Genomic DNA, 55,658 nt, shown 5'->3' with positions numbered 1-55,658 from the left:
CGTTTAAAGCGCTATTGAAAGAAGAAAAATTCAGTTCTCAAGGCGAGATCGTTATCGCGCTACAGGACGAAGGCTTCGAAAATATTAACCAATCCAAAGTGTCACGTATGCTGACCAAATTCGGCGCGGTGCGTACCCGTAATGCCAAAATGGAAATGGTGTATTGCCTTCCAGCCGAACTCGGTATGCCAACCACCACCAGCCCGTTGAAGAACCTAGTACTGGACATCGATCACAACGATGCCATTGTGGTGATCCACACCAGCCCAGGTGCGGCACAGCTCATTGCCCGCTTGCTGGACTCGCTGGGAAAATCCGAAGGCATTCTCGGCACCATTGCTGGCGATGACACCATTTTCGTGACACCCGCCAACAGCTTTACCACTCATCAACTCTACGTAGCCATCCTGACGTTATTCGAACAGGAACTGTGAAACACCACGCAAACAAGATAAGTATGATGCTCACATTTTGTTAGCCTTTCTTAAAAATATAGTAAAAATAAAAGGTTAACATAATAAGCATCGCTAGACGAAAGATGCATTTCTATGACTTAAATCACAGTTCGCTGAGACTGGTGCACGTTATACAGGCGGCTAATACGCGTCCAGAAGAATCTAATTACTCTGGCCCTTCGATGGCTTTTAACTCCTGCTTTTCGCCAGGGCTGCTAGCAGGCGATCATGAATGCCGCCGAACCCCCCGTTGCTCATCACCAAAATATAATCGCCCGGCTGCGTGGTTTTCACAATCATTTCCACCAGTATATCAAGGTCAGCACTCCAATGCGCGGGTTGCACACAGCTCTCGACCACTTGCGCCACCTGCCATGGAATGTTAGGCGGCTGGAACAGGAACACTTCATCAGCACGGCCAAGCGATGGGGCTAGCTCATGCTTGCTGATACCCATTTTCAAGGTATTGGAGCGCGGCTCAAGCACCGCCAAAATGCGCGCTGTGCCACCAACCTTGGCACGCAGTGCAGCCAGGGTCGCCAGGATCGCCGTCGGGTGATGGGCGAAATCATCATACACCGTGACACCATTGGCTTCACCACACAGCTCCAGACGACGACGGGCATTAATGAAATTACCCAGCGCACGACAAGCGTCCGCAGGCTGCACCCCCACATGGCGGGTTGCGGCGATCGCCATCAGGCCATTATGCATGTTGTGCTCACCCACCAGCGCCCATTGTACTTCCCCTACTTGTTCGCCGTTGAGGAATACCGCATAACAGCTGGCATCGGGAGTCAGCTTTTGCGCACACCATGTGCCCTCTTCACCCACCAGTTCTTGCTCACTCCAGCATCCCATCGCCATCACCTGTTTCAGATGATTGTCGTTATCTGGCAGGATGATTTTGCCTTTGCCCGGCACCAGACGCACCAGATGGTGAAACTGCTTCTGGATCGCTTTCAGATCGTCGAAAATATCAGCATGATCGAATTCCAGATTGCTCATGACCAACGTGCGCGGGCTGTAGTGCATAAACTTGGCACGCTTGTCGAAGAACGCACAGTCATACTCATCGGCTTCGATCACAAAGAACGGGCTGCCACCGAGACGGGCGGAAACCTCAAAGTTGCCAGGCACGCCTCCGATGATAAAACCCGGCTGGTAGCCACAGGCTTCCAGTACCCAGGTGACCATACCGGCGGTAGTAGTTTTGCCATGGGTGCCAGCAACCGCCAATACCCAGCGATCGCGTAGCACGTAGTCATGCAGCCATTGTGGGCCGGAAACGTAAGGGATGCCCAGCTCCAACACCGCCTCTACGCACGGATTGCCACGTGTCATAGCATTACCGATGATCACCAGATCCGGTGCTGGTTCCAACTGAGCCGGATCATAGCCCTGAATAAGATCAATCTCCTGGTTTTCCAACAATGTACTCATTGGGGGATAAACGTTGGCGTCAGAGCCAGTGACTTCATGCCCTAATGAACGAGCTAGCAACGCCAGCCCCCCCATAAAAGTGCCACAGATCCCAAGAATATGTATGCGCATGTAGGTTTCTCATTTGAGTTCTTCGAATTAAAATTTATTCTAACGCTCGGGATCGCCCAAAAGAAATGGATTTACCTATGAATAGCGCGCATTTTTCAGTTACACTGCGTTTGCTAAAACGTTAACGGTAGGTTAACGCCTCGCTATCCATCCGTAGATTAGGGATTGTGTCATGAAAACGTTAGGCGAATTTATCGTCGAGAAACAGCACGACTTCTCTCACGCTACTGGCGAACTGACTGCGCTACTCTCCGCCATTAAATTGGGTGCCAAAATCATTCACCGCGATATCAACAAAGCCGGCCTGATTGATATTCTAGGCACCAACGGTGTATCCAACGTACAGGGTGAGATCCAGATGAAACTGGATCTGTACGCTAACGAGAAACTGAAAGCGGCGTTAAAAGCACGCGGCGAAGTGGCAGGTATCGCTTCCGAAGAAGAAGATCAAATAGTGATATTCGACGGAGAACGGGCTGAAAATGCCAAGTATGTATTGCTGATGGACCCGTTAGACGGTTCGTCCAACATTGATGTCAACGTCTCAGTCGGTACTATTTTTTCGATCTATCGTCGTATCACCTCTGCCGGCAGCCCAGTAACCGAAGACGACTTTTTGCAGCCGGGCAGCGCTCAGGTAGCCGCAGGCTATGTAGTTTACGGTTCATCCACCATGCTGGTGTACACCACCGGTTATGGCGTGCATGCCTTTACCTATGATCCTTCTCTGGGTGTATTTTGCCTCTCTCACGAGAAAGTCCGTTTTCCTGAAACCGGCAACATGTATTCCATCAACGAAGGCAACTATATCAAGTTCCCTCGCGGCGTAAAAAAATACATTAAATATTGCCAAGAGCAGGATGAAGCGACACAGCGTCCTTACACCTCACGCTACATCGGTTCACTGGTGGCCGACTTTCACCGCAACCTGCTGAAAGGCGGCATTTACCTTTACCCAAGCACTGCCAGCCATCCGCAAGGCAAGCTGCGCCTGCTGTATGAATGCAACCCGATGGCGTTTCTGGCCGAGCAGGCCGGTGGCAAAGCCAGCGACGGCAAAAACCGCATTCTGGACATTACCCCGGTGAAACTACACCAGCGCGTGCCATTCTTCGTTGGCACTAAATCAATGGTTGAGGATGCCGAGCGCTTTATCGCCGAAAACCCAGACGAGTAGTGACACGTCCAACGAGGGGCGGGCGATGAAAAGGGCAGGAAATCGCAAAAGAGTCCGCTTATAATAGCCACTACTCCATTTCTAGTTAGATTAAAGGAAACCGACATGAGCTTGAATTTGGTTCCAGCTGGCAAAGACCTGCCGGAAGACATCTACGTTATTATCGAAATCCCGGCCAACGCTGATCCGATCAAATATGAAATCGACAAGGACACCGGTGCGCTGTTCGTTGACCGTTTCATGTCCACGGCGATGTTCTACCCATGCAACTACGGTTATATCAATCACACCCTGTCTTTGGATGGTGATCCAGTTGATGTGCTGGTGCCGACCCCATATCCGCTGCAACCGGGTTCAGTGATCCGCTGCCGTCCAGTTGGCGTATTGAAGATGACCGATGAAGCCGGTGAAGATGCAAAACTGGTTGCCGTTCCGCACAACAAGCTGACCAAAGAGTATGATCACATCAAAGATGTGAACGACCTGCCGGAGCTGTTGCGCGCCCAAATCGCTCACTTCTTTGAGCACTACAAGGATTTAGAAACAGGCAAATGGGTGAAAGTGGAAGGTTGGGCGGACGCGGCGGCAGCTAAAGCTGAAATCGTTGCCTCTTTCGAACGTGCCGCCAAGAAGTAATACCTACTAAAAAACACCACTCAGTGTGGAGTGCCCCCGTTCCGGTAGACATTTTCTGTCCTCACGGTGAGGCCTTTTCGAAGGCCTCAGGGCTGACGCCACCAAGATGACTGTGGCGCCGGGTTCGGTTGTAGAACACTTCAATGTAATCGAAGATATCCGCCCGGGCCATGTCCCGGGTTTTATATATTCGCTTTCTGACACGTTCTTTTTTTAGCGAACTGAAGAACGATTCTGCCACTGTAGTGGTCAACTAAAACTGGCCACCGCGTTAGAGTTTTTCCAGTATCGGTTTTCCGATTCGTTTGGTGGTAACCCACCGTTATATTCATGCGGCCTGAGCGCGCTGTAATACCCAACGATATAGTCCGTTATTGCGTGGGCTGCATCGCTGAAGTTTATGTAACCCGTCACCGGTACCCATTCGTTCTTCAGACTCCTGAAGAAGCGCTCCATTGGGCTATTATCCCAGCAGTTTCCACGCCGACTCATACTCTGTCTGATCCGATACCTCCACAGTGACTGCCGGAACTGTCTGCTTGTGTAATGGCTGCCCTGATCGCTGTGGAACATCACTCCGGCTGGTTTTCCCCGGGCCTCCCACGCCATCTCCAGCGCTTTGATGGTCAGCCTGCTGTCCGGTGAGAACGACATTGCCCAGCCCACCGGTTTTCTCGCGAACAGGTCGAGAACAACGGCGAGGTAGGCCCAGCGCCTGCCTGTCCAGATATAGGTCACATCGCCACACCACACCTGATTAGGCTCTGTCACTGCGAACTGCCGCTCAAGGTGATTCGGGATAGCGATGTGTTCAAGGCCACCGCATTTATACCGATGAGTGGGCTGTTGACAACTGACCAGCCCCAGCTCTTTCATGAGCCTGCCGGCGAGCCATCGTCCCATCCTGAAGCCCTTCATGGTTGCCATAGTTGCGATACTCCTTGCGCCAGCAGAGCCATGGCTGACGCTATGCAGTTCCAGTACCTGGCTGCGTAATACAGCTCGTCTGCCATCTGGTTTTTCAGGACGGTTTTTCCAGTATTTGTAGCTGCTGCGATGAACCCCGAACACGTGGCAGAGTGTGACCACCGGATAATGCGCTCTGAGTTTCCCGATTATCGAGAACTGTTCAGGGAGTCTGACATCAAGAGCGCGGTAGCCTTTTTTAATATTTCGTTTTCCATTTCAATACGTTGTATTTTTTTCCTCAGCTCACGTATTTCAATTTGTTCAGGAGTAATGGGAGAGGCTTTAGGTATTTTTCCCTGCCGCTCATCACGCAACTGCTTCACCCATCGCGTCATTGTGGAAAGGCCGACATCCATAGCACTGGCTGCATCTGCCACGGTGTAGTTCTGGTCAACGACCAGTTGAGCGGATTCGCGTTTGAACTCTGCACTGAAATTTCTTTTTTTCATTGAAGCACCTGTAATGTCCTGAGGTGAGCATATCACCTCTGTTCAGGTGGCCAAATTCAGTGTGCCACTACAAAATACCTCACCACAACGCTGGCGTACTTTACGCATCTTCTCCAAGCGCCGGAGCGTTTCGAGCAGCTCCATTGGCTTAATCTCAGCAATCGGGCGTCGACCAAGATAAGGGAATATATCCTTCTCGAAGGTATCAATGATTTCATCACGATAGCGTAACGACCAACGATCGGCCTTTTGCTTGTGCCATTCGCGAGCAATTGCCTCAAACGTATTTTCAGTAGAGAGCTTTTGCGCCAGCTTATCCGCCTTCTTCACCTCACCAGGATCGCCCCCGGCGGCCAAGACTTTACGCGCCTCGTCTCTCTTTTAGCGTGCATCGGCTAAAGAGACATCCGGATAAACGCCGATCGACAGCATCTTTTCCTTGCCGACAAAACGGTACTTCAGTCGCCAATACTTCGAACCATTCGGTTTGACCAGCAGATACATGCCGCCACCATCAGTTAGCTTGTAAGCCTTATCCATCGGCTTGGCCGTTTTCACCTTGATATCCGTTAGTGGCATAACATCTCCATTGAAAATATAAGCAGCGGCGTATGTGTGGCACAGCCAAGCTAGAGGAATAAGGGGTTACCGCATAGTCTGGGGGTGCCAAAAAACAGCATACAATTTTGCACCCCCTAAAGCACCCCCAATATTGTATTGATGTGGGTAGAACACCGTTGAGTTACAGAGACAATATAAAGCGTTAAATCCAGTAATAACGGAGTTTTTGTTGAGTTAAGGAGAGTAAGAGAGACATTGATTGGCGGAAGATCACAGGAGTCGAACCTGCCTAGGGCCGCTGGCGGCCCCAACCGGATTTGAAGTCCGGCCGTCCCACCGGGGACGAGGATCTTCCTTTGGAAGCAAAAACAAGAGGCTGATTATAGCGCAGCCTATCTTTAGCGCTATGAGGAAAAATGGCGGCAGCCCGTCTACCATAATCATAATGGCGCGATACAAATTTGGCGCTGATAAGCGTCAACAACAGCTAAATGACGCCACAAAACGAGATAAGTAGACGGCGCCAAATGCCCACCTTGCCATTGCCAAGGTGGGCATTTGGCGGCAAAATAGCCGCCATAACTCGCTCAGTTTGCGCTTCCTGCCCTGGCAGCTCCTTTTTTATTCTTTACTATCAGTACAATAAATATGAAAACGACATCACCACCTACGGCACGTTTGGGCCGGCAGGTGCTTTTATTCCCACTTTGTCTGGTGCTGTTTGAATTCGCCGCCTATATAGGCAACGATATGATCCAGCCAGGTATGCTGGCAGTGATAGCGAATTTCAACGCCGGCGAAGAATGGGTGCCGACATCAATGACCGCCTATCTAGCCGGTGGTATCTTTTTGCAGTGGCTACTCGGCCCGCTGTCAGATCGCCGTGGCCGCCGCCCGGTGATGCTGGCCGGAGTGGCGTTCTTTATTGTTTCTTGCCTGGCCATCCTGTTAGTGACTAACATTGAGCAGTTTATCTTTATGCGCTTCCTACAGGGCATTGGTCTGTGCTTTATCGGCGCGGTTGGCTACGCCACCATTCAGGAATCCTTCGAAGAAGCAGTGTGCATCAAAATCACTGCGCTGATGGCCAATGTGGCGCTGATCGCCCCATTGCTTGGGCCATTGGCTGGGGCGGCACTGCTCCATGTCGCCCCGTGGCAAAGTATGTTCGTGCTGTTTGCGGCGCTGGCGGCCATCGCCTTCTATGGCCTGTGGAAAGCGATGCCGGAAACCGCCACGTTGCAGGGCGAGAAGTTCTCCGCCGCTAACCTGTGGTGTGACTACCGCCAAGTGTTGAGCAACCGCAGGTTTGTCTACGGTGCATTGGCGGTAGGTTTCGCCAGCTTGCCGCTACTGGCCTGGATCGCCCAATCGCCGGTGATCCTGATCAGCGGTGAATCGCTGTCAACGCTGGATTACGGCCTGCTGCAAATTCCGGTGTTCGGTGCGCTGATCCTCGGTAATCTGACGTTGGCATACAGGACGGGCAAAAACAACGTGGAGTGTCTGATCAAGCGGGGGGCAGGCCCAATGATATTGGGGTTATTGATCGCCGCGCTGGCGACCCTGTTTTCCAGCCACGCCTACCTGTGGATGACCGTCGGGCTAAGCCTGTACGCCTTTGGCATCGGGCTGGCTAATGCCGGTCTGTATCGCCTGACGTTGTTCGCCAGCAACGTTAGCAAGGGCACTGTATCCGCCACGATGGGTATTCTGAGCATGCTGGTGTTTACCATCGGCATCGAACTGGCCAAGGTCGCCTACGTGTGGGGCGGCAGCGGGTTGTTTAATCTGTTCAATCTTATCAGCGGTCTATGTTGGCTGGCATTGGTGGCATTGTTCCTTAGCAAGCGCTGATGGCACTGGCATAGGGTTAAATGCACTTCTTGCCCAATAGGCACTCACTCACTAAACAGCCCGTGGTCGCGCAGCAGATGCTGGTTACCCTTGCGGCGGGTAAAACCGCTGCGGTCAAAGAATTCCAGCACCTGAATCGCTAACTTGCGTCCAATGCCGAGTCGATCGCGGAAGTCAACGGCATTGACGCTGCCCTGTGTCATGTTAAGTTCGCGGATCAACGCAGCGAACTGTTCGATGCAGCTGCTGAGGTAGTAACGATCCACCACTACTGCCGTGACGTGACCCAGTAGGGCTGCCTTGCGCAACAGTGTCCGCACACGCACTTCATCTTCGCCCAGCTCAGCGGCCAGATCGCGCACCCACCAAGCTTCGCCGCCAAACAGCGGTACGATGCGCTCCCAGAAGGCCATCTCTTCGGTGCTGAACGTCAGTGCGTGCTCCGGCAAATGCAGCCAGCCACGCGTATGGCTGATTGCCCCAATATGCAGCAAGTTATCGATCATCTTAAATACCAGCGCTTCATCCAGTGCTGGCAGTGCCATACGCCGTAGGCGGGCGCGCCCCAGACCAAGCTGATCGGCATGCTGCTGATGGAAATCTGCCAATATCTGTAATAGGCGGCTTTCGGCCTGCTGCACTTTGTCGATCGCCAGTGCGCTGCCACCAGCGATCAGCAGTTGATGTTGCGCCAGCAGGTTTGCCAACCCGCTATCGGTCAGTTGGCGCGCCCAAGAGAACGCCGCTATCTGCAATGCCCCCTGGGGCAGTAACAGTGCCAGTGCCTGCCGATCCTCACTGGCCTGCGCTTGCGCCGCCAGCCGAACCAGAAAGCCCGGTGAGCGTTTGCCGCGTTTTGGTACGCTCAAGCTCAGTACCTGGGCTGCGCCTAAGGTTTGTCGTGCGCCTATATCACGCAACACCAGCCGGTCATTTTCCACCAGCCACAGCGGCCGATCGAGGATCAGTTCAGCCAGGTTGTCGTTCAATAGCGAAATCCGCCCGGTGATATGGCTGGCTGCATGGTGTAAATGTAGCGGTTGCTTATGGCGGATCGGTAGATCAGCATCCAGTGCCACCAGGATGCGTTCTGCGGCCGCTAATGGCCGATGTGACAACAGCCAGTCACCACGGGCAATCTGTTCTTTACTGACATCACCACTGATGTTCAGTGCTATGCGTTGCCCAGCTTGCGCCTGTTTAACGGGCTGGTTTTGGGCATGCAGGCCCCGCACCCGCACCGGGGTGTCCGCACCGGTTAGCCACAATGTTTCTCCCACCGTCACTCGGCCACCAAGCGCGGTGCCAGTCACCACCAGACCTGCTCCCTTGATGCTGAAGGCGCGATCCACGGCCAGACGGAACCGACGTGTCAACCCATGATCGCCAGGCAAAAGCGTTTGCAGATGCTCGCACAGCGCCTTAATTCCCGTTCCTTGTACAGCAGCGGTAACAAACAGCGGCGCAAGGTGCCACCCCTGTCGGGCTAGTTCTTCTTGCACCTGTTGGCACACTACGTCAATTCGCGCGCCATCCACTCGGTCAGCTTTGGTCAACGCCACCGTCAGTGCAAGCCGTCCACTCAGCCGCAAGATCGCCAAATGTTCGCGGGTTTGCGCCATCACGCCATCATCACAGGCCACCACCAGCAACGCATGGTCGATACCGCCAACACCGGCCAGCATGTTGGCGAGAAACTTTTCGTGGCCTGGTACGTCAATAAACCCCAGCACTCGGCCATCAGGTTGTGGCCAGTAGGCATAACCGAGATCAATGGTCATGCCGCGCCGTTTTTCTTCCGGCAGGCGATCCGCGTTGATCCCGGAGATCGCCTGCAACAAGGTGGTCTTGCCATGATCGACATGGCCGGCGGTGGCGATGATCATGCGCTCAGCGCCTTAATCAGCGCGCTTTCTTGTTCCAGGCAGCGTAGATCCAGCCACAGTCTCCCGCCGCTGATACGGCCAATCACCGGCTGTGGCAGGCCGCGCCAGCGTTCTGCTAACGCTTCCAGCGCCGCCCCGCGCCCGTCGATCGGTGTAAAAGTCAGCGCGTAGCTGGGCAGACGATCGATCGGCAGCGACCCACTGCCAATTTGTGACCAGCAGGGTTCGGCACGCAACTGAAAATCTTCACTAAACTGTGGTGCCAGCGCCGGTAGCAGGCGCTCGGCCGCTTGCTGTATCGCCCATTGCGGACGAGTCAGCAAGCGCAACGTCGGTAGCTGTTCCGCCAACAATTCAGGCTGCTGATAAAGCCGTAGCGTGGCTTCCAGTGCCGCCAGAGTTATCTTGCCAACGCGCAATGCACGCTTGAGCGGATGCTGCTGCAAGTGGCCGATCAGCGCCTTTTTACCGACGATGATGCCAGCCTGCGGGCCTCCCAGTAGCTTGTCGCCGGAAAAAGTCACCAGATCGACCCCAGCGGCCAGTAGCCGCTGCGGCATCGGCTCAGCCGGTAGGCCGTATTGTGCCATGTCGATTAACGATCCACTGCCCAGATCAGTGGCCGTCGGGATGCCCCGTTCAGCCCCAAGCAGCGCCAGTTCCGCCTCATTGACCGCCGCAGTAAAACCCTGAATGCTGTAATTGCTGGTATGCACCTTCATCAGCAACGCGGTCTGCTCACCAATGGCGTTGCGATAGTCTTTCAGGTGGGTGCGATTGGTCGTGCCGACCTCTACCAGTTGGCAGCCCGCCTGACGCATTACGTCGGGAATGCGGAACGCGCCGCCAATCTCCACCAATTCGCCACGCGACACCACGACCTGTTTGCCGGGCGCTATCGCCGCCAGCATCAGCAGTACCGCCGCCGCATTGTTATTGACGATGCAGGCGTCTTCGGCTCCAGTCAGTTGACAGAGCAAGTCCGCTATCGCCTGATCGCGGTGGCCACGCTCGGCACCGTCCAAGTCGTACTCCAGCGTCACCGCAGTGCCCATGGCACTCGTCGCTGCCACCATCGCCGGTTGCGCCAGCAAGGCGCGGCCAAGGTTGGTGTGCAGCACAGTGCCGCTAAGGTTGAATACCGGTTGCAACGCCGAACGCTGCTGCCTGGCCAGTAAGTTTTTCAAGGCTTGAGGCCAGTCGCCGCACCATTCTGGCAACCGTTGGTACCGTTTAATCGCCTCACGCGCCTGCACCTGTAACTGGCGCAGCAGTTTGCCAACCAATGTCTGCCCGTATTGTACCACCAGCGATTCAATGGCGGGCTCACGCAGCAGACGATCAATAGCGGGTAACTGGCTGTAAAGCAGGTGGGGTTCAATGCTCATGGTCGCTCGGTTTTCAGTTTAGGGGGATCGGCGTAACATTGCCTCCACCGTAGCGGAGAAGCAGGAAACAAGCTCGGCATTGCCGTTATTACCATAAGCCAGTACGGCATTTGCCCATTTCCTTATGCTAAGCGCATCATGGCGTAAACGTAGCAACTCGTCCGGGTGAATACCAGTAGCCCAATCTGCAATGGATCACCCTCAGAACCCACCATTATTCCGCTGGGAACAGGAATGGATTGATGCTGCTGCGGCTAAAGCCTTCTTCTTCCATTCTGGCGTCCAGTACCAGCGAGGCCAGATCGTCGGCCACAGCTTCCACCTGAGGATCTTTTTCCTGATACAAAATTTTCAGGTAGGTGCCGCAGTCGCCGCAACTTTCCGCTTTCACCGCCGCCTGCTCGCTGTCCAGCGACCAGTAGTTAAGATCGCGGGTCTGCTCGCAGTTGCTGCACTTCACTCGCACTAGGTGCCACTCGCTCTCACACAGGTTGCAATGCAGGTAACGTAGGCCATTGATGGTGCCGATATGCACCATACTGGCGACCGGAATGCTGCCGCATACCGGGCAGAACTGACGGTTTTCGCCATATTCAGCACGCGCCTTGCCGGGGAGCAGGCTGGCCATCTGCGTCCAGTAGAGCGATAGCGCAGCCCAGATGAACGGGGCTTTCTCACTGCCAACTCGGCTGAACTCGCCGTTGAGCAAGGTATCAGCCATCAGATCCCACTCATGAACCGAGGCCTTTTCCAGGTTATCCAGCACTGCCAGAATATGCTCTGGCACCTGCGAGCGCAGTTCGGCGATTAATGAGGTGAGCAGTAGGTGCCAATGTTCGCTGCGCGGATAAACGCTCACATCGAGCGGCGGTTTGCCGCTGGTGGCTCCCTGTTCTAGCACTTCACTCAGATCCAGCGTCAAAGGGTAGTCGTGCAGCGCGTGATGCTGCGCTTCGGCCAGTTGGGCGGCAAAGTTCAGGTAGTCGCCCAGGGGGTTGTTGAGCGCCAGTTGGCGCAGGCGTTCGGCGCGACGACGGTAAAGGCTTTTCAGATTAGCGAAGAGTAACGGTGGGATGCTCTCCAGCGTTGTGGGTTTCTCGCGCTTTGCCTCTAACAGCTCTTTGGGAAAGATACGAATGCTCATCAGGGCTTGTTTTCCTGTTGTTTCTCGCGAACCTCACGATACCAACGTGGATGGTGTAGTTTGGCCCAGGCCGCTGGCACCCAGCCTTCGACCATCGCGGTAATGGTGCCTTTTATCCACAGTGCCGCGTAAATGTGCACCATAATCACGATGATCAACCCCACCGCTGCCAGCGAATGCACCAGCAGTGCAATACGGATCAGCGGTATCGGGAAGACGGGCGCAAAATAGGGTCGCCAAATCACTACACCACTGACCAGTAGCAGCAGCAGACTGATGATCGCCGCCCAGAATACGCATTTCTGACCGAGATTATAGCGCCCGGTATCCCCGACTTCATGATTGGTGATGATCTTGAGGATGTTCTTCGCCCATACCCAATCCTCGCGGTTAAATAGGTTCTCCTTCCAGTAACGCAGAAACATCAGCATGAAGGCGGCGAACATCAGCACCCCAACAAAGGGGTGTAGAATGCGCGCCAACTGCGGGGTACCGAAGATATTCATCAGCCAGTTAAAGGACGGGAAGAAGAACCCAAGTCCGCTGATGGCGGCAAAAACAAAGCAGAATGCCACAATCCAGTGGTTAATCCGCTCCGGCGCAGTATAACGTTGAATTCGTTGTTCCTTGCTCATTAGTGTGTTTCCTCATCCTGTGGTGGGTGGTTATCCTCATCGTCAACGCGGTTTGGCCCCACCCCGATATAGTGGAAGACACTGGCTGCGAAAGTGGCAGCAAAGCCGATGGCCGCCAGCGGTTTCCACACGCCTTTCCAGAAGGTCACCGCCCGGCTGATCGATGGGTTATCCGGCAAACCATGGTACAACTGTGGTTTATCGGCATGGTGCAACACGTACATCACATGCGTGCCACCCACGCCGGCCGGGTCGTACAAGCCGGCGTTCTGGTAGCCTCGGGTGTTCAGTTCATCCACACGTTCCGCCGCGATGCTTTTCATCGCCTCTTTGGTTCCAAAGTGAATTGCACCGGTGGGGCAGGTCTTCACGCAGGCAGGTTCCTGGCCGACGTCAACGCGGTCAACGCACAGGGTACATTTGTATACCCGGTTGTCTTCCTTGTTCATGCGTGGCACGTCAAATGGACAACCCGCAATACAGTAACCACAGCCGATACAGTGCTCGGACTGGAAATCGACAATGCCGTTAACGTACTGGATAATCGCGCCTTCCGATGGGCAAGCTTTCAGGCAGCCCGGATCGGCACAGTGCATACACCCATCCTTGCGGATCAGCCACTCTAGCTTGCCATTTTCTTCCACTTCAGAAAAACGCATCACCGTCCAAGATTTTGCGCTCAGATCCATCGGGTTGTCATACACCCCATGGTTGATCCCCACGTCATCACGGATGTCATTCCATTCGGAACAGGCCACCTGACAGGCTTTGCAACCGATACAGGTAGTAACATCGATCAGCTTCGCTACTTCTTCCTGGTGGTCACGTGCACGCGGTGCTGGTGTCAGGCTGTTGGTCGCGGAACGACGAATGATATCTTGAGATTGCATGGACATGATTCGTCTCCGTTATACCTTTTCCACATTGACCAGGAACGCCTTATATTCCGGCGTTTGTGAGTTGGCATCACCGACTGATGGCGTCAGGTTATTGGCGGTATAGCCTTTCTTCGCTATCCCGGTAAAACCCCAATGGATTGGGATACCGATAGTGTCAACATCCTGACCATTCACCTTCAGCGTGCGGATACGTTTAGTTACCACCGCTTTGGCCTTGATATAGCCACGGTTGGAGCTGACTTTTACCCAATCCCCTTGTTTGATACCTTTTTGCGCGGCCAACCTTTCCCCTATTTCCACAAACTGCTGCGGCTGTGCAATAGCGTTAAGCCGGGCATGCTTAGTCCAGCCGTGGAAATGTTCGGTCAGACGATAGGTGGTGCCGACATAGGGGAATTTTTCCGCCGATCCCAACGCCGCCAAATCATCTTTGAAGATACGTGCCGCAGGGTTGGAGACCACGTTCGGGTGCAACGGGTTGGTGCCAATCGGCGTTTCAAACGGTTCGTAGTGTTCCGGGAACGGCCCTTCCGCCATTTTATCGGTGGCAAACAGGCACCCCATCCCTTCCGGCTGCATGATAAACGGCCCAACACCGCTGCCCGGTGCGGCGGCGCTGTAATCTGGAATATCGGCACCACTCCACTTGCCCCCATCCCAATCTAACAGTTGGCGTTTTTCATCCCACGGTTTACCCGCCGGATCGGCTGAAGCACGGTTATAGAGAATGCGCCGGTTCAGCGGCCAGGCCCAGGCCCACCCCAGCGTATTGCCCAAACCAGAAGGATCGGCGTTATCGCGGCGTGCCATCTGGTTACCGGCCGCAGTCCAGCTACCTGCGAAGACCCAGCAACCACTTGCCGTGGTACCATCGTCACGCAGTTGTGCAAACGAACTGATCTGCTCGCCCTTTTTGACCACCACGTTACCCTCGGCATCCCGCAGCTCCGCCAACGCCTTGCCGTTGTTTTCCATAGCCACTTCTTCCGGGGCCGGGTTATCTGGCGTCTGGTAGTCCCAGCTCATGTTCAGTACCGGCTCTGGCACCGCGCCGCCCTCGTGTACATACATGCTACGTATGCGGGTGAAAATACCTGCCAGGATCTCCCCATCAGCCAACGCTTCGCCAGGGGCATCCGCACCTTTCCAATGCCATTGCAACCAGCGACTGGAGTTGACTATCGATCCGTTTTCTTCTGCAAAGCAGGACGATGGCAGACGGAACACCTCTGTCTGAATTTTTGAGGCATCGACATCGTTGTATTCACCGTGGTTCTGCCAGAAACTGGAGGTTTCAGTGTTCAACGGATCAATAATGACCAGGAATTTTAGTTTGGACAGTGAATCACGTATTTTATTTTTATCCGGGAACGACGTCAGCGGGTTAAAGCCCTGGCAGATATAGCCGTTGACCTTGCCCTGACTCATCATGTCGAAGTACTGCAACACGTCGTAGCTTTTATCCCATTTCGGTAGCCAGTCAAAGCCCCAGCCGTTCTCTTTCTGCGCCTTGTCGCCGTAGAAGCTCTTCATCATGCTGACAAAGAATTTTGGGTAGTTGCTCCAGTAGTTAACCTGCCCAGGCAACAGAGCCTGTGGCGTATTGGCAGCAAGGTAGCTTTCCAGATCGGTTTGCTGCTCGGAAGGCAAGGTCATGTAGCCCGGCAGATTTTGCGACAGCAGGCCGAGATCCGTCAGCCCCTGAATATTGGAGTGACCACGCAGAGCATTAATACCGCCCCCTGCCATGCCTATATTGCCGAGCAGCAATTGGATCATCGCCATGGTGCGGATGTTCTGCGCCCCCACCGAGTGGTGAGTCCAGCCCAACGCATACAGGAACGAGGCCGTCTTATCATGCGCACTGGTTTCAGCGATAAATTCACATACCTGCAAGAAATCAGCCTGTGGTGTACCGCAGATGTTTTCTACTACATCCGGCGTATAGCGGCTGACATGCGCTTTCAGAAGGTTCCATACGCAGCGCGCATCCTGCAAGGTGACATCGCGTTTGGCATAGCCATTTTGGCCAAACTGGTAATTCCAGGTGGTTTTATGGTACATGCGGTTTTCTGCATCGTAGCCGCTAAACAACCCATCTTCAAAGGTGAAGTCTTCCCGTACCAGCAGGCTGGCATTGGTGTAAGCCTCAACGTATTCACGGTTAATCTTGTTGTTTTGTTGTTGGTCATCAGGTACAGCAATACGCCCGACAGGAAAACGATATCGGTGCCGGAACGGATCGGTGTGTAGAAATCAGCCACTGATGCCGTACGGGTAAAGCGCGGGTCAATAACAATCAGTTTCGCGTTATTGTGAATTTTGGCTTCCATCGCCCAGCGGAAACCCACCGGATGCGCTTCTGCAGCATTACCGCCCATGACGATAATCAAATTCGCGTTCTTCATGTCAACCCAGTGGTTGGTCATCGCACCGCGACCAAATGTTGGAGCAAGACTTGCTACCGTTGGTCCGTGTCAGACGCGCGCCTGGTTATCTATGGCCAGCATGCCGAGAGCGCGAATAAATTTTTGCGTTAAAAAACCGGTTTCGTTGCTGGCACCAGAGGCACATAGCATCCCGGTGGACAACCAGCGATTGACAGTAACACCCTGTTCGTTAGCTGCAACAAAGTTAGCGTCACGGTCTTCCTTCATCAGCTTGGCGATGTGGGTAAAGGCGTCGTCCCAACTGATACGCTGCCATTTATCCGAGCCAGCCGCACGGTATTCCGGGTACTGGAGGCGGCTTTCACTGTGGATGAAGTCAACCAGGCCAGCACCTTTCGGGCAGAGCGCACCACGGTTGACTGGGTGATCTGGGTCCCCTTCGATATGGAAAATACTTTCTTTTACATTCTTGGCACCATCACCGAGGCTGTACATTAATAGCCCACAGCCGACGGAGCAGTACGTACAGTTATTACGGGTTTCACGGGCGCGCAGCAGTTTATACTGCCGGGTTTCCGCTAACGCCAATTCTGGGGCAAAGCCCAGCGCGGCCACCGTCGTTCCTGCCATACCGCCCGCGCAGATCTTAAAGAAATGCCTTCTGCTGACTTGCATGGGGATCTCCTTAACTTTCATTGTCACATTGTTTCATCTGACATTATCCCCCGATAAAGCGGGAAGCGTTAATGCCATTGTTATTAGGGGTGTTACAAACTGGTTATACTAAAGTGAACACATACCCGTGAAGTCAACGATAAAGTGACCAGCCTCATAACAGGGTTCTGCTATTCACCAGTACAGTATAGATATTAACCAAGAACTTGATACTCCAGCAATGTAAATGGTGCTTTACCGCTTTATATCAGGCAATGACCCTTGCCATCTTGGTCATTAATCATAATCTTTATATGGGATTAATCATCATTTTAAATATCATTTAATTAACTATAATAGTCCGACTTGATGCGGTGCTTGCCCTTCGCGCCGCCTATACACCACTGGAGATGATGATTATGAGTTATTCACTGCCATCCCTGCCGTACGCCTACGACGCACTGGAACCACATTTTGACAAGCAAACGATGGAAATCCATCACAGCAAACACCATCAGGCCTACGTCAACAACGCCAACACTGTGCTAGAAGCCTACCCAGAACTGGCCAAATACAGCGTTGAAGAATTGATCGAGCATCTGGATAAAGTGCCAACCGATAAGCGTACCTTCATGCGCAACAATGCCGGAGGCCATGCTAACCACAGCTTTTTCTGGAAAAATCTCAAAACTGGCACTACCTTGTCCGGCGATCTGAAAGCCGCCATCGAGCGCGATTTTGGCAGCGTTGAGCAATTCAAAGAAGAGTTCGAGAAAACGGCAGCCACCCGTTTCGGTTCAGGCTGGGCTTGGCTGGTACTGCAAGGCGACAAACTGGTCGTTGTATCTACCGCCAACCAGGACAGCCCGCTGATGGGCGAAGCCGCAACGGGCACTTCAGGCTTTCCAATCATTGTCCTGGACGTGTGGGAACACGCTTACTACCTGAAATATCAAAACAAACGGCCTGACTACATCAAAGCCTTCTGGAACGTGGTTAATTGGGACGAAGCTGCTGCACGTTTCGCAGCGAAGAAGTAATTCGCGCTCTTCCTTAGAATATGCCCGCAGATGCGAGTATATTTTTGCCAAAAATCCGTTAAAGGCCATCCGGTCGGGAACCGATTTGAACAGCGCTTGCGCTGGGCCGCAGGCTGAACCTCAGGGATGAGGGGTATTAATCCCCAAGCGCTAACACCCGTCAGCGACTGGGGTGAGCGAGAAAAACTCACGCACAAGCAACTGGAAGTATCACGGGTATATAAGATAGCCGAAGATCACTACAGATAAGAACTTATCCCATTAGGCTAGATTATTTGCCATTTTGCCCCTGGGCAGGGTTCCTAATCCTCACGTACTCCATGTACGCGCCGGTTGTTGCATGCTACCCATGTGCAAACTGGCAGCAACAATGTACTACCCCTACTGCGATAGGCTTTAAGTCATTAAATGCCATCGCCGTTTTCAAAGCCGCGGCTGGCATCGTTGAAATACTGATCCATATCCATTGAAGGTATCTCGCTTTCTGGTCGGCCGACGATGCGCGCTGGCACGCCAGCGGCAGTGGTATGCGGTGGCACAGCCTGTAGCACCACAGAGCCTGCACCGATTTTTGCACCTTTACCCACTTCGATATTGCCAAGAATTTTAGCTCCAGCACCGATCATCACGCCCTCGCGGATTTTAGGGTGGCGATCGCCACTGGTTTTGCCAGTACCGCCCAAGGTTACCGACTGCAAGATGGAAACATCATTTTCCACCACTGCGGTTTCACCGATCACGATACCGGTAGCATGATCGATCATGATGCCACAACCGATGGTAGCCGCTGGATGAATATCGACGCCGAAAGCGACCGAGATCTGATTTTGCATATAGATGGCCAACGCCTGCCGGCCCTGTAACCACAGCCAATGGCCGATGCGGTATGCTTGCAGTGCATGGAAGCCTTTCAGGTACAGTAGTGGCGTAGAGCATTTATCCACTGCCGGGTCGCGTAGGCGTACAGCCAGAATATCGCGCGCCGCCGAGACGATCATCTGCTGATCGGCCAGGTAGGCGTCTTCCACCACTTCACGCACCGCGATGGCGGGCATGATCGAATTAGCCAGCTTGTTGGCAAGAATATAGCTGAGTGCATTGCCCAGGTTTTCATGTTTGAGCAATGTCGCATGGAAAAAGCTAGCCAGCATCGGTTCACAGTCAGCCAGCGCTCTCGCTTCTGATTTGATGTTATTCCAGACTTGTTCTAACTCTTCAGGCGACATCACATTCCTCTCTGCCTTACCCAACAGGCCGTCTCACCGCAAGTGCGGTCGCGGCCCCGCTCTTCATTGCCAGAGCCAGTATGCTGCTCCAGCATAGTGTTTTAGGTTACGCGCTACGCTTTTCGCCTTTTCTAGTACGCCCCAACAGGCTTGATGCCGCTTCGCTGGCATTTTTGTTGCAGTACAATACTTGGTAAATCTGTTCGGTGATCGGCATTTCCACACCGTGACGTTGCGCCAGTGTCAATACCTCTTTGGTATTCAGATAGCCTTCGACCACTTGGCCGATGCTGTCCTGTGCTGCCTGCACACCTTTACCTTGCCCCAGCATAATCCCGAAGCGGCGGTTGCGTGATTGGTTATCAGTGCAAGTTAACACCAGATCGCCCAGCCCCGCCATGCCCATGAACGTCGAGGGATCGGCACCCAGCGCAGAGCCAAGGCGGCTCATTTCAGCGATGCCACGGGTGATCAAGGCAGTACGAGCGTTGGCACCAAAACCGATGCCGTCGGACATCCCTGCGCCGATGGCGATCACATTCTTCACTGCGCCACCCAACTGTACGCCGATAAAATCGGGGTTGCTGTATACGCGAAAGCTTTTGCCACAGTGCAACAACTGTTGCAGATCGTCGGCAAACTGTGTATCAGTCGCCGCCAGCGCAATCGCCGTCGGCATCCCGGCTGCCAGCTCTTTGGCGAACGTTGGCCCGGAGATGACTGCCAGCGGGATGTCGTCACCCAGCGCTTCACGCGCCACGTCTTGCAGCAACCGACCTGTTTCCGCTTCCAACCCTTTGGTCGCCCATACGATGCGCGCATCTGGGCGCAGATGCGGTTTCAATTGGCGCAGCACATCACCGAATACATGGCTTGGCACCACCACTAGCACATCACGGCTCATCGCCAGCGCACGCGGCAAATCGGCTTCGAGTAATAATGAATCAGGGAAGGGTACGTCGGGCAGGAAGGTCTGGTTGCAACGGTGTTGCTGCAATTTTTGAATATGCGCGGGATTATGTCCCCACAGCACCACGGGGTGGCCATTACGCGCCAGCGTAATGGCTAATGCGGTGCCGTAAGAGCCGGCACCAATTACGGCCATTGAAGCATGGATGATGTTCATCAGGCATCCTGATGGGGTGCGGCACCTTCGCCTTCCGCCTGCTGTTGCAGATAGTTCATGAACAGTGCGTCAAAATTGACTGGTGCCAGATTTATCTGCGGGAACGTGCCACGGGAAACCAGGCTAGTGATGCACTCACGTGCATACGGGAACAGAATATTTGGGCAGTATGCCCCCAGGCAATGCGCCAGTTGAGTGCCTTCGATGCCTGCTACGGAGAAGATGCCTGCCTGTTGTACTTCACACAGGAAAGCGGTTTCTTCGCCTACAGACGCAGTCACGGTTACGCGCAGTACCACTTCATACACATCGTCAGCCAGTTGGCTGGAAGCGGTGTCTAGATCAAGTTTAACTTCCGGCTGCCATTCCTGCTGGAAAACTTGCGGCGCTTTCGGCGCTTCAAAGGAGATATCTTTGGTGTAAATGCGTTGGATCTGGAAAGCCATCTCTGTGCTGTTTTGTTCTGACATGTGTGTAATACCTTTGGTTAAACGTCCTTATTGATACTCAGGAAATGGCCACGCCCGCTTAAAGCAACGGATCAAGACCACCATGAGCATCAAGTTCATATAAATCATCGCAGCCGCCAATGTGGCGGCGATTGATGAAAATTTGCGGCACGGTGGTGCGCCCACTGCGCTCAATCATCACTTCACGTTTTGCGTTATCGCCATCAATGGCGATCTCGTTAAACGTCACCCCTTTGCTGTTCAGCAGCGCCTTGGCGCGATGGCAGAACGGGCAGGTTGCCTTGGTGTAGATATCAATGTCAGCCATAGATTGCTCCCTTGACTAGGTTAAACCATCATTTCCCGCGAACCAGGGGCAGGTTTTCACCGTTCCAGCCGGCAATGCCTTCTTTCAACATCACAACATTGTCAAAACCGGACTTATTAAGGTTTTCTGCAGGTTCGCGTGAAGCCGTGCCGTTAGCACAAGCCACAATGATCGGCTGAGCTTTGTGCTTTTCCAGATCGCCCAGGTTACCGCTTTTGATTTCACTGGCCGTTAAGTTGATGGCATTGGCCAGGTGACCCTTATGGAAGTCATCGCGGCTGCGAGTATCGACCACAACGGCGTCTTCTTTGTTAATCAGGCGCGTAGCTTCACCACGAGAGACCTCTTTAACTTTGGAAAAACGACTGTTGAAGGTTATCACGATCACCGCAACCAGCAGAGCGATCCAAGCCAAACTCAGTATGGGATGCTTGCTAACGAATGGCATAATTTCTTGCAGCATGGGGGGTAATAACTCCCGTCAGTTATAGGAAGAAATAAGTCAAGGTTCCAGAGTATACCTGCCGAGTGCAGCAAATACAGCCAATAAGCAAACGCTGATGCAGAAACAGCGGGCTACACTGAGAAATTCTCATCGTCAGAATATAAAAGCCCGCGCCGCTCACCGCAACTTTGATATAACCAAGGTGGGGTGATGACCATGAATGCCGCAGTGGAATGGGTAAGGAAATCCCGTGAGAGATGGCTGGTAAGCAGCTATTCATCGTGAAATAATCCTCCTCTATGAAAGAAAGCGCGTTTTTTGCACCATCAAGGGTAATCCAAAGCGTAAACGCAGATAGCCAGCCATTGCCTGAACGCACTACGCCAAGGAGATTGACCAGCCTGTGCGCCAGCGTATTTTGCGTTGGCGTCTTGTTGTGGCCGCTCGCCAGCCATGCTGCTGGAGACAATCAATCTCAGCTCAAAGACATCCAACAAAGCATCGCCGAAAAAGAAAAGGTGGTGAAACAGCAGCTGCAACAGCGCAGATCATTGCAGGATCAACTCAGACAGCAGGAAAAGACCATCGCCCAAGTCAGTCGCCAAATGCGCGATACTCAGGGTGCGCTCAACCAGTTGGGTGAAGATATTTCCGGCCTGAATGCCTCCATCGCCAAGCGGCAAAAACAGCAATCCATTCAGCAAAGTATACTCGCCAAACAGCTTGACGCTGCCTTTCGTCAGGGGCAGCACAGCGCAGAGCAATTGATCCTCAGCGGTGAGGAAAGTCAACGTAGCGAACGTATTCTGGCCTACTTCAGCTATTTGAACGAAGCACGTCTGCAAACCATTGAAGAACTGAAACAAACTCGTAACGAACTGGCGGAGCAAAAGACTACTCTGCTGGCTAAACAAAACCAGCAGAAAACGTTACTGGGCGAACAGCAGATGCAGCAACAAAAGCTGGAGTTGGCGCGCAGCACACGTAGGAAAACGCTAACAGCACTAGAAGCTTCGTTGGAGAAAGATCAGCAGCGGCTGGTAGAACTGCGCCAAAACGAAATCCGCCTGCGCGATAAGATCGTCCGTGCCGAACGTGAAGACCGCCTCCGCGCCGAACGTGAAGCGCGTGAAGCCGCCAAAGTGCATGCTAAAGAACAGCAGGCAAAGAAAACCGGCACGCCTTATCAGCCAAGCGAGGCCGATCGTTCGCTGATGGCGCGTACTGGTGGCCTTGGCCGCCCGGCGGGTCAGGCGATATGGCCGGTACGGGGTTCGACCCTGCACAGCTTTGGCGAACCACTACATGGCGAGTTGCGCTGGAAAGGTATGGTGATCGAAGCAAGAGAAGGCAGTGAAGTAAAAGCCATCGCCGATGGTCGCGTGTTGCTGGCCGACTGGCTACAGGGCTATGGCCTGGTGGTGGTAATCGAGCACGGGAAAGGCGACATGAGCCTGTATGGCTATAACCAGAGCGCACTGGTTAACGTCGGCACGCAGGTGCGTGCTGGTCAGCCAATTGCGCTGGTAGGCACCAGCGGTGGCCAAGGTACGCCTTCGCTCTATTTTGAAATTCGTCGCCAAGGTCAGGTGGTTAACCCACTGCCGTGGTTGGGAAGATAGATTTGCGCGATTTAAAAATCCTTACTGCCGTATTGATTGGCTGCTTGGTGCAGGTTTACGCCGTACAAGCTGGGAAACTGTCTATCGTTATTGATGATGTGGGCTATCACCCACACGAGGAAAACGCGGTGTTACAGATGCCGGAGGCGGTCTCGGTCGCCGTGTTGCCTAATGCACCTTATGCCCGCCTGATGGCCACCCGCGCCCATAGCCAGAACCGTGAAGTGTTGATCCACATGCCGATGGCCCCGTTCAGCAAGCAGCCGCTTGAACAGGATACGCTGCAACCTGACATGAGCAGCGAAAACATCCAACGCATCATCCACAATGCGGTGAATAACGTACCCTACGCGGTGGGAATGAATAACCACATGGGCAGTGCCATGACCTCAAGCCTGCCAGGCATGCAGAAAGTCATGCAGGCACTCACAAGCTACCGGCTCTATTTCCTCGACAGTCTGACTATTAGCAACAGCCAGGCTACTCGTGCCGCGATAGGCACCGGCGTGAAGGTGATCAAACGCAAGGTGTTTCTCGACGATACCGCCAACGAGGCCGATATCCGCCACCAGTTCAACCGTGCGGTCGCGTTGGCGCGGCGCAACGGTTCCGCCATCGCCATCGGCCACCCACGCCCGGCAACGGTGAAAGTGCTCCAGCAGATGCTCCCCGTGTTGCCAGCCGACATCGTGCTGGTCAAGCCAAGCTCACTGCTAAACGAACCGCAGGGTAGCAGCTACGTTCCTCCACTGCCAGTCAAGGCGCAGAAGGACGGGTTCACCGGTAGTGTCAAGCAGTGCAAGGTCAAACTGCCAAAGGAAAAAGTCAGTGTGGCTACTATGTTGGGCGTAATCGGTGACAGTTTGGCGGCTTCGCCACCCGCAGAATTTATCAAACGCCTGTGGCATCGTTGGACAAATGCGGGGCAGGATGAACCCAAAGCGTAAAAAAGCCAAAATTTCCAGCCTTGCAGCGTGTTGATAACCCGTAAGAGATGTCTTTCCAGGGGTTGTTTTTTTGAATAACCAATAGGAGATGGCAAACTTTTGGCGTCATCAGCATGGCGGGATTATTCGAAGCCCTGCCGCTGTTTGCAGCGGTATGAAATGCTATTATGGGCGGCAATGATTAAACGTGGGGCACTGTGCCTCACCAGGAATATTAATAGAGGCTACCCAATGATTATCGTCACTGGCGGTGCTGGCATGATTGGCAGCAATATCGTTAAGGCACTGAATGGCAAAGGATACCGCGATATTTTGGTGGTGGATAACCTGAAAGACGGCACCAAATTTGTCAACCTGGTCGATCTTGATATCGCCGACTATATCGATAAAGAAGATTTTATCGCTAGCATCGTGGCGGGTGACGATCTGGGTGATATTAAGGCAATATTCCACCAAGGTGCCTGCTCCTCTACCACCGAATGGGATGGCAAGTACATGATGGATAACAACTATCAGTACTCCAAAGATATTCTGCACTACTGCCTGGATCGCGAGATCCCATTCCTATACGCCTCCTCTGCTGCCACCTATGGTGCCTGTGAAACGTTTATCGAAGAGCGTCAATATGAAGAGCCGTTGAACGTTTACGGCTACTCCAAGTTTCTGTTTGATCAGTACGTACGTAAAATCCTGCCTAAGGCGGACTCGCCGATCTGCGGCTTCCGTTATTTCAACGTCTACGGCCCGCGCGAAGGCCACAAAGGCAGTATGGCGAGCGTTGCTTTTCATCTGAATAGCCAGATTAACTGTAGCGAAAACCCAAAACTGTTCGCTGGTAGTGAAAATTTCAAGCGTGACTTTATCTATGTTGGCGATGTGGCAGCGGTCAACCTGTGGTTCTGGGAAAACGGCAAGTCAGGCATCTTTAACTGCGGCACTGGGCAAGCGGAGAGCTTCCAAGCGGTCGCCGATGCGGTGATAGATTTTCACCAAAAAGGCAAGGTGGAATCCATTGAGTTCCCGCAAAAGCTGAAGGGCCGCTATCAGGCATACACCCAGGCCGATCTCACCAAGCTGCGCGCCGCTGGCTATGATGCGCCGTTCAAAACGGTCGCTAAAGGGGTGAAAGAGTACATGGCTTGGTTGAACCGTACCGTTATACGCTGAAGGAATATGAAAATACTGGTTATCGGCCCGTCATGGGTTGGCGACATGATGATGTCGCAGAGTCTCTATCGTACCCTGAAGGCCGAATATCCGTCTGCGGAAATCGATGTGATGGCGGCAGCCTGGTGTCGCCCATTGCTGACGCGTATGCCGGAAGTTCATCAGGCGCTACCGATGCCGCTGGGTCACGGTACTTTGGCCATCGGCGAACGTTGGCGTCTCGGCCATGCCCTACGCGCAAACCAGTATGATCATGCTTATGTGTTGCCCAATTCGTTCAAATCCGCGTTGGTGCCGTTTTTCGCCAATGTGCCACAGCGTACCGGTTGGCGCGGTGAAATACGTTACGGTCTGCTGAATGATATCCGCGTGCTTGATAAAGCCGCCTTCCCGTTGATGGTGCAGCGCTATGTGGCGTTGGCTTATGACAAAGGGCGCATTCATTGCGCTGACGATCTGCCTCAACCACTGTTGTGGCCGCAGCTACAGGTCAGCGAAGAAGAGATCGCCAAGACCACTACCGCGTTCAATTTGACCGATCATCGGCCAATGATCGGCTTTTGCCCAGGGGCAGAGTTTGGCCCGGCAAAACGTTGGCCGCACTATCACTATGCCACATTGGCACAGAGGTTGATCGAGCAGGGCTATCAAATTGCGCTGTTCGGCTCGGCAAAAGACTACGCAGCCGGCGAGCAAATCCGCACGGCATTGCAGGCAAATGCCCGCGATTGTTGCATCAATCTGGCCGGGAAAACCCAGTTGGAGCAGGCAGTAATTTTGATCGCCTCCTGCCAGGCGATAGTCAGCAACGATTCCGGTTTGATGCACATTACCGCTGCATTGAATAAACCACTGATAGCCCTATACGGTCCGAGCAGCCCAGACTTTACGCCACCGTTATCCGATAAGGCTAAGGTGATCCGTTTAATCAGCGGCTACCACAAGGTGCGTAAAGGCGATGCCGATCAGGGGTATCACCAAAGCCTGATCGATATTCAGCCACAGCAGGTGTTGGAAGCGCTGACGCCGTTACTGGCTGCCAGCGAGGAATAACCATGCAGGTGTTGATTGTTAAAACTTCCTCGATGGGGGACATACTCCACACACTTCCCGCACTGAGCGATGCCATGCAAGCCATTCCGGGCATCCGTTTCGACTGGGTGGTGGAGGAAGGCTTCCGTCAAATCCCCACCTGGCATCCGGCTGTCGATCGCGTGATCCCAGTGGCTATCCGCCGTTGGCGTAAAAACTGGTTTGGTCGCGTAACGCGCCAGCAGCGCGGCGATTTCAAACGCACGGTGCAGCAACGCAGCTATGACGTGGTGATCGATGCACAGGGGCTGATTAAAAGCGCGGCGTTGATCACTCGCCTTGCTAAAGGCTGTAAACATGGCCAGGGCTGCAAGAGTGCACGCGAACCCTTCGCCAGTTGGTTCTATAATCATCGGCATGAGATCAGCAAGCAGCAGCACGCGGTAGAACGCACACGCCAACTGTTTGCCAAAAGCCTGGGTTACGACCAGCCGGGCAGCTACGGCGATTACGCCATCGCTGGGCGATTTCTCAGCCAGCCGCCAGCCGATGCCGATCAGTATCTGGTGTTTCTGCATGCAACCACGCGAGACGATAAACACTGGCCGGAACAAAACTGGCGCGAGCTGATTAAGCTGGCGGCAAACAACGGGCTGAGGATCAAACTGCCGTGGGGCGCGGAGCATGAGCGCCTACGCGCACTGCGGCTGGCAGAAGGTTTTGCGCATGTCGAGGTGCTGCCACAGCTCAGCCTGCAACAGGTGGCCGAGGTATTGGCTGGTGCTAAAAGCGTGGTCTCAGTAGATACCGGGCTGAGCCACCTTGCCGCCGCGCTTAATAAGTCGAATATCACGCTGTTTGGCCCGACAGATCCTGGGCTAATTGGCGGTTATGGGCAGAATCAGTACGCCTGCCTGCCGCTGGCAGGTAACAAAATGGCGGATATCAGCGCACAACAGGTTTATGGCCTATTACAGCAACAGTAAGCATTGTAAGCTTATTTTCTTGACTTGGAATATTAATGATGGTGGATCGGAAGATACTCAGCATTGTCCTGACGGCGCATAATTGCGAAGCCTATCTGGACAAGACACTGGCCACTTTGCTCAGCTCGCTTGCCGGCCTGAACGAAGGCTATGAAATAATTCTGATTAGCGACGCTTCTGTCGATCGCACGGCGGAAATATTGCAGCAATTTGCCGAGCGTCATGCACACCACACACGTCTATTTCAGGTCGATTTTCGTAATATCGGTAAGGTCAGGAACTTTGGCGTCCAGCAATGTTCAGGCGACTATGTCACCATGGTAGATGGCGATGATTGGCTTTTAGCCGGCGCTCTGTGCGATGTCGTGCAGTTTTTGGCAGCTTCACAACCGGAATTGCTGCTTACCAGACTTAACGAAGAGCATGGCGACAGCGATCTGGATATCTCATGGACGGGCCTGCAACCGCAGCCGTTGTCACAGCCGCAGGCGATAAAAAAGTTCCTGATCCATAAGGACATGCAGGCTCATTTCATCGGTCAGTTCGTTAAACGGGAACTGCTGCTGGCACATCCTTTTCCGCCATTCCGCTGTTATGAGGACGCCTATCTTTTCCCGACAATATTGAGCCATTGTCAGCACATCGTCTTTTCTCGCAGCAGCCCCTATCTCTATTTCAAACATGGCAACAGCCTGTCGAGCCGAGTTGATAGCGAGAAAGTAGAACTGCTGGTCGAGGCGACGGAAGAGATGGAACGCGTGTTTGGTTATCAATATGCCAATCTTATCGCCTGCCATTGGATCAATATATTCCAGCGCTATGGCCGAAACATGGACAACACGCCCAGCCGTCAAAAGGTAATCAAAAGAATCAAAGAAATAAGTTCGATTTCTTTTTTGCTGGATCCCGCTATTCGCCTGAGTTTCAAGAAGAAATATCTCAAGATAAAAAAATGGAAAATAACCTGAACAGCAATCTGCCCCAACAATTACAGAGTATTAGGGGGGCGATTAAAGAAACCCTATATCAGGGTAGTGATAACCAGCATGAGCAGCAACATTATCACGTTGCGTTTGGCGTGGACGGTAATTTTATCCGTCATGCCTGCATCACCATCCGCTCGTTGATCGACCATATCGATGAGGGCCAGGTTCATTTCCATTTGATAACCTCTGAAGAGGTATCTGACATGGCTGACGGTTTACGTGCCCTCATCGCCGGGACCGTACACAGCATTCATGTTCATCAGCTTCCCGAGCAGCTCTTCGCCAAGCTGCCTTCGACTGAACTTTTCAGTAAAGCGATTTATTATCGCCTACTGGCCCCTTATCTGCTCGAGCGTGAAGCGACCCTACTGTATCTGGACGCCGATATTGTTTGTTTGAACGCCTTCACTGATTTTTACAACAGCAGATCGGCATATACAGATATTGCCCTGGTTGTCAGCGAAGGGGAACATTTGGCACCAACGCTGGCTGCAAATATCGGTTTGCAAGGCTCTAACTATTTCAATTCAGGCATGCTGCTGATTAACGTGCAACGGTGGTTGCAAGAAAATATCAGCGATAAGACAATTTCGATATTAGAATCGCAAGGTCATAAATTTAAATATATGGATCAGGATGCCCTGAATATCATCCTTGAGGGCAAGGTCAGGTTTGTTGAAAAAAAATACAACTCTATATTTATGCTTGGCCACCAAGAAGCCGATTATAAAGTCCTGCCATCCGTTGACACCGTATTTTTGCACTATGCCGGTGCAGATAAGCCGTGGCAAAAATGGAACAAGCAGGCAGGCACCCAGTTTTATACGAATATTTATCTTAATTCTCCATGGTCATCCCATCATTTTGATATACCTAAAAATGATGGACAGGCAAAGAAGATGTATAAGTTAATGTTCCGTGAGAAAAAATACCTGTCCAGTCTGCACTGGTATTTGTCCTATTTCAAATTTCGCTATGGTAAGTGAGGAAGCAACGTGCTGAAAGAAACACGTAACAACGCCATTATTTTTAATCTTTGCTTTTTTGCATTGGCTTGCTCGGTCTCTCTCGATTTACTGGTAAAAGGTTACCCGGAGAAGATTTTTTATCTGGTCAGTTATGTTGCCGTTACTTATATCATACTCAACGCATATAAAAACCCAAAAATATTGGTTTCCGATAAGCCACTAATGTTGCTTTGCATTTCACTGATATTTTTTTCAGCGAGTAAATTAATTTGGGCTGAGTTATTCAAAAATACAGATTTCATCGACATTAGAGATAACTACCATACCGTAGGTAAACGCTTTCTGCTCGCCGCCTTCGTACTGTTTTATTTTTATCAATGTCGCAGGATGCTCAACAAAAACGTACTAAAAGTAAGCATCGCAGCCCTTTTTATTGGTCTCATCATGGCGCTGTGGTTGGGTTACCTTTCCCGTACCGAGTTGGAGCCGAGAGTCAAATGGACCACTGACGCCGCCACCACAGGTGCCTATTTGGCCGTATTTATCTCCATGATCTCCATCATCCTGATCCGTAAATGTTTTCAGTCGTCTGTACTATCTTTACTGATGTTCCTCGGCACTTTCTTGGCCAGTATGATAATGGTGCTGTTGACAGAAACCCGGGCCGCGATATTTCTTACTCCAGTACTGTATCTGGCCTTTTTCCTAGCCTACTACCGTGACGTAAATAAAAAGATACAGGCTTTGTTCACAGTGATTATTTTTACCGGTGCGGCCACAGTACTGTATTTTTCTTGGGATCGCATATCCCAAATCCAAACGGATATTGCGGAATATCACACCAATAACGACACCTCGGTAGGCGCCCGCCTCTCCATCTGGAAATCCGGTTGGTATAGTTCTCAGTTTAATCTTTTGGGGCAGAGCACGGATAAGCGCTATCAAAAAGTAGAGGAGTATATCCGTCAACATGAACGGGGCAATCTGGAAGCGATGCGAAACGTGGCCTACCACTTGCACAATGACATGCTGGAAACCTTGTCCCTGCAGGGCATGTTTGGCCTGTTTTCATTGCTGTGCTTCTACTTATTCTGCCTGTATTTCTCACTTAACAGGAAAAACGCGTTCGAAAACAGCGGCACATTGTTCGTTATTTGCCCGGTAATCGTATTTGGGTTTACAGACGTGGTGTTGATACAAAGCAATACTGCGCTGGTGGTTGTCACTTCATTGGCGCTGTCACTGCCGCTATTGAAAAGATCGTACTGATCGGCTCTGCGGTGTCAGGCACTTCCCCGGTACCGCAGAAAAATCAGGACAGGATTTCGCGCAATAAATGATAAACCCTATCTACAGCAATAACTTCTAACGGGAAATCCATATCCAGCGACGTTTTGTTATCGTCAGGATCAATGTAGATAATGCGGTGCAATTCAGGATCTTGATAAGGCCCGGTATGCTGAGGATTGGCCGTATAAAATAGGCTGACCGTACGCGTCTGTAGGGCAACAGCAAGATGCAATGGCCCGGTGTCGCCGGTAATCAGTACATCCAACTGCTGGATAATGCCAAGCAACTGAGGCAATGTGGTTTTGCCTATGTGGCAGGTAACCCGTTGCCGCTCTTCCGGGGACAGCGCAGCCAGGAATTGCCGCTCAAGCTCTTTTTCCTTGGCACTGCCAATCAGCACAACATGGTAGCGATCATCTGCCGAAAACAGTTTGCGAGCCAGGGACACAAAACGCTCTTTGGGCCAGCAACGCAGCGCTTCTGAGGCACCCATCTGAAAACCAACCAGCGTTTTATTCGCAATTCTTGGCAAGGAATTAAAGCGCACGGGAATATGCATGTGGGTATCTTGATTATCGCAGCCGATCACTTTCAGCAGATCCAGCTTGCGCTGGATTAAATGCCCGTCATAGTGACCCCGATGGCAATATACCCAGTGGTTCATATGCTCACCGTCGCAACTGTAGTTGTCACGAATGATGTACTGACTACCAGAAAGTACCGCACTGAGCACATCATAAGGGATGTAAGAGTGCAGGATCACCGACAGCTCAGGTTTCATTTTCCGCAGGCGGGCAACCAGGCTGAAAATATCCTTAACTTTATTATCCCAATAGATCACCTTGTCAAAATAGCGGCTATCCATGACCAAATGACGGTTTTTATCGCTGGAGACCAGGGTAAATTTCGCATTGGGGTAGCGTTTTTTTAACGCATGGATAGCTGGCGTATTAAACATCAGGTCGCCAAGCGCCGTGCTGGAGTAAATAACAATGCTGCCAAAGTCCCGCTCAGCATTCAGGCTATTTACATCTTTTAAGTTCCCAAAAAATCTGGTGTAGAAATGCAGGAAACGATTAACGGTATCAATCTTACTTTTTTTCATCGATGCTCAGATCTTTTTTCTCTGATAATACTCAGCCAGCGTCATGCCAACTGTACGCTGGCGCAACCAGTCAAACAGCTGTTCCAGATCGCGGTACAGCCCTTCAATATCCTGTTCGGTTTTAAATGTCGGGCTACCGCCGGGCATAAACTCGGAGGAATGCAGCATAAACTCCAGGTAATCATGCCCCTGTGCCAATAATACCTCAACCACCTTTTTCATCTGGTGCAGGTTGTTGCCACTGGGCCGCAGCCAGTGCACCGATGGTGAACGCTGCTTGCCCCGCAGCCTATCATAGCCTTGTTTGAAGATGTTCATCAGCGCCGAATGCTTGTACTGAATGCTCATTGGCACCTCTAATAATGTCGAAGTACCCGGCTTGGCGATATTTTGCGGATCAATAAAGTAAGCCTGCGATGGAAAATGGCGGTAGTCCGTGCCGCCATCCCCCTGCGGGTTGCCCGGCGAGAGCTGCCAGTTAACCCGTGGTGTAACTGAACAGTCTACCTGATAGCCGTATTCCAGCAGCAGCGATGCATAGTATTCGTTGAAGGCCCATCGGCCAGCGCGGTGGCTGAGCATCTTTGTTTGGAAAGTGTCCTCCAGTAGCTTGGTCATATGATCGACTTTGGCACGAACCTGATCGGCAGGATATTCGATCAGATACGGCTTATGACGCCAATCATCGTCGGTCAGCGGAGCCAGTGGCGGGCTGTTCCAAGCATGTAGGTGCATCCCTATCTCGCCAGCACCGCGCGCGATCACATCGCGGGCGAACTCAACATAGGCCGGATCCAATGCCATTTCATAGTTGGTGAGATAAACTGGCTTGAAGGCGTATTTCTCACAAAGCGCCTGAAAACGTGGCAAGAAACGCGTATTTTCGGTGGAAATACGATCGTGGTTTTGCCACAGATTATCGCCTTCGGTATCAATAGTAATGAGAAACGCCGGTTTAGCCATGAATATCGACCTGAGATCAACAGAATGCATTATACTACGTAGGCCGTTGCGCTAGGGCAAATGCAAATGACTTTATTACCGGATTTGAACAACGTTGAGGGGCATTCGTCCCCCTTCCCGATAAGAAAGCAAAGCGGAGCAACAGTAGCCACAGGCGATCGGGTCATTTAGAATCACAGACTGGTTTCCCTGAAAGCGACTGATGATGAACGACGCGCCGGCCTTAATTTCTAATCTACCCGTACAGCGTATTCTGATCGTTAAACTGCGCCACCATGGCGATATGTTGCTGATCACGCCAGTCATCAGCAGCCTGCGACAAAACTACCCGCAGGCACAGATCGATGTACTGCTGTATCAGGAAACCCATGAGATGCTGGCGAGTAATCCAGCACTGTCGAATATTTTCGCCATTGACCGTCAGTGGAAAAAACAAGGAACCCTGACGCATCTGCGCCATGAACTGAGCCTGCTGCGCCAGCTTAAGGCACAGCGCTACGATCTGGTGGTCAATCTGGCCGATCAGTGGCGCAGCGCCATCCTCACGCGCCTGACTGGCGCACCTATCCGGCTGGGCTTCGACTTTCCTAAACGTCGTGGCTTTGTTTGGCACCACTGCCACACCCGGCTAGTGCCGGTGAGCGATCACGCTCACCAGCATACCGTTGAACAGAATTTATCGCTGTTGGCTCCCCTAAACCTACCGGCACTCAGCCAACGGGTAACGATGAGCTATGAAGCGCAGGATTGGCAAGCCAGTGAGCGGCTGTTGCAGCAGCAGGGCGTGACCGGTGGTTACATCGTGGTGCAGCCTACCTCGCGCTGGTTCTTCAAATGCTGGAGTGAAGAAAAGATGGCAGCCACCCTTTGCGCATTGCAGGCCAATGGTCACCAATTGGTGATCACCTCCGGCCCAGACTCCCGGGAAAAAGCCATGGTGGAGCGCATTCTGGCACTTTGCTTGCCGCAGAGTGTGATTTCACTGGCCGGGCAGTTGACGCTGCGCCAATTGGCTGCTCTGATCGACCATGCAAAACTGTTTGTCGGCGTGGACTCAGTGCCAATGCACATGGCTGCTGCGTTAAAAACGCCGTGCATCGCGCTGTTCGGCCCATCAAAACTGATCTTATGGAGGCCATGGCAAGTTATCGGCCATGTGATTTGGGCTGGAGACTTTGGCGAGTTGCCCGATCCAGACACCATCAACACCAACACCAAAGAACGTTATCTTGACCTTATTCCTATAGACGCGGTGATTGCAGCCGCGCGGAGTCAGCTAGTATGAAAGCATGTCGTTTGGCGATTGTTCGCCAAAAATACCGCCCGGATGGCGGAGCTGAGCGTTTTGTCTCACGCGCTCTGGAAGCATTGGAACAGCATAACCTCGATCTGAATGTCATCACCCGCGAATGGCAGGGCGACACCAATCCCAACTGGCATATTCATCTGTGCAATCCCTTGAAACTTGGCCGCATCAGCCGTGAACGGGGCTTTGCCGAATCAGCCAGAGCGCTGTGGCAGAAAGAGCCATTTGATCTGGTGCAAAGCCATGAACGTATTCCTGGCTGTGATATTTACCGCGCTGGCGATGGTGTACACCGTCGCTGGCTGTTGCAACGTGCGCGCCTGCTGCCCGAATGGCGACGCAAATGGTTGTTCTCCAACCGCTATCACCGCTATGTGATGTGCGCCGAACGCGCGATGTACGCCGCGCCTGAACTGAAAGCCGTTATTTGCAACGCCGAGATGATCAAACAGGAAATCATCGACGATTTTGGCGTGCCAGCCGACAAAATTACGGTGATCTATAACGCCATCGATCATCAAAAGTTCATGCCCGCCGATGCAAGACAGCGGCAACTGCTGCGCGATCAATATCGAATCCCCCAGCAGGCACACTGCCTGATCTTTGTCGGTTCCGGCTTTGAACGCAAAGGATTGGCTGCTGCCATCCGCGCCTTAGCAGCAACGGACAGCCACCTGCTGGTAGTCGGTAAGGATAAGGCAGAGAAGCGTTATCGGGCGTTGGCGCAGTCGCTCGGCTGTAGCCACCGTGTGCACTTTATGGGTGTGCAAAAGCAGACGCTGCCGTTTTACCAAGCGGCAGACGCGCTGCTGCTACCGACGCTGTATGACCCGTTCCCTAATGTGATCCTAGAAGCGATGGCTTGCGGCCTACCGGTGATCACCAGCACCACCTGCGGCGGTGCAGAGTTTATTACGCCAGGCCAGAATGGCTTCGTTACCGATGCCCTCGACGTTACAGCTATCAGCACAACGATTCAGGCATTGCCTCGTCAGGCCTTGGGTTCTTCCATGGGCGAAGCGGCCAGGCTGCGCATCATGTCGGCCACGCCGGCGCATCTCTCCAAACAGCTCATTTCCCTCTATAACCGACTACTGGATTAGCTATGCGTATACTGATGGTTATCGACGGTCTGCCTGGAGGCGGTGCAGAAAAAGTGGTGCTGACCCTGTGTCAGGGCATACAGCAAATGGGGCATGACGTTAGCCTGGTCTCATTACGCGACGTCTGCAAATACCCCATTCCCCAGGGGATTAACTACCTCGTGGTGGCAGATAACAGCCGAACACCGTGGCGCAAGCTGACCGAGCTGTCGCGCCGTGCCGCAGCGCTGGATCGGGCGATCGCCGACATGGAGCGCAAAAATGGTGCCTTCGACCTGGCTTTCTCCAACTTGCACAAGACCGATCGCATCGTCAGCCGCAGCAAGCTGCTGGCTTCAGATCGCTTGTGGTTCTGCATTCACGGCATTTTGTCCACTTCCTACCTTGGCCACCGCGAGGGGCTGGATCGCTGGCTGAAGCAGCGCAAAATCGCCGGTGTCTACCAGGGACGCAACATCGTCGCCGTTTCACAGGCGGTTGGTGAAGATCTGCAGCAAAATCTGCCAATTCGCCCCCGTAGCTTGGCAGTGATCAATAATCCGTTTGATATTGCCGCCATCCAACAGCAGGCAGCGGAGCCTTGCGAGCTGGCGGGCCAGGATTATCTGGTGCACGTCGGCCGCTTCCACCCACACAAACGGCACGATCGCCTGCTGAAAGCCTATGCGCAATCCGGCATTCAGGTGCCGCTGGTGTTGATTGGTGCCGGCAGCGAAACCAGCATTGCCGAAGCCAAACGGCTGGCGGCAGAGTTGGGCATTGCGGAACGCGTGCGACTCCTCGGTTTCCAGGCCAACCCCTATAAGTTTATTCGTCATGCGTCTTTGTTGGTGCTCAGTTCCGACAGCGAAGGCTTTGGCAACGTGCTGGTCGAGGCTTTGCTGTGCGATACGCCGGTGGTCAGCACCCGTTGCCCAGGGGGGCCGGCGGAGATCCTGGAGAAGGCCGGCATGGCCCACGCGCTGGCGGAATTAAATGAACGTTCGCTGGCGGATAAAATGGCGCAAATTTATGCCAATCCACCAGAAATCAATCATCAGCAATTGTTGAGCTACGGCCTTGATCCTATTTGTCGGCAATATCTGACACTAAAGAAATGAAATAAGGCAGGGACTGCCCCGCCTTGTTTTTCAATTAATCAAAATCTTGCATTTTCTGCCAAACTTCACCGATGGAAACATCGACACAGTCGCCCGGCTCGCTATGTAAAATATGATATCGCCCGAACCACGGATGCCAGGATCCTTTATCCGTATCGCCAAAGAACACCACCATATCCTTATTCAACGCCGCAGCCAGGTGCATCTGATCACCATCGCTACACGGCACTTTGTCGCATAAATCGAAACTGCCCTGCAGATGCGATCGCAGACAGCGCCTCGCGTTCATTTTGGCACTGCGCAAGTCACTGCTCAGCGCGTTGTTGGTCGCCGATATCATCTGGTGCCAGCGTGCCCTGTGGCGACCAAAAATCAGCATGCCGGTATCAGGAGCGGTACCCAAACGATTGATAATTCTGCATAACGTTCTACCGACCAGCGTCTCTTTGAGCTACGGCTGCTGATATGGACGGCACATACCCGGCCGACCGGCGGCAACAACTTTTGCAGACGCTGTTCCGCCTGCTGCTCTTCCGGCGTCAGAAATATCAGTACCGGCGGAACCGGAATGGACTGGTCGGTAATAGCTGATAAATAGCTGTATGTATGTTGTACCCGATGCTTACCGCAAAAATTTTCTTTGCGGAAAGGCTGGTGATATATCAGAGGTGTCCAAATCAGCGCCGATGATATTAGTGGCCCCGGCCATTTTTGCCAGCCGCAGGCTGTATTTGCAAGGCAATGGGGTAGCCAGGGTAACCGCATAAAAATTTATTTTTTTCAGCCGAATAAAAATCATCAACCGTTCAAATTAATCCCCTGATGTGGTTTAATTTTTCGCTTTGTGTTTGACCTTCTTATAAACGAAAACCTTCTCATGGTACGGTTTTTTAACAACATTCTGGCTGACTTTTTTGATAAAAAGATAAAGTTTGGCATTCAAATAGGCAGTTTTCAATCCGTTATTCAGGGTGTTGTACAAACAATATCGCCGATGTTATCGCGGCGAATAATTAAAATATTCTTCATTCCAAGCCTATTAGTAAAATCGTTCGTCAGTTGTCTGAAGTTGGCCACAGGTTACCAAATTAGCGCCTTTCCCTCTCAATTATGGTACTATTCTTGATAATCCATATAAATGAAATTGATAGAATGTTGCTGCGTTTTTATCAGGTACTACTCTACCTTATCCAACCCCTGATTTGGCTCCGCCTACTGCTGCGTAGCCGCAAAGCTCCAGCTTACCGTAAACGCTGGGCAGAGCGTTATGGCTACTGCACCGGGAAAGTGCTGCCAAGCGGTATCATGCTGCATTCCGTCTCTGTCGGCGAAACGCTGGCCGCGATTCCCCTAGTGCGAGCGCTGCGCCACCACTACCCCTATTTACCGATAACTGTGACCACGATGACCCCAACGGGTTCAGAGCGCGTACAATCCGCCTTTGGTAAAGATGTACACCATGTCTATCTGCCTTACGACCTACCTGGCTCTATAAAGCGTTTCCTCGACCAGGTGGATCCCAAACTGGTGATCATCATGGAAACCGAACTGTGGCCAAACCTGATTAACGTGCTGCATCAGCGGCATATTCCTCTGGTGATCGCCAACGCGCGTCTCTCAGCACGCTCTGCCGCAGGTTATAAAAAAATCGGCGGTTTTGTCCGCAACATGTTGCACCGCATTACGTTGATCGCCGCACAGAATCAGGAAGATGGTGATCGCTTCGTCGAACTTGGCCTGAAACGCTCGCAGCTTACTGTGACCGGTAGCCTGAAATTCGACATCTCTGTCACGCCGGAACTGGCTGCTCGTGCCGTTACCCTGCGACGCCAATGGGCACCGCGCCGCCCGGTGTGGATCGCCACCAGCACCCATGATGGCGAAGAACGCATTTTGCTGGCAGCACAGCGCAAACTTCTGGAAAAACACCCCGATTTATTGCTGATCCTGGTGCCGCGCCACCCAGAACGCTTCGCGACTGCCAAAGATCTGGTACAGAAAGCCGGATTCAGCTATATCCTGCGTAGCCGCAGTGAAATCCCTTCCGGCAGCACGCAAATAGTGATCGGTGACACCATGGGCGAACTCATGCTGCTGTATGGTATTGCCGACCTGGCCTTTGTCGGTGGTAGTTTGGTTGAACGTGGTGGACACAACCCGCTGGAGGCCGCCGCTCACGCTATCCCGGTGCTGATGGGGCCACATACCTTCAACTTCAATGATATCTGTGCCAAGCTGTCACAAGCTGAAGGGTTGATCACCGTGGCTGACACAGACTCATTGGTAAAGGAAGTAGAAACCCTACTCACCGACGAAGACTATCGCCGTTACTATGGTCGCCATGCGGTGGAAGTGCTGTATCAGAATCAGGGAGCGTTGCAGCGCCTGCTGCAACTGTTGGAACCGCATCTGCCGCCTCGGGGCCATTGAATGAGCAGCCGTAAAAGCCTGTCGGTGGTGATGATTGCCAAAAATGAAGCCGAGCTGTTGCCGGATTGCCTGCGTTCGGTGGCCTGGGCTGACGAAATCATCATGCTAGATTCCGGCAGCCAGGATGACAGCATCGCCATTGCCGAAAGTATGGGGGCGAAAGTGTTCACTCATACCGATTGGCAAGGCTTCGGTAAACAGCGTCAGTTGGCACAGAAGCATGCCAGCCACGACTACATTCTGATGATCGATGCCGATGAACGTGTGACGCCTGAACTGCGCCAATCCATAGAGCAGGTCTTAACCGCACCAGGTAACGGCACCGTTTACAGTTGTGCGCGCCGTAGTTTGTTTCTTGGCCGCTTTATGCGCCACAGCGGCTGGTACCCGGATCGGGTCAACCGTTTGTACGCCAACTACCGTTACTGCTATAACGACGATCTGGTGCATGAATCGCTCAATATTGATGGTGCCAATGTGGTTGCGCTTAGCGGCGATCTGCTGCATCTAACCTGCCGTGATTTTTTCGCCTTCCAGCGCAAACAACTGCGTTACGCCGAAGAGTGGGCCAATCAGCGCCACCAGGCTGGCAAACGCTGCGGTTACCTGTCAATCCTGACCCACACGTTCGGCGCTTTCTGCAAGACCTGGTTGCTGCGTGCTGGCTTTCTGGATGGTAAACAGGGGTTGCTGTTAGCGGTGGTCAACGCGCAATATACCTTCAATAAATATGCCGCATTATGGGCATTGGGCCGCAACTACTCAGAGAAGTGAATCATGTTCCGCAAAGCCATCTATCCCGGGACGTTCGATCCCATGACCAACGGCCACTTGGATTTAGTGACGCGTGCGTCATTGATGTTTGATCATGTGGTTCTGGCCATTGCCGCTAGCTCGAGCAAAAAGCCACTATTCAACCTGGAAGAACGGGTAGCGTTGGCGACCCAAGTCACCTCGCATCTGGATAATGTGGAAGTACTGGGCTTCAGCGAGTTAATGGCGCACTTTGCCGCCCACCATAATGCCAATATCCTAGTGCGCGGCCTGCGTGCGGTGTCCGACTTTGAATACGAAATGCAGTTGGCGAACATGAACCGCCATCTGATGCCAACTCTGGAAAGCATATTTCTGATGCCGTCCGAAGAGTGCTCGTTTATCTCTTCCTCACTGGTGAAGGAAGTGGCCCTCCATGGTGGGGATATCGCGCCTTTCCTACCAGGTGTGGTCACACAAGCGCTGATGGAAAAGCTCACCGTCCAATAATGTCTTAACGTTGGCAATGGCAGCAGAAAAAAGTGCTACGTTGCCCATGCTTGGTGGATTCTATCGGCAGGCCACAGGCGCGGCAGGGTTCACCCGCCCGCCCATACACCTGTAATTCCTGAGCAAAATACCCCGGCTTGCCGTCTGATTGCAGGAAGTCGCGTAGCGTAGTTCCTCCTTGCTCGATAGAACGCTGCAATACCTCCTTGATAGTTGCCGCAAGCAGATCCGCTTCCGTCTTGCTCAGTGAGTCCGCCTGGCGATCGGGCAAGATCCCAGCACTAAACAGTGACTCGCTGGCGTAGATGTTGCCAACCCCGACCACCAGCTTGTTATCCATTAGCCAAGGTTTGAGCCGCGTGCGCTTGTTACGTGATTTTTTATACAGATAGGTACCGTTAAACGCTTCGCTCAGCGGCTCTGGCCCCAGATGCACTAACACATTGCTGGCTGCCAGATCCTCGCACCATAGCCAAGCGCCGAAGCGACGTGGGTCGGTGTAGCGTAGGATCATGCCGTTGCTGATCACCAGGTCAATGTGATCGTGCTTGCCGGCTGCGTCTTGGTTTTCTTTACGCAGCATGCGCAGGCTACCGGACATGCCCAGATGGACAATAATCCAGCCGTGTTCCAGCTCAATTAACAGATACTTAGCACGGCGCTGCACGCTGTGTACCAGCTGGTCGCTCAGCGTTAGGATCTGCTCGGAGACCGGCCAACGCAGGCGCGCATTGCGCACTATCGCGTACTGAATGCTATGGCCGACAAGATAAGGTTCAATACCGCGTCGGCTGGTTTCAACCTCTGGTAATTCAGGCATTTGGCATTCTCCCGTCCTTTTCTGCTGTTATAAAATAAAAGAACCCGGCCAAGGCCGGGTTCTTTTATTGATCCACTAAAATTATTTAATTTTAGCTTCTTTGTAAATCACATGCTGGCGGACAACTGGATCGAATTTCTTCAGTTCCAATTTTTCCGGCTTAGTACGCTTGTTCTTCGTGGTGGTATAGAAGTGACCAGTACCAGCAGAAGAAACCAGCTTGATCTTCTCGCGAACACCTTTAGCCATAATGCAGTTCCTTAATACTTCTCACCACGGGCACGCAGATCGGCCAAGACCGTCTCAATACCCTTTTTATCGATAACACGCATACCTTTAGCAGATACACGCAGAGTTACAAAGCGCTTCTCAGCCTCAACCCAAAAACGGTGTGAGTGCAGGTTAGGCAGAAAACGGCGTTTGGTCGCGTTCATTGCGTGGGAGCGGTTGTTACCACTCACCGGGCGCTTGCCAGTAACTTGGCAGACTCGGGACATGTCTATTCTCCAAAAATCAAATCAGCTCGAGCTTCGTGTAGGGTATTGGCCGCCTCGTCAGGCTTTTAAAGCCTATCTCAGCAAACTTCATACTGAGGAGACTCTCGTCATCAGGCCAGAAACCTGCTGAGATAGACCCTTACGCCAAACCCAAGATTCTCAAAGGTGGCGTAGTATACGCTTTGAAGCGTAAGTGCTCAAGTCCCGAACAGCTAAAGATCTCACAAGGATCGCGAAAAATCGCTTAAAGCCATCCGCGCTCGGCAAAAGAAACGCATTCACCCCGACCAATCACCAAATGATCAAGCACTCGGATCTCCAATAACAGGCAGGCATTAATGACTTGCTCGGTTATCACACGGTCGGCATGACTGGGTTCGGCTTTACCCGAGGGATGATTATGCGCCAGAATGATGGCGGCCGCATTCGCCTTCAACGCTGCGCGTACAATTTCTCTCGGATGAACGACGACGCTGCTGATAGTACCAGCAAACATCTCTTGATGGCGAATAACCCGGTGTTGATTATCTAAAAACAGTACCAGAAACACCTCTCGCTCGTGATGCGCTAATAAACTTTGTAGGTAATGCTGCGTAATGCGCGGGTTTAACATGGCGTTCTCTTGCGCCAAATGGCTGGAAAAGAAACGAAATGCCAGTTCCGAAATAGCCTGCAACTGGGCATAGCTGGCATTCCCCAATCCTTTCTGGCTACAAAATACCTGGTGATCAGCCGACATCAGATGATACAAAGAACCGAATTGTCGCAGCAGTTGCTCTGCCAGCTGTATAACATGCAGGCCGGGTAGCCCGGTGCGTAGAAAAATAGCCAGCAGTTCGACATCGGACAAAGCCGCTGCGCCATGATTCAACAATTTCTCCCGTGGTGGCATCGCTCCCGGCCACATTGTGCTTGCCTGACTGCCCATCTCTTCCTCCCCGAAAGCGCCACAGCATGCCATACGCCGGCTGCCGCATTCGACAGGTGTTTGATAACATTGTGAAGTACTGTGTAAAGTGCAATGTAACGGACAACAGCCATCGCGGAAGCGCTCACCTGCCCGGCAGTTATGCTAAAATGGCGCATATTTTGGCTTTCAATCGGACCATCATGATAACGGGACTTTCCGGCAAACATATTGTGCTTGGCATCAGTGGCGGTATCGCTGCGTATAAATGCCCTGAGCTGGTGCGCCGCCTGCGCGACGGAGGCGCGGAGGTGCGGGTGGCAATGACCGACGCGGCCAAGGCGTTCATCACGCCGCTGACGTTACAGGCTGTGTCCGGCTACCCGGTTTCCGACGATCTGCTGGAGCCTACCGCTGAAGCCGCCATGGGCCATATTGAGTTGGGCAAATGGGCTGACCTGATAATTTTGGCACCAGCGACCGCTGACCTGCTGGCGCGCATTACCGCCGGCATGGCCAATGATCTGCTGACTACCGTCTGTCTGGCCACCAAAGCACCCATTGCCGCCGTTCCCGCCATGAATCAGCAGATGTACCACGCCGCCACCACCCAAGCCAACCTGCAAACGCTACAAGCGCGCGGTATGCTGCTCTGGGGCCCAGATAACGGTAGGCAAGCCTGCGGCGATGTCGGCCCGGGCCGTATGCTGAACCCACAAGAAATCGTCGATCTGGCGAACGGCTATTTTTCCACACCGCAGGATTTGCAACATTTACAAGTTATGATCACCGCTGGCCCCACGCGTGAAGCGCTGGATCCGGTGCGTTTCATCAGCAACCACAGCTCTGGAAAAATGGGCTTTGCTATTGCCCGCGCTGCTGCTGCCCGTGGTGCGCAGGTCACGTTGATTACCGGGCCAGTCAGCTTGCCAACGCCACCGTGGGTTACCCGTGTGGACGTCACTAGCGCACTGGAGATGGAACAGGCGGTGCAACAGCGCGCCGCTCAGCAGAACATTTTCATTGCTTGTGCTGCTGTCGCCGATTATCGTGCTGAGCAGATCGCCGATGAAAAAATCAAAAAACAAGGTGATGAACTCGTCCTCAAGATGGTAAAAAACCCCGACATCGTCGCCGGTGTGGCAGCAATGACTGAAAACCGCCCTTTTGTCGTAGGATTTGCCGCCGAAACCCAGAATATGGAAGAATATGCGCAACAAAAACTGGTGTATAAGAAGCTGGATTTAATTTGTGCTAATGATGTATCGCTTGCAGAGCATGGGTTCGACAGTAACACCAATGCGCTGCACCTTTTTTGGCAGGGTGGAGAAAAGCGCCTGGCGCTGAGTGACAAAACACGCCTTGGTCAATGTTTAATCGACGAGATACTCAGCCGTTATGATGAAAAAAATCGACGTTAAGATCCTTGACCCGCGTATTGGTCAGGATTTCCCGCTACCGACCTACGCTACTCCGGGTTCCGCCGGGCTAGATCTGCGTGCCTGCCTGGACGGCGCGGTAGAGCTGATGCCCGGTGAAACTACGCTGCTACCTACCGGTTTGGCGATTCATATCGCTGATGCCAACTTGGCAGCGGTGATATTGCCACGATCCGGCCTCGGCCATAAGCACGGCGTGGTGTTGGGCAACCTGGTTGGCCTGATCGACTCCGATTATCAGGGGCAGTTGATGATCTCCGTTTGGAATCGCGGTCAGGCCCCCTTCATCATTGAACCGGGTGAGCGTATTGCGCAGATGGTCTTTGTGCCGGTGGTGCAGGCTGAGTTCAACCTGGTGGAAGAGTTCGACGGCAGCGAACGCGGTACTGGCGGCTTTGGTCACTCTGGCCGCCACTAAGCACGGTGCGAAAAACGATGGCCGACAAGGAAATGTCGCCTAAAATCTTGCCGGAACAGCGCTAGGGTAAGAGTTGTTCGGCAATGATTACAGCAGCACGGAGAACCAAGGTCGTCAAGGCCGCAGACCCCCAGCACCGTAAAAAAGCTATCACATAAGCTGTATAGAGTTATCTTTGCAGCCAATGTGCGGGTTTCCGTCAGTTGAGCAGTTTTAGTAAGGGTCTAATCAGACATGGCAGAAAAAGAAAATACCAAAAGGAATCGGCGCGAGGAAATATTGCAGGCGTTAGCCCAGATGTTGGAATCCAGCGACGGTAGCCAGCGTATCACCACCGCCAAGCTTGCTGCGAATGTGGGGGTCTCTGAAGCGGCACTGTACCGGCATTTTCCCAGCAAGACTCGGATGTTTGACAGCCTGATCGAATTTATTGAAGACAGCCTGACAACACGCATCAACTTAATTTTGCAAGACGAGAAAGAGACGTTTAACCGCCTGCGCCTGATCCTGCTGCTGGTTCTGGGTTTTGCGGAACGCAACCCAGGATTGACGCGTATCATGACCGGCCACGCGCTAATGTTTGAACAGGATCGTCTGCAAGGCCGCATCAATCAGCTATTCGAACGCATTGAGGCGCAACTGCGCCAAGTATTGAAAGAACGCAAGCTACGAGTAGGCAAAAGCTTTAACGTCGATGAAACGCTGCTGGCCAGCCAACTGCTGGCATGCTGCGAAGGTATGCTGTCGCGCTATGTGCGTTCTGAGTTCCGCTACCGCCCAACGCAGGAATTCGATATCCGCTGGCCGCTGTTAGCGGCGCAACTGCAATAAACATGACGCCAGGCTACCCGCCTGGCACTGTTACTCAAACCCCGAACTGTTCGCGATAGGTACGCACCGCCGCTAGGTGATCCGCCATTTCAGGTTTTTCTTCCAGATAAGTAATCAAATCCTTCAGCGTCACGATCGCGATCACCTCGCAGTGATAGTCGCGTTCAACTTCCTGAATAGCGGAAATATCGCCACGACCATGTTCCTGACGGTCAAGAGCAATCAGCACACCGGCCAGTGTGGCACCGCTAGCACCAATGATCTCCATCGATTCACGGATCGCAGTGCCAGCGGTAATCACATCATCCACCAGCAGCACGCGGCCATGCAGCGCGCTACCTACCAAGTTACCGCCTTCGCCATGGGTTTTGGCTTCCTTACGATTGAAGCAGTAAGGCACGTCGCGCTCGTGATGCTCCGCTAGTGCCACCGCCGTGGTGGTGGCGATCGGAATGCCTTTGTAGGCTGGGCCAAACAGCAGATCGAAATCCATGCCAGAATCCATCAGCGCTTCGGCATAAAAGCGCCCTAATAACGCGAGATCACGCCCGGTATTAAACAGGCCAGCGTTAAAGAAATACGGGCTGATCCGGCCGGATTTCAAGGTGAATTCACCGAATTTCAATACCTGCTTGTTAAGCGCGAACTCGATAAATTGGCGCTGATAGCCTTTCATTACTGCTTCTCCTCGTCTGGTCTTTACGTCTTAGTTAGTACCGCCGCCCGAAAAACGAACATAAAAAAGGCGACTTCTCAGTCGCTAGAGCACCCCAGCAGTAACCGGGTTGCTCTAGCTTTATCAATCACTTACAATTTTCAGATGGTGCCAAAAAGTGCTATTTGGTGCCATTCGATGGACACTTTATGGACACTCCAACCAATGGATTGAACCGGATTGCGTCCTGTAAAAACTCTGGGGCAAAATGCGCATAGACCATCGTTTGTTGGATCGTGGCGTGTCCGAGGATACGTTGCAAGGTGATTATGTTCCCTCCATTCATCATGAAGTGCGTTGCGAACGTATGCCGCAACACATGGAGCGCCTGGCCGTTGGGAAGGTCGGGCTTAATGTCTTTGAGAACCGCGCGGGCGTTCATGTAGTTTGGGTAAAAAAGACGACCCGTTGCTTTAGTTTTCACGTCCGCTTCCAGATCAGAATCGATGGGAACCGCGCGGCGCTTGCCATTTTTCGTCTTCATAAAGATCACCTTTCCACCTATCACATGCTCCCCCTTCAGGTTGGCGACTTCATTCCAACGACCACCGGTTGCAAGGCATAGCATGACGGCCTTTAAGTCGTCCCCGTCCAGACACGATAGTAACAGCTCGACTTCGTCGGCTGACAGGAAAGCCATATCGGTTTGAGCCTCCTTGAAAGCTTTCACCTCATGGAACGGGTTTGGGTTCAGATATTCTTCGGCGTTGATCAGCTTGGTAAACATGCCGCTCATAATCGCACACTGCCGATTCACGCTTGACGGTTTCAGGTCGCGGTCAAGCATCATCACGCGATAGTCCATGATGGCTTTACGCGTCAGTTGGTCAGCTCGCGTTACGCCCATTTCCGCCAAATTGCCGATAATATTCGTCAACCTCTCCCGCTCCTTCTCGCCACGGCTATGGCTTTTTCCGTGGAATACCCACCAGCGACCTAGCAACTCCGTAAGTTTTCGCCGGTCAGCTGGTTTATCCAGCCATTCCTTGTTGTGATGGCTAACCAAGATATGGCGCTCAAAGATTTGCGCCTCGCCCTTGGTGTTGAACTTGCGCCGGATCCTTCTTCCCTCAGAACCACGGGGCCTTATGTCCACTTCATAACGACCATCATCGAGCTTCTTAATCGACATAAGACAGCCCTCCGACAAAATCATCGTCTTGATAACAAATCGTGAAAATGTATAGCTTGTAAAGCGTTAGCCAGTTTTCTTTTCGGAGTGGGACGATTTTGTTGATTCTTGCCCAATGTGTGCGAGGGCTGGCACAATTTGGCCAGCCTCTGTATTAACCTCATCAAATAAGAACCAGTCACGGTATTTGCGAAATCGCGGGTGCTTTAGAAACTTTTTTGCAGATTCAAGTGACATCTTTGCTTTCCCTGACTCATACCCATGATAAGTAACGTAATTAACACCGATCATGTCAGCCACCTCCTTAACTCGCAGCCTCTCAGATTCACGAATGAGCTTGAGTTTTTCACTCTGAATTATTGACATTTAATTAGAACCCTCTTATTTTTATCGTATATAGAAACTCCCCGCAGCATCTAACTAGTGCCAATTGGTGCTAGATGGATGCAGGGAACCACAGCGGAGAATATCAAATGCAAGATGTCACTAACACCGAAGAGATCGAGCTTAAAGCTGAAACCGCGTCCAATACTGGAGACGAGAAAGCTAAGGTCGAGCGTAAGCGCGCCGAGGTCAAGTTATCGGAAGATCCGTCCAACCTACTCTCAAAGGAAGGTTTTGCCATGTACGTGGGTAAGACGCCAATAGCGATCGCCTCAATGGCAAAAGCTGGGAAGATCCCAGCGTTTTACATGACCGATCCACTCAATCCAGGCGGCCACGCAGAATTGTGGGTTCACCGTGGAGAGTGGGATAAATATGCCGACCAGTTGGTCGAGAACGCACCGGGTGTTAGCCAGTTTTCTTTTCGGATTGGGACGATTTTGTTGATTCTTGCCCAATGTGTGCGAGGGCCGGCACCACTTGGCCAGCTTTAAGCTCGGTCTCATCAAACAAGAACCAGTCATGATACTTGCGAAATCTGGGATGCTTAAAAATCTTCACGATCGACTCTAAACTAGGGACATTCCTCCCTTGCTCATACTGGGTGAGTGATGCGATAGAAACACCTGTGATATCAGCCATTTGTTTTTGAGTCAGCATTTCTGACTTCCGCATGAGTTGAATTTTTCGACCTACGTTAGTTGACATGGTATGTGAACTCACCTACTTTATACATATTGTTTTAACTAGCTAAGCTGCTAGCTAGTTCCAGATGGTGCCAGTTAGAAGCACACCATATCGGAGATTATCAAATGCAAGATATGACTAACACCGAAGAGATCGAGCTTAAAGCTAAAACCGCGTCCGATACTGGAGACGAAAAAGCTAAGGTCGAGCATAAGCGCGCCGAGGTCAAGCTATCGGAATATCCGTCCAACCTACTCTCAAAAGAAGGTTTTGCCATGTACGTGGGTAAGACGCCAATAGCGATCGCCTCAATGGCAAAAGCTGGGAAGATCCCAGCGTTTTACATGACCGATCCACTTAATCCAGGCGGCCACGCAGAATTGTGGGTTCACCGTGGAGAGTGGGATAAATATGCCGACCAGTTGGTCGAGAACGCACCGGGTGTTAGCCAGTTTTCTTTTCGGATTGGGACGATTTTGTTGATTCTTGCCCAATGTGTGCGAGGGCCGGCACAATTTGGCCAGCCTCCGTATCGACCTCATCAAACATGAACCAATCCCGATATTTCCTAAACCGGGGATGCTTAAACAACTTAATCCCCGCCTCCAATGGCATTTTAGATTTGCCAGACTCATAGCCGTGATAGCTCGGATAATTAATCCCAACTAAATCAGCAATTTCTTTCGTTTTCATACGCTCTGAGTCTCGAATGAGCTTGAGTTTTTCTGATTGAATATTTGACATATTGTTTAATATCTCATATTTTATAAACTATATTAAACTCAACATCAGACCCAACCAAGGCTAAGTGGTGCTAGTTGGAGATGTCGAACCAAGTTGGAGAATATCAAATGCAAGATGTCACTAACACCGAAGAGATCGAGCTTAAAGCTGAAACCGCGTCCGATACTGGAGACGAGAAAGCTAAGATCGAGCGTAAGCGCGCCGAAGTCAAGCTATCGGAAGATCCGTCCAACCTACTCTCAAAGGAAGGTTTTGCCATGTACGTGGGTAAGACGCCAATAGCGATCGCCTCAATGGCAAAAGCTGGGAAGATCCCAGCGTTTTACATGACCGATCCACTCAATCCAGGCGGCCACGCAGAATTGTGGGTTCACCGTGGCGAGTGGGATAAATATGCCGACCAGTTGGTCGAGAACGCACCGGATGAATGGCACGGTTGGAAAGACCGCTTGCACCATTCCAAGCCGTCAAAACGACAAGCAGGAAGAGCCGCAGCATGACCATTAACCCAAGATTTAGCTTAGAACATGCAACAATTAGCCGATGCGCATAATGGAGTATTAAAATGAAAAAGCGCTATTCAAAGCACGGATCACATGCAGGTAGCATTCCTGGGCTGGTTCAGGTCGGCAAAAACGTTTATGTGCATACGGCTGGATTCACTATCCGTAGGTCGCCAAGAAATTTTATTAAGAGAGATAGTTATTTAATTAACAAATGGGACGATAAAGGCGGTGTCGATAATTATTATGGCCGTGATTTTACCATAGCTGAAGCAATGCGAACAATTGAAAGGCTGAAGGGTGTAAAAAGTTATGAAAATTGAAATGATTGTCGGCATTTTTATTTTTGCTGTGCTGATTGTTAATTTAATTCAGTTTCTAATCAGGCAGCGGTGTGAAAAAGTCAGACAGCAGAAATTAAAAGCGTTCTCTAAATTTAAAGCCCGCCGTGAAGAAGTAGAACGCAAGGCACGCAGGCAATCGTAACAGGTATGCGATATGAAAAGTAACGATCCATCACTTGCCAGTCTGCTTAAACAAGGCTGTCAGGTTACGCACTACCGCAATACTCGCGGCTGGATAGAATGCCCTGATGGGCGTTTCTTTAAGCCAGAGCCAAATAAGGTACGGTTCATTAAAGGTATGAGTAAGCCTTTTGTTTATACGAAGAAGATAAACAAAGGTTTATTTAATACCTTGGCAGGTTTTCTTAAAAAGCTACTGTAGTCATTAAGTAACAGAAAATCTTTTTCTACCTGCCGTCACTTCGTTAAGTGATGGCGCATTCAGTCACCAATAGCACGCGAGAAAGCAAACTTAAAATCACGGAGATAAAAATGAAAGAAGAATACGAAGCTAGAATTAATAAAGTACTTAAACTCTTCCATACAGATAACAAGTGCGGGACACGACCTGATGCTTACTCTCTTGATCTTTTAAAACATAGCCTCAACCATTTATGCTTTCTCGCAGCGTGTTCTGATGAAGTGGATGCTGAAACAATTAACGAAATTCAGGGGGTTATTGTACGCGTACATGAAGGTGATATACCCCGCCACTACAAGCAGTCTGATATTGGTCAGCATTCTTCAGCCGATAAAAATAAGACTCTGTGTATAAAAAACCCGGTAGCCATAAGCATTGAATTAACCCCAGAATTATGTAAAAGCCTCCGTAATGCTATCGGAGGCTGGAACAAGTGATTAACACTCCCAAGCGCCGCCAGTATGAGGGTATTTCTCATACGCGACATGATGAATCTTATTCGCCAGATCGCGAATAGTTTCCGATACCCCATTGTTATTAGCTGGTCTGGCATCTACGGATTCCAGGGCTTCAATGACGGAACTCAGGAGTTTAATAATTTTTTCATCTTCCAATTTTTTATTTCCTTTTGTTGGTGGGTAGTTATGCCGCTTGCTTCTTGCTGGAAGGCGGCATAACGAAATTACCACAAAACCATGCGCCGGACATGGCTAAAACCCGGCACTTATCCGAGGCATTGCTTGCGAGTAGTGCGCCTGATAAGTGGTAGTGATGGGGGATAGGATTATGAGTATCGGACAAGAAAAACCAGTATCCGGGCGTCAGATGTTCCTACAGCAGCGCGCGCGTTTGCAGTCGAGCATTTCAGTTTTCCGTACCAATGACACGGCGAGGCGTTTCAACCGTCTGGGCGAGACTCAGAAAAAAGCGATCATCCTGCTGGCAAACGAAGCCGCGCAGCGGTTTAAAGATCTGCCGTCGCTGACTCATTCCCATCTCACCATGCCTTTCGAACAGTTCAGCTCTCAGGACAAAGTGAGCCTGATGTTGGGCATTAAGCGCCTTGCCGAGCTGGCTTCGGCGATGCCGTGGGAGTTTCCCGAGCATGCTGCGCCGCGACTTGAAATTCAGGCGTTACGCGAACCACCACCACCCGCGCCGGATGGCGCAATCAATTAACCACTGAATGATTAACCAGTAGTCAGGCGCATCATCGCGCCGGGCTTCCTGCACCAAGGAGAAAGCAAGATGATTCGATCACTACTCAAATGGCCCGGTGGCAAAAGCCGCGTGATGCCTGAATTACTGCCGCATTTACCAAAGGCTGGTTGCCTCGTTGAGCCTTTTGTTGGCGGCGCTTCCGTGTTCCTCAATACCGATTATCGCCGCTATATCCTTGCGGATATCAACCCAGATCTGATCCGCCTTTATCGTGAGGTCAAAAGCAATCCAGAGCTGGTGATCGATCTTGCGCGACCGCTCTTTGCGACCGGCAATTCCAAAGAGGAATACTTACAAAACCGCCGCATTTTCAACGGCACAAAAGGCTTGCTTGATGTGGCCCGCGCTGCTCTGTTTCTCTACCTCAACCGCCACGGCTACAACGGTGTAGTGCGTTACAACCAGAGCAGTGGTTATAACGTGCCGTTTGGTCAGCACAAAAGCTCGCCTTACTTCCCGGAGGCGGAGATCCGCCAGTTTGCTGAGAAGGCTAACGACACCAAAGCTATTTTTCTGTGCAGCTCGTTTCAGAACACCCTCAAAGTGATGGTTGGAACGGATGAAGCCATCTATTGCGATCCGCCGTACCTGCCAGCCAGCGAAACCGCCAATTTCACCCAATACCACACCGAGCCATTCACAGAGAGCCATCACCGTCAGTTAGCGGCGGATCTGCTGGAAGTGAATCGCAATTATGGCGCGCAGGTTGTCATTTCCAACAGCGACACCGAAGCCACCCGCGCGATTTATCAGCCCTTCAAGATGCACGAAATCAGTGTGCAACGTTCCGTCAGTACCGACAAAGACAACCGCCAAAAGGCTAAAGAAGTGATCGGCGTGCTGCCTGTCTGCGATTGCTGCGGGCGTTACGGCGGTGATTGCCCTGATTGTGTCGCTGTGATGGGTGATGCGACTTACAACGCGATGGTTGCGGCGGGTGTTTTTGATGATCAAGGGGGTTTCTGATGGCGAGCTTAATTGAATTTTTAGAAACGGTTGGTTTGGAAAATGTGACCGTTCAACGGCTTCATCAGTGTATGGACGGCATATCCATGAATAAAAATGGTGAAGCCAAAGTTACATTTTTTACCCGTGAAATTTCCCCTGCTGACGTTATCGGAAAAATCAGCCGGACAGCATTCATTGTCTGGATGGACGCCGAAAAGTTTGATGCTGCACTTAAAAAGACAAAGGGAAAATGAGAATGGAACAGCTCACTAACCCCGCTTGGATAGCTGTAGATCCTTCATGCGAATCAATGGATTCGACGCTACATGCAGTGATCTATCGCATCAGTGATCGCTGGAAGCTTCATGATTTTTGGATTGTTAATATTTGAGGTTGATGATGAATTTTGACGAAGAGGTTAAACGCATCGATCGTCGGTGTTTTGCTGACAATATCGTAAATGTTGTTTCTATTTCTGGTGGCAAAGATTCCCTAGCACAATGGTTGTTAGCGTTAGAGGCCGGTTTAAAGCCGTTGGCAGTTATTGCTGATACTGGTCACGAACATACGCAAACTATGGAGTATCTCGACTACCTGGAGGGCAAGTTGGGGGCAATCCAGCGTGTGAAAGCTGACTTCACCCGACTGATTGAAGGTAAGCGGAAGTTCATTGCGGAAAAATGGCCGACAAAATTAGTTGCTGAATGTGGGCTATCTGCTGAGCAAGCCGCCGAAACTATTGCCCGCGCCTTGGACACGCTCAAACCAACTGGCAATCCATTCTTAGACCTGTGCATGTGGAAGGGGCGCTTTCCATCTACGCGCCGCCGATTCTGCACAACTGAATTAAAACATCTGCCCATCAAATTGCAGGTTGTGGATCCGTTAATTGCCGCGGGTAAGGAGGTTGTGAGCTGGCAAGGCGTACGCGCTCAAGAGTCACCAGCACGCGCTAAATTGGCTGAATGGGAGTGGGGGTTTGATATCGGGCCAAGGTTAAATATTTATCGCCCGTTGCTTAACTGGACGCATGACGATGTTTTTTCGATGGCTAAACGCCACGGCATAAAGCCCAATCCACTTTATCAGCAGGGGTGTGGGCGCGTTGGTTGTATGCCATGCATCAACGTCAATAAAGCCGAGTTAGCACAAATATTTACACGCTGGCCCGAAGAAATTGCGCGTGTCGCCAGTTGGGAGCGGTTGGTTGCTGCATGCTCACGTCGAGGTAATTCAACATTTTTCCCTTCTACCAATGACCCCCGTAAGTCAGAGCGGCGAATAGAATTTATTTCCGTTGAATCCCACGGAATTGAAACTTATCGCGATTGGGCACTAACAACGCGTGGTGGAAATCAGTTTGATTTGTTCGCTGGCATTGAAGAGCCATCAGTATGTAATAGCGTTTATGCCGGGGTCTGCGAGTGACTTTAGACGCTTGTGGACGCCAGGCCCCTTCTCCACCTCCACCGTATCCGGGTAGCACTGACAATGCTATCCCTTACGCTTATGGAGGGAACAAACCATACCAGCCGATTGGTGTTAATGTAGCGCCGGGGCTGGATGGTTTCGACTATCTCACGCCGGACGGCACCCGCAAGCATATTGATATCGCCAATCTGTACGAAGAGAACGAAAAGCCGGAGCGAAGCAAGCTGTTGCGCCGCCGCCTCGCTTCTCTTCCGCAGTATATCCGCCGCCACTTTGCCGCGAAGCTGGACGCGCTGGACGCGAAAGACCGCAAAGCGGCAGATCACTGGCTGATTAACACCTTTGAGCGCCATGTATTAACGCGTATTGATAGCGTGAATAGCGTTTACCAGCCTGATAGCGTGATGCCTGGCATCCTTCTGACAATCCGCGATCAGCTTTTCCGTATGCTCTGGGCAGGGAAGAAAGAGTTAAAAAGACTGGCTTATACGCTTGCCGATATCTTTACGAGCGAGTTTATACGCGAGTCCGATCACCAGCTTGCGCGCACTGGCGATCCTGAGTTCGCGGCGCTTTCTGGCTATGGACGTATTGCGTCGCTGGCGGTGCATCTGAAAACGCCGATCCCCAGTTGGACAGCGTATTGCAATGAAGAACTGGAAGCGGAGGACGCGTTACGCGCGGTTCTTCGTCTTGAGTCACCACAGTGGTGGTTAAACCGCCTGCGCCGTATCCATGCCCGTTGGCGTGAGCATTTGATGATTGCAACGGGATACGTACAGAAAAAATCCTCCCCATACAGTAGCGCCCCGTGCCTTACGGCATGGTTGGCCCAGAAAAAGGCTAACCGTGAATACCTTAAGGCTATGGAGCTGGAAGACCAGGACACGGGCGAGCGCATTTCACTGATCGATAAAGTCGCCGGTAGTGTTGCCAATCCGGCCAACCGTCGCCGCGAACTCATGACGAGAATGCGCGGATTTGAGGATCTGGCGAAGTTGGAAGGGCTGGCCGGTGACTTTTACACACTGACAGCGCCTTCCCGTTACCACTCCATGCAGCATAACGGGTGCCGCAATCATAAATACTGTGGCGCGTCACCGCGCGAAACGCAGCAATATCTTTGCATGGTCTGGGCGAGAACCCGTGCAGCGTGGAAGAGAAAAGGGATCCGCGTCTTTGGTTTCCGCGTGGTCGAACCGCACCACGATGCAACGCCACACTGGCATTTACTTCTTTTTATGCGCCCGGAATGCGTCGAGCAGGCGCGCGAAATCTTCCGTACCTATGCCCTGAAAGAAGATGGTAACGAACCGGGAGCGCAGGAAAACCGCTTTCAGGTTGTTCCGATCGACGATGCCCACGGCAGTGCAACCGGCTACATAGCGAAATACATTTCGAAGAATATCGACGGCTTCGCGCTGGATGGCGAGAAGGACGATGAGACCGGGGAAGACCTGAAAGAAATGTCACTCCGTGTTAGCGCGTGGGCGTCGCGCTGGTCTATTCGTCAGTTTCAGCAGATCGGCGGTGCGCCGGTCACGGTATACCGCGAACTTCGCCGCCTGGGCGATCGTGAACTGGTGTTACACCCTGAACTGGAAACCGCACGGCAGGCTGCTGATGCAGGAGAATGGGATAACTACGTGTTAGCCCAGGGAGGCCCGTTGGTTGAGCGCGATAATGTGCGTATCCGTCTGAACTATGAAACCACCGAAAACGGCAATGCCTACGGCGATGACGTCCAGAGAATTACCGGTATTTACTGCCCGATGACGGGCAGCGAATCGTTGATATTCACCCGCACCACTCAATACATAATTGTGCCAAAGCACCAGAGCGTTGACGGCGTGGTCATTGACGTTGGTTTTTCAGGCGGCAGCGCCGCCCCTTGGAGTTCTGTCAATAACTGTACGCGGGATCCCGCGGCAAGTGCTGACGGTGTTGAACATGCCGCCAGCGAAGCTACAGGACAGTCAGGAATGACTGTGCCAGCGGAGGGCGTGACGGTGAATTTTGATGCGCTTTCACGGCAGGAAAAGCGAGAACTGGCGCAGCGGCTTAGTGACGATGTGCGAAGTAAGCGTAAAAAACGGCCACCGGAACGGGAAGGGGGGGCCGGGCTATCCGTGAAAAAACAGCAGATCAGTGAACTGCTGGCGCTGCGTGGGATTGATGCCAGCGCCGGAATGGTCAGATCGATGATGGCCGGTGCGTCAGTAGCGTGCGGTGATCTTGTTATGACCGTGCAGGACGGGCGGCTGGTATCACGCAACCGCGCCGCGTCGGAAAAAATGCCGTCGCAGGTGATGGCGGCGAAGAAAAAGACAAACGACCTCGTGAGCAGGATGAAGGCTGCGTTTTCGGGGCGGAAGTAGGATGCCGATCGGCATGCTCGGCTTTGACAGTGTGATACCGGATTCCGGCAAATACAGCCATTTCCGGCAGTGTTGGCCGTACATCGAGAACCGTCATTTTTAACAGTGCTGCAGGTGGTTAAAAATGACGGTACCAGCTGAGGACGAAAGAGTATGAGCTATCTGGGAAGTAAGGCGGCGAGCGGGGTTTATCAGAAGATTATTGCTGAAATGCCCCCGCATGATACCTACATTGAAACGCACTTGGGCAGTGGCGCAGTAATGTTTCACAAGCCACTTGCAGCCAGGACGATTGGAATTGA

General features: G+C 52.1%; 58 protein-coding genes, 1 tRNA gene and 5 pseudogenes (2 of these 64 only partly in view). 35 read left to right on the top strand and 29 right to left on the bottom strand.

The window, feature by feature from the left end:
* Positions 1 to 434 carry the 3' portion of a transcriptional regulator ArgR gene (argR, locus tag SYMBAF_RS00620; RefSeq protein ID WP_040264523.1) on the top strand. 37 nt of this gene lie to the left of the window's left edge, so 434 of the gene's 471 nt are visible here — the last part of the coding sequence; its start codon lies beyond the left edge, outside the window; the stop codon is at positions 432 to 434.
* A 210-nt stretch (positions 435 to 644) separates the two neighbouring features.
* Here the strand turns inward: argR and mpl are convergent, their stop codons facing one another.
* A complete protein-coding gene (gene mpl, locus SYMBAF_RS00615) occupies positions 645 to 2,009 on the bottom strand; it encodes a UDP-N-acetylmuramate:L-alanyl-gamma-D-glutamyl-meso-diaminopimelate ligase (protein ID WP_040264524.1) in 1,365 nt (454 codons plus the stop codon).
* A 172-nt stretch (positions 2,010 to 2,181) separates the two neighbouring features.
* Between mpl and fbp the strand changes: the two genes are divergently transcribed.
* The gene (gene fbp, locus SYMBAF_RS00610) at positions 2,182 to 3,186 is read left to right on the top strand and encodes a class 1 fructose-bisphosphatase (protein WP_040264525.1); all 1,005 of its coding nucleotides are present in this window, start codon (positions 2,182 to 2,184) and stop codon (positions 3,184 to 3,186) included.
* 105 nt (positions 3,187 to 3,291) lie between these two features.
* Entirely contained in the window at positions 3,292 to 3,822 is a 531-nt protein-coding gene (gene ppa, locus SYMBAF_RS00605; protein WP_006708724.1) for an inorganic diphosphatase, read from the top strand.
* 61 nt (positions 3,823 to 3,883) lie between these two features.
* On the opposite strand, the pseudogene SYMBAF_RS00600 reads toward ppa, so the two are convergent.
* From SYMBAF_RS00600 to SYMBAF_RS00585, 4 genes and pseudogenes are all read right to left on the bottom strand, one after another.
* A pseudogene (locus SYMBAF_RS00600) lies at positions 3,884 to 4,063 on the bottom strand (IS3 family transposase); the annotation flags it as partial.
* Between the two features lie 8 nt (positions 4,064 to 4,071).
* A protein-coding gene (locus SYMBAF_RS00595) for an IS3 family transposase (protein ID WP_152609001.1) occupies positions 4,072 to 5,240 on the bottom strand; the annotation gives its coding sequence in 2 pieces (ribosomal slippage) (positions 4,072 to 4,991 and positions 4,991 to 5,240; 1,170 coding nt in all).
* Between the two features lie 72 nt (positions 5,241 to 5,312).
* Positions 5,313 to 5,819 (bottom strand): annotated as a pseudogene (locus tag SYMBAF_RS00590) (tyrosine-type recombinase/integrase); the annotation flags it as partial.
* Positions 5,820 to 6,061: 242 nt separating this feature from the next.
* Positions 6,062 to 6,156, bottom strand: a tRNA-Sec gene (locus SYMBAF_RS00585).
* Positions 6,157 to 6,449: 293 nt separating this feature from the next.
* Between SYMBAF_RS00585 and SYMBAF_RS00580 the strand changes: the two genes are divergently transcribed.
* Positions 6,450 to 7,658, top strand: coding sequence for an MFS transporter (locus SYMBAF_RS00580; RefSeq protein WP_040264526.1), 1,209 nt, complete (start codon positions 6,450 to 6,452; stop codon positions 7,656 to 7,658).
* Between the two features lie 44 nt (positions 7,659 to 7,702).
* Here the strand turns inward: SYMBAF_RS00580 and selB are convergent, their stop codons facing one another.
* From selB to fdnG, 6 genes and pseudogenes are all read right to left on the bottom strand, one after another.
* Positions 7,703 to 9,544 carry a selenocysteine-specific translation elongation factor gene (selB, locus tag SYMBAF_RS00575; RefSeq protein ID WP_040264527.1) on the bottom strand — a complete coding sequence of 614 codons (1,842 nt, stop codon included), beginning with the start codon at positions 9,542 to 9,544 and terminating at the stop codon, positions 7,703 to 7,705.
* Positions 9,541 to 10,932, bottom strand: coding sequence for an L-seryl-tRNA(Sec) selenium transferase (gene selA / locus SYMBAF_RS00570; protein WP_040264528.1), 1,392 nt, complete (start codon positions 10,930 to 10,932; stop codon positions 9,541 to 9,543). Before selA ends, selB begins: the two co-directional genes overlap by 4 nt.
* A gap of 214 nt (positions 10,933 to 11,146) precedes the next feature.
* Positions 11,147 to 12,076 (bottom strand): formate dehydrogenase accessory protein FdhE, encoded by a 930-nt coding sequence (fdhE, locus tag SYMBAF_RS00565; RefSeq protein WP_040264529.1) that lies wholly within the window; start codon positions 12,074 to 12,076, stop codon positions 11,147 to 11,149.
* Positions 12,076 to 12,711 carry a formate dehydrogenase cytochrome b556 subunit gene (gene fdoI, locus SYMBAF_RS00560; RefSeq protein WP_040264530.1) on the bottom strand — a complete coding sequence of 212 codons (636 nt, stop codon included), beginning with the start codon at positions 12,709 to 12,711 and terminating at the stop codon, positions 12,076 to 12,078. The genes fdhE and fdoI overlap by 1 nt, the downstream gene beginning before the upstream one ends.
* Positions 12,711 to 13,607: a formate dehydrogenase subunit beta gene (fdxH, locus tag SYMBAF_RS00555; protein ID WP_040264531.1), complete on the bottom strand. Its 897-nt coding sequence runs from the start codon at positions 13,605 to 13,607 to the stop codon at positions 12,711 to 12,713. Before fdxH ends, fdoI begins: the two co-directional genes overlap by 1 nt.
* Positions 13,608 to 13,619: 12 nt before the next feature.
* Positions 13,620 to 16,675: pseudogene (fdnG, locus tag SYMBAF_RS00550) on the bottom strand (formate dehydrogenase-N subunit alpha).
* Positions 16,676 to 17,073: 398 nt separating this feature from the next.
* On the opposite strand from fdnG, the gene sodA reads away from it, so the two are divergent.
* Positions 17,074 to 17,694 (top strand): superoxide dismutase [Mn], encoded by a 621-nt coding sequence (sodA, locus tag SYMBAF_RS00545; RefSeq protein WP_040264533.1) that lies wholly within the window; start codon positions 17,074 to 17,076, stop codon positions 17,692 to 17,694.
* A 404-nt stretch (positions 17,695 to 18,098) separates the two neighbouring features.
* Here sodA and cysE read toward each other — a convergent pair whose 3' ends face one another.
* The 5 genes from cysE to SYMBAF_RS00520 all read right to left on the bottom strand — a co-directional run bounded on the left by cysE (position 18,099) and on the right by SYMBAF_RS00520 (position 21,286).
* On the bottom strand, positions 18,099 to 18,920 hold the full coding sequence (gene cysE / locus SYMBAF_RS00540) for a serine O-acetyltransferase (RefSeq protein WP_040264534.1): 822 nt from the start codon (positions 18,918 to 18,920) through the stop codon (positions 18,099 to 18,101).
* A 106-nt stretch (positions 18,921 to 19,026) separates the two neighbouring features.
* Positions 19,027 to 20,046, bottom strand: coding sequence for an NAD(P)H-dependent glycerol-3-phosphate dehydrogenase (gene gpsA, locus SYMBAF_RS00535; protein ID WP_040264535.1), 1,020 nt, complete (start codon positions 20,044 to 20,046; stop codon positions 19,027 to 19,029).
* The gene (gene secB / locus SYMBAF_RS00530) at positions 20,046 to 20,516 is read right to left on the bottom strand and encodes a protein-export chaperone SecB (protein ID WP_040264536.1); all 471 of its coding nucleotides are present in this window, start codon (positions 20,514 to 20,516) and stop codon (positions 20,046 to 20,048) included. Before secB ends, gpsA begins: the two co-directional genes overlap by 1 nt.
* Before the next feature lie 58 nt (positions 20,517 to 20,574).
* Positions 20,575 to 20,823 (bottom strand): glutaredoxin 3, encoded by a 249-nt coding sequence (gene grxC, locus SYMBAF_RS00525; protein ID WP_040264537.1) that lies wholly within the window; start codon positions 20,821 to 20,823, stop codon positions 20,575 to 20,577.
* Positions 20,824 to 20,851: 28 nt separating this feature from the next.
* Complete coding sequence (locus SYMBAF_RS00520; protein ID WP_040264538.1) at positions 20,852 to 21,286, bottom strand: rhodanese-like domain-containing protein; 435 nt, start codon at positions 21,284 to 21,286, stop codon at positions 20,852 to 20,854.
* Positions 21,287 to 21,567: 281 nt separating this feature from the next.
* Between SYMBAF_RS00520 and envC the strand changes: the two genes are divergently transcribed.
* The 8 genes from envC to SYMBAF_RS00480 all read left to right on the top strand — a co-directional run bounded on the left by envC (position 21,568) and on the right by SYMBAF_RS00480 (position 30,245).
* Complete coding sequence (gene envC / locus SYMBAF_RS00515) at positions 21,568 to 22,890, top strand: murein hydrolase activator EnvC (RefSeq protein WP_040264539.1); 1,323 nt, start codon at positions 21,568 to 21,570, stop codon at positions 22,888 to 22,890.
* Between the two features lie 2 nt (positions 22,891 to 22,892).
* Entirely contained in the window at positions 22,893 to 23,837 is a 945-nt protein-coding gene (locus SYMBAF_RS00510) for a divergent polysaccharide deacetylase family protein (RefSeq protein ID WP_040264540.1), read from the top strand.
* Positions 23,838 to 24,068: 231 nt separating this feature from the next.
* Complete coding sequence (gene rfaD / locus SYMBAF_RS00505) at positions 24,069 to 25,004, top strand: ADP-glyceromanno-heptose 6-epimerase (RefSeq protein WP_040264541.1); 936 nt, start codon at positions 24,069 to 24,071, stop codon at positions 25,002 to 25,004.
* A 6-nt stretch (positions 25,005 to 25,010) separates the two neighbouring features.
* Positions 25,011 to 26,057, top strand: a complete 1,047-nt coding sequence (rfaF, locus tag SYMBAF_RS00500) for an ADP-heptose--LPS heptosyltransferase RfaF (RefSeq protein ID WP_006708387.1) — start codon at positions 25,011 to 25,013, stop codon at positions 26,055 to 26,057.
* A 2-nt stretch (positions 26,058 to 26,059) separates the two neighbouring features.
* A complete protein-coding gene (gene rfaC, locus SYMBAF_RS00495; protein WP_040264542.1) occupies positions 26,060 to 27,022 on the top strand; it encodes a lipopolysaccharide heptosyltransferase RfaC in 963 nt (320 codons plus the stop codon).
* A gap of 35 nt (positions 27,023 to 27,057) precedes the next feature.
* Positions 27,058 to 27,990, top strand: a complete 933-nt coding sequence (locus SYMBAF_RS00490; RefSeq protein ID WP_040264543.1) for a glycosyltransferase family 2 protein — start codon at positions 27,058 to 27,060, stop codon at positions 27,988 to 27,990.
* Positions 27,975 to 28,994, top strand: coding sequence for a glycosyltransferase family 8 protein (locus tag SYMBAF_RS00485; protein WP_040264544.1), 1,020 nt, complete (start codon positions 27,975 to 27,977; stop codon positions 28,992 to 28,994). Before SYMBAF_RS00490 ends, SYMBAF_RS00485 begins: the two co-directional genes overlap by 16 nt.
* A 9-nt stretch (positions 28,995 to 29,003) precedes the next feature.
* Entirely contained in the window at positions 29,004 to 30,245 is a 1,242-nt protein-coding gene (locus SYMBAF_RS00480; RefSeq protein ID WP_040264545.1) for an O-antigen ligase family protein, read from the top strand.
* 43 nt (positions 30,246 to 30,288) lie between these two features.
* On the opposite strand, the gene SYMBAF_RS00475 is transcribed toward SYMBAF_RS00480, so the two are convergent.
* Together SYMBAF_RS00475 and SYMBAF_RS00470 are read right to left on the bottom strand one after the other, a co-directional pair.
* The gene (locus SYMBAF_RS00475; RefSeq protein ID WP_040264546.1) at positions 30,289 to 31,371 is read right to left on the bottom strand and encodes a glycosyltransferase family 9 protein; all 1,083 of its coding nucleotides are present in this window, start codon (positions 31,369 to 31,371) and stop codon (positions 30,289 to 30,291) included.
* Between the two features lie 6 nt (positions 31,372 to 31,377).
* Positions 31,378 to 32,334 carry a polysaccharide deacetylase family protein gene (locus SYMBAF_RS00470; protein ID WP_040264547.1) on the bottom strand — a complete coding sequence of 319 codons (957 nt, stop codon included), beginning with the start codon at positions 32,332 to 32,334 and terminating at the stop codon, positions 31,378 to 31,380.
* Positions 32,335 to 32,536: 202 nt separating this feature from the next.
* Here SYMBAF_RS00470 and rfaQ point away from each other — a divergent pair, with 202 nt between their 5' ends.
* From rfaQ to SYMBAF_RS00455, 3 genes are read left to right on the top strand one after another with little or no spacing between them, the layout of a single operon-like run.
* Entirely contained in the window at positions 32,537 to 33,619 is a 1,083-nt protein-coding gene (gene rfaQ / locus SYMBAF_RS00465) for a putative lipopolysaccharide heptosyltransferase III (RefSeq protein ID WP_040264548.1), read from the top strand.
* Positions 33,616 to 34,743, top strand: a complete 1,128-nt coding sequence (locus SYMBAF_RS00460; protein WP_040264549.1) for a glycosyltransferase family 4 protein — start codon at positions 33,616 to 33,618, stop codon at positions 34,741 to 34,743. Before rfaQ ends, SYMBAF_RS00460 begins: the two co-directional genes overlap by 4 nt.
* 2 nt (positions 34,744 to 34,745) lie before the next feature.
* On the top strand, positions 34,746 to 35,843 hold the full coding sequence (locus SYMBAF_RS00455; protein WP_040264550.1) for a glycosyltransferase: 1,098 nt from the start codon (positions 34,746 to 34,748) through the stop codon (positions 35,841 to 35,843).
* A gap of 34 nt (positions 35,844 to 35,877) precedes the next feature.
* On the opposite strand, the pseudogene SYMBAF_RS18130 reads toward SYMBAF_RS00455, so the two are convergent.
* Positions 35,878 to 36,872 (bottom strand): annotated as a pseudogene (locus SYMBAF_RS18130) (glycosyltransferase family 9 protein).
* 123 nt (positions 36,873 to 36,995) lie between these two features.
* On the opposite strand from SYMBAF_RS18130, the gene waaA reads away from it, so the two are divergent.
* Genes waaA through coaD form a run of 3 tightly spaced genes read left to right on the top strand, consistent with a single transcriptional unit; the run spans position 36,996 to position 39,536 of the window.
* Complete coding sequence (waaA, locus tag SYMBAF_RS00445) at positions 36,996 to 38,273, top strand: lipid IV(A) 3-deoxy-D-manno-octulosonic acid transferase (RefSeq protein ID WP_040264551.1); 1,278 nt, start codon at positions 36,996 to 36,998, stop codon at positions 38,271 to 38,273.
* On the top strand, positions 38,274 to 39,047 hold the full coding sequence (locus tag SYMBAF_RS00440) for a glycosyltransferase family 2 protein (protein ID WP_040264552.1): 774 nt from the start codon (positions 38,274 to 38,276) through the stop codon (positions 39,045 to 39,047).
* Between the two features lie 3 nt (positions 39,048 to 39,050).
* On the top strand, positions 39,051 to 39,536 hold the full coding sequence (gene coaD, locus SYMBAF_RS00435) for a pantetheine-phosphate adenylyltransferase (RefSeq protein ID WP_040264553.1): 486 nt from the start codon (positions 39,051 to 39,053) through the stop codon (positions 39,534 to 39,536).
* Between the two features lie 4 nt (positions 39,537 to 39,540).
* On the opposite strand, the gene mutM is transcribed toward coaD, so the two are convergent.
* The 4 genes from mutM to radC form a co-directional block, all read right to left on the bottom strand.
* The gene (gene mutM, locus SYMBAF_RS00430) at positions 39,541 to 40,356 is read right to left on the bottom strand and encodes a bifunctional DNA-formamidopyrimidine glycosylase/DNA-(apurinic or apyrimidinic site) lyase (RefSeq protein ID WP_040264554.1); all 816 of its coding nucleotides are present in this window, start codon (positions 40,354 to 40,356) and stop codon (positions 39,541 to 39,543) included.
* Positions 40,357 to 40,437: 81 nt separating this feature from the next.
* Positions 40,438 to 40,605 carry a 50S ribosomal protein L33 gene (gene rpmG, locus SYMBAF_RS00425; protein WP_004392084.1) on the bottom strand — a complete coding sequence of 56 codons (168 nt, stop codon included), beginning with the start codon at positions 40,603 to 40,605 and terminating at the stop codon, positions 40,438 to 40,440.
* 11 nt (positions 40,606 to 40,616) lie between these two features.
* Positions 40,617 to 40,853: a 50S ribosomal protein L28 gene (rpmB, locus tag SYMBAF_RS00420; protein WP_004931195.1), complete on the bottom strand. Its 237-nt coding sequence runs from the start codon at positions 40,851 to 40,853 to the stop codon at positions 40,617 to 40,619.
* Between the two features lie 244 nt (positions 40,854 to 41,097).
* The gene (gene radC / locus SYMBAF_RS00415; RefSeq protein ID WP_040264555.1) at positions 41,098 to 41,781 is read right to left on the bottom strand and encodes a RadC family protein; all 684 of its coding nucleotides are present in this window, start codon (positions 41,779 to 41,781) and stop codon (positions 41,098 to 41,100) included.
* Positions 41,782 to 41,963: 182 nt separating this feature from the next.
* Here radC and coaBC point away from each other — a divergent pair, with 182 nt between their 5' ends.
* The 3 genes from coaBC to slmA all read left to right on the top strand — a co-directional run bounded on the left by coaBC (position 41,964) and on the right by slmA (position 44,448).
* Positions 41,964 to 43,181 (top strand): bifunctional phosphopantothenoylcysteine decarboxylase/phosphopantothenate--cysteine ligase CoaBC, encoded by a 1,218-nt coding sequence (gene coaBC / locus SYMBAF_RS00410; RefSeq protein WP_040264626.1) that lies wholly within the window; start codon positions 41,964 to 41,966, stop codon positions 43,179 to 43,181.
* Positions 43,159 to 43,617, top strand: a complete 459-nt coding sequence (gene dut, locus SYMBAF_RS00405) for a dUTP diphosphatase (protein WP_006709065.1) — start codon at positions 43,159 to 43,161, stop codon at positions 43,615 to 43,617. The genes coaBC and dut overlap by 23 nt, the downstream gene beginning before the upstream one ends.
* A 234-nt stretch (positions 43,618 to 43,851) precedes the next feature.
* On the top strand, positions 43,852 to 44,448 hold the full coding sequence (slmA, locus tag SYMBAF_RS00400; protein WP_040264556.1) for a nucleoid occlusion factor SlmA: 597 nt from the start codon (positions 43,852 to 43,854) through the stop codon (positions 44,446 to 44,448).
* Between the two features lie 34 nt (positions 44,449 to 44,482).
* Here slmA and pyrE read toward each other — a convergent pair whose 3' ends face one another.
* The 3 genes from pyrE to SYMBAF_RS00385 all read right to left on the bottom strand — a co-directional run bounded on the left by pyrE (position 44,483) and on the right by SYMBAF_RS00385 (position 46,661).
* Positions 44,483 to 45,124 carry an orotate phosphoribosyltransferase gene (gene pyrE, locus SYMBAF_RS00395; RefSeq protein WP_040264557.1) on the bottom strand — a complete coding sequence of 214 codons (642 nt, stop codon included), beginning with the start codon at positions 45,122 to 45,124 and terminating at the stop codon, positions 44,483 to 44,485.
* 160 nt (positions 45,125 to 45,284) lie between these two features.
* Positions 45,285 to 46,295, bottom strand: coding sequence for a phage integrase (locus tag SYMBAF_RS00390; RefSeq protein WP_040264558.1), 1,011 nt, complete (start codon positions 46,293 to 46,295; stop codon positions 45,285 to 45,287).
* Between the two features lie 66 nt (positions 46,296 to 46,361).
* Entirely contained in the window at positions 46,362 to 46,661 is a 300-nt protein-coding gene (locus tag SYMBAF_RS00385) for a helix-turn-helix transcriptional regulator (RefSeq protein WP_040264559.1), read from the bottom strand.
* A 107-nt stretch (positions 46,662 to 46,768) separates the two neighbouring features.
* Here SYMBAF_RS00385 and SYMBAF_RS00380 point away from each other — a divergent pair, with 107 nt between their 5' ends.
* Positions 46,769 to 47,173, top strand: a complete 405-nt coding sequence (locus tag SYMBAF_RS00380) for a Cox family DNA-binding protein (RefSeq protein ID WP_152609070.1) — start codon at positions 46,769 to 46,771, stop codon at positions 47,171 to 47,173.
* Here SYMBAF_RS00380 and SYMBAF_RS00375 read toward each other — a convergent pair.
* On the bottom strand, positions 47,088 to 47,387 hold the full coding sequence (locus tag SYMBAF_RS00375) for a helix-turn-helix domain-containing protein (protein ID WP_082026880.1): 300 nt from the start codon (positions 47,385 to 47,387) through the stop codon (positions 47,088 to 47,090). The genes SYMBAF_RS00380 and SYMBAF_RS00375 overlap by 86 nt on opposite strands.
* Before the next feature lie 113 nt (positions 47,388 to 47,500).
* On the opposite strand from SYMBAF_RS00375, the gene SYMBAF_RS00370 reads away from it, so the two are divergent.
* A complete protein-coding gene (locus SYMBAF_RS00370; RefSeq protein ID WP_173424339.1) occupies positions 47,501 to 47,917 on the top strand; it encodes a Cox family DNA-binding protein in 417 nt (138 codons plus the stop codon).
* Here SYMBAF_RS00370 and SYMBAF_RS17415 read toward each other — a convergent pair.
* Positions 47,811 to 48,110 carry a helix-turn-helix domain-containing protein gene (locus SYMBAF_RS17415; protein WP_082026881.1) on the bottom strand — a complete coding sequence of 100 codons (300 nt, stop codon included), beginning with the start codon at positions 48,108 to 48,110 and terminating at the stop codon, positions 47,811 to 47,813. The two genes, SYMBAF_RS00370 and SYMBAF_RS17415, sit on opposite strands and share 107 nt — an antisense overlap.
* 107 nt (positions 48,111 to 48,217) lie before the next feature.
* Between SYMBAF_RS17415 and SYMBAF_RS00365 the strand changes: the two genes are divergently transcribed.
* From SYMBAF_RS00365 to SYMBAF_RS00345, 5 genes are all read left to right on the top strand, one after another.
* Complete coding sequence (locus tag SYMBAF_RS00365; protein WP_173424337.1) at positions 48,218 to 48,610, top strand: Cox family DNA-binding protein; 393 nt, start codon at positions 48,218 to 48,220, stop codon at positions 48,608 to 48,610.
* Positions 48,611 to 48,675: 65 nt separating this feature from the next.
* Positions 48,676 to 48,936, top strand: a complete 261-nt coding sequence (locus SYMBAF_RS00360) for a DUF4761 family protein (RefSeq protein WP_052447685.1) — start codon at positions 48,676 to 48,678, stop codon at positions 48,934 to 48,936.
* Positions 48,926 to 49,099 (top strand): hypothetical protein, encoded by a 174-nt coding sequence (locus SYMBAF_RS00355; protein WP_162835903.1) that lies wholly within the window; start codon positions 48,926 to 48,928, stop codon positions 49,097 to 49,099. The genes SYMBAF_RS00360 and SYMBAF_RS00355 overlap by 11 nt, the downstream gene beginning before the upstream one ends.
* Positions 49,100 to 49,111: 12 nt before the next feature.
* Positions 49,112 to 49,339: a phage filamentation protein Fil family protein gene (locus tag SYMBAF_RS00350; RefSeq protein WP_040264560.1), complete on the top strand. Its 228-nt coding sequence runs from the start codon at positions 49,112 to 49,114 to the stop codon at positions 49,337 to 49,339.
* Positions 49,340 to 49,449: 110 nt separating this feature from the next.
* On the top strand, positions 49,450 to 49,815 hold the full coding sequence (locus SYMBAF_RS00345) for a hypothetical protein (RefSeq protein ID WP_152609071.1): 366 nt from the start codon (positions 49,450 to 49,452) through the stop codon (positions 49,813 to 49,815).
* Here the strand turns inward: SYMBAF_RS00345 and SYMBAF_RS00340 are convergent, their stop codons facing one another.
* Positions 49,816 to 49,992 carry a hypothetical protein gene (locus SYMBAF_RS00340; RefSeq protein WP_160289784.1) on the bottom strand — a complete coding sequence of 59 codons (177 nt, stop codon included), beginning with the start codon at positions 49,990 to 49,992 and terminating at the stop codon, positions 49,816 to 49,818.
* 172 nt (positions 49,993 to 50,164) lie between these two features.
* On the opposite strand from SYMBAF_RS00340, the gene SYMBAF_RS00335 reads away from it, so the two are divergent.
* The 6 genes and pseudogenes from SYMBAF_RS00335 to SYMBAF_RS00310 form a co-directional block, all read left to right on the top strand.
* Positions 50,165 to 50,557, top strand: coding sequence for a hypothetical protein (locus tag SYMBAF_RS00335; protein WP_040264563.1), 393 nt, complete (start codon positions 50,165 to 50,167; stop codon positions 50,555 to 50,557).
* 69 nt (positions 50,558 to 50,626) lie between these two features.
* On the top strand, positions 50,627 to 51,565 hold the full coding sequence (locus SYMBAF_RS00330) for a DNA adenine methylase (RefSeq protein ID WP_040264564.1): 939 nt from the start codon (positions 50,627 to 50,629) through the stop codon (positions 51,563 to 51,565).
* Positions 51,565 to 51,801, top strand: coding sequence for a hypothetical protein (locus tag SYMBAF_RS00325; protein ID WP_040264565.1), 237 nt, complete (start codon positions 51,565 to 51,567; stop codon positions 51,799 to 51,801). Before SYMBAF_RS00330 ends, SYMBAF_RS00325 begins: the two co-directional genes overlap by 1 nt.
* Before the next feature lie 142 nt (positions 51,802 to 51,943).
* Entirely contained in the window at positions 51,944 to 52,975 is a 1,032-nt protein-coding gene (locus SYMBAF_RS00320) for a phosphoadenosine phosphosulfate reductase domain-containing protein (protein ID WP_237162908.1), read from the top strand.
* Entirely contained in the window at positions 52,972 to 55,356 is a 2,385-nt protein-coding gene (locus SYMBAF_RS00315) for a replication endonuclease (protein ID WP_040264566.1), read from the top strand. The genes SYMBAF_RS00320 and SYMBAF_RS00315 overlap by 4 nt, the downstream gene beginning before the upstream one ends.
* A 153-nt stretch (positions 55,357 to 55,509) precedes the next feature.
* Positions 55,510 to 55,658: pseudogene (locus SYMBAF_RS00310) on the top strand (DNA adenine methylase) (it continues 548 nt past the right edge of the window).

Source organism: Serratia symbiotica (genome assembly GCF_000821185.2).
Taxonomy (GTDB): Bacteria; Pseudomonadota; Gammaproteobacteria; order Enterobacterales; family Enterobacteriaceae; genus Serratia; species Serratia symbiotica.
The sequence above is the reverse complement of the archived record's forward strand: the minus strand, read 5'-3'. Positions and strand labels throughout refer to the sequence as shown.

Coding starts and splice junctions, on each gene's coding strand:
- SYMBAF_RS00470 (WP_040264547.1), bottom strand. CDS start 32,334: ATGGCTAAACCGGCGTTTCTCATTACTATTGATACCGAAGGCGATAAT.
- SYMBAF_RS00485 (WP_040264544.1), top strand. CDS start 27,975: ATGGAAAATAACCTGAACAGCAATCTGCCCCAACAATTACAGAGTATT.
- coaBC (WP_040264626.1), top strand. CDS start 41,964: ATGATAACGGGACTTTCCGGCAAACATATTGTGCTTGGCATCAGTGGC.
- SYMBAF_RS00325 (WP_040264565.1), top strand. CDS start 51,565: ATGGCGAGCTTAATTGAATTTTTAGAAACGGTTGGTTTGGAAAATGTG.
- SYMBAF_RS00375 (WP_082026880.1), bottom strand. CDS start 47,387: ATGTCAACTAACGTAGGTCGAAAAATTCAACTCATGCGGAAGTCAGAA.
- slmA (WP_040264556.1), top strand. CDS start 43,852: ATGGCAGAAAAAGAAAATACCAAAAGGAATCGGCGCGAGGAAATATTG.
- SYMBAF_RS00390 (WP_040264558.1), bottom strand. CDS start 46,295: ATGTCGATTAAGAAGCTCGATGATGGTCGTTATGAAGTGGACATAAGG.
- SYMBAF_RS00320 (WP_237162908.1), top strand. CDS start 51,944: ATGATGAATTTTGACGAAGAGGTTAAACGCATCGATCGTCGGTGTTTT.
- SYMBAF_RS00335 (WP_040264563.1), top strand. CDS start 50,165: ATGAGTATCGGACAAGAAAAACCAGTATCCGGGCGTCAGATGTTCCTA.
- rfaF (WP_006708387.1), top strand. CDS start 25,011: ATGAAAATACTGGTTATCGGCCCGTCATGGGTTGGCGACATGATGATG.
- SYMBAF_RS00350 (WP_040264560.1), top strand. CDS start 49,112: ATGAAAAGTAACGATCCATCACTTGCCAGTCTGCTTAAACAAGGCTGT.
- SYMBAF_RS00365 (WP_173424337.1), top strand. CDS start 48,218: ATGCAAGATGTCACTAACACCGAAGAGATCGAGCTTAAAGCTGAAACC.
- gpsA (WP_040264535.1), bottom strand. CDS start 20,046: ATGAACATCATCCATGCTTCAATGGCCGTAATTGGTGCCGGCTCTTAC.
- rfaC (WP_040264542.1), top strand. CDS start 26,060: ATGCAGGTGTTGATTGTTAAAACTTCCTCGATGGGGGACATACTCCAC.
- fdxH (WP_040264531.1), bottom strand. CDS start 13,607: ATGTCCATGCAATCTCAAGATATCATTCGTCGTTCCGCGACCAACAGC.
- rpmB (WP_004931195.1), bottom strand. CDS start 40,853: ATGTCCCGAGTCTGCCAAGTTACTGGCAAGCGCCCGGTGAGTGGTAAC.
- SYMBAF_RS00380 (WP_152609070.1), top strand. CDS start 46,769: ATGCAAGATGTCACTAACACCGAAGAGATCGAGCTTAAAGCTGAAACC.
- ppa (WP_006708724.1), top strand. CDS start 3,292: ATGAGCTTGAATTTGGTTCCAGCTGGCAAAGACCTGCCGGAAGACATC.
- pyrE (WP_040264557.1), bottom strand. CDS start 45,124: ATGAAAGGCTATCAGCGCCAATTTATCGAGTTCGCGCTTAACAAGCAG.
- SYMBAF_RS00455 (WP_040264550.1), top strand. CDS start 34,746: ATGCGTATACTGATGGTTATCGACGGTCTGCCTGGAGGCGGTGCAGAA.
- SYMBAF_RS00440 (WP_040264552.1), top strand. CDS start 38,274: ATGAGCAGCCGTAAAAGCCTGTCGGTGGTGATGATTGCCAAAAATGAA.
- fbp (WP_040264525.1), top strand. CDS start 2,182: ATGAAAACGTTAGGCGAATTTATCGTCGAGAAACAGCACGACTTCTCT.
- secB (WP_040264536.1), bottom strand. CDS start 20,516: ATGTCAGAACAAAACAGCACAGAGATGGCTTTCCAGATCCAACGCATT.
- mutM (WP_040264554.1), bottom strand. CDS start 40,356: ATGCCTGAATTACCAGAGGTTGAAACCAGCCGACGCGGTATTGAACCT.
- SYMBAF_RS00490 (WP_040264543.1), top strand. CDS start 27,058: ATGATGGTGGATCGGAAGATACTCAGCATTGTCCTGACGGCGCATAAT.
- rfaD (WP_040264541.1), top strand. CDS start 24,069: ATGATTATCGTCACTGGCGGTGCTGGCATGATTGGCAGCAATATCGTT.
- SYMBAF_RS00345 (WP_152609071.1), top strand. CDS start 49,450: ATGAAAGAAGAATACGAAGCTAGAATTAATAAAGTACTTAAACTCTTC.
- grxC (WP_040264537.1), bottom strand. CDS start 20,823: ATGGCTGACATTGATATCTACACCAAGGCAACCTGCCCGTTCTGCCAT.
- SYMBAF_RS00355 (WP_162835903.1), top strand. CDS start 48,926: ATGAAAATTGAAATGATTGTCGGCATTTTTATTTTTGCTGTGCTGATT.
- rfaQ (WP_040264548.1), top strand. CDS start 32,537: ATGATGAACGACGCGCCGGCCTTAATTTCTAATCTACCCGTACAGCGT.
- SYMBAF_RS17415 (WP_082026881.1), bottom strand. CDS start 48,110: ATGTCAAATATTCAATCAGAAAAACTCAAGCTCATTCGAGACTCAGAG.
- radC (WP_040264555.1), bottom strand. CDS start 41,781: ATGGGCAGTCAGGCAAGCACAATGTGGCCGGGAGCGATGCCACCACGG.
- SYMBAF_RS00330 (WP_040264564.1), top strand. CDS start 50,627: ATGATTCGATCACTACTCAAATGGCCCGGTGGCAAAAGCCGCGTGATG.
- envC (WP_040264539.1), top strand. CDS start 21,568: ATGAAAGAAAGCGCGTTTTTTGCACCATCAAGGGTAATCCAAAGCGTA.
- sodA (WP_040264533.1), top strand. CDS start 17,074: ATGAGTTATTCACTGCCATCCCTGCCGTACGCCTACGACGCACTGGAA.
- cysE (WP_040264534.1), bottom strand. CDS start 18,920: ATGTCGCCTGAAGAGTTAGAACAAGTCTGGAATAACATCAAATCAGAA.
- SYMBAF_RS00520 (WP_040264538.1), bottom strand. CDS start 21,286: ATGCTGCAAGAAATTATGCCATTCGTTAGCAAGCATCCCATACTGAGT.
- waaA (WP_040264551.1), top strand. CDS start 36,996: ATGTTGCTGCGTTTTTATCAGGTACTACTCTACCTTATCCAACCCCTG.
- SYMBAF_RS00460 (WP_040264549.1), top strand. CDS start 33,616: ATGAAAGCATGTCGTTTGGCGATTGTTCGCCAAAAATACCGCCCGGAT.
- rpmG (WP_004392084.1), bottom strand. CDS start 40,605: ATGGCTAAAGGTGTTCGCGAGAAGATCAAGCTGGTTTCTTCTGCTGGT.
- SYMBAF_RS00385 (WP_040264559.1), bottom strand. CDS start 46,661: ATGTCAATAATTCAGAGTGAAAAACTCAAGCTCATTCGTGAATCTGAG.
- mpl (WP_040264524.1), bottom strand. CDS start 2,009: ATGCGCATACATATTCTTGGGATCTGTGGCACTTTTATGGGGGGGCTG.
- dut (WP_006709065.1), top strand. CDS start 43,159: ATGATGAAAAAAATCGACGTTAAGATCCTTGACCCGCGTATTGGTCAG.
- fdhE (WP_040264529.1), bottom strand. CDS start 12,076: ATGAGCATTCGTATCTTTCCCAAAGAGCTGTTAGAGGCAAAGCGCGAG.
- SYMBAF_RS00370 (WP_173424339.1), top strand. CDS start 47,501: ATGACTAACACCGAAGAGATCGAGCTTAAAGCTAAAACCGCGTCCGAT.
- selA (WP_040264528.1), bottom strand. CDS start 10,932: ATGAGCATTGAACCCCACCTGCTTTACAGCCAGTTACCCGCTATTGAT.
- fdoI (WP_040264530.1), bottom strand. CDS start 12,711: ATGAGCAAGGAACAACGAATTCAACGTTATACTGCGCCGGAGCGGATT.
- SYMBAF_RS00475 (WP_040264546.1), bottom strand. CDS start 31,371: ATGAAAAAAAGTAAGATTGATACCGTTAATCGTTTCCTGCATTTCTAC.
- coaD (WP_040264553.1), top strand. CDS start 39,051: ATGTTCCGCAAAGCCATCTATCCCGGGACGTTCGATCCCATGACCAAC.
- SYMBAF_RS00360 (WP_052447685.1), top strand. CDS start 48,676: ATGAAAAAGCGCTATTCAAAGCACGGATCACATGCAGGTAGCATTCCT.
- selB (WP_040264527.1), bottom strand. CDS start 9,544: ATGATCATCGCCACCGCCGGCCATGTCGATCATGGCAAGACCACCTTG.
- SYMBAF_RS00580 (WP_040264526.1), top strand. CDS start 6,450: ATGAAAACGACATCACCACCTACGGCACGTTTGGGCCGGCAGGTGCTT.